At 64.1% G+C, this 57,260-nt stretch carries 46 protein-coding genes, 2 tRNA genes and 3 pseudogenes (1 of these 51 only partly in view); 25 read left to right on the top strand and 26 right to left on the bottom strand.

From position 1 onward, the window contains the following. The first annotated feature begins 152 nt into the window (after nt 1–152). The 8 genes from E6B08_RS30790 to E6B08_RS07355 all read left to right on the top strand — a co-directional run bounded on the left by E6B08_RS30790 (nt 153) and on the right by E6B08_RS07355 (nt 8,040). Nucleotides 153–320 (top strand): hypothetical protein, encoded by a 168-nt coding sequence (locus tag E6B08_RS30790; RefSeq protein ID WP_165976104.1) that lies wholly within the window; start codon nt 153–155, stop codon nt 318–320. Between the two features lie 45 nt (nt 321–365). After that, nucleotides 366–2,534: a mechanosensitive ion channel family protein gene (locus tag E6B08_RS07385; protein WP_136913424.1), complete on the top strand. Its 2,169-nt coding sequence runs from the start codon at nt 366–368 to the stop codon at nt 2,532–2,534. A gap of 276 nt (nt 2,535–2,810) precedes the next feature. Then, a complete protein-coding gene (locus tag E6B08_RS07380; protein ID WP_136913423.1) occupies nt 2,811–3,875 on the top strand; it encodes an ABC transporter substrate-binding protein in 1,065 nt (354 codons plus the stop codon). Between the two features lie 83 nt (nt 3,876–3,958). After that, the gene (locus E6B08_RS07375) at nt 3,959–4,765 is read left to right on the top strand and encodes an alkaline phosphatase family protein (protein ID WP_136913422.1); all 807 of its coding nucleotides are present in this window, start codon (nt 3,959–3,961) and stop codon (nt 4,763–4,765) included. Continuing rightward, on the top strand, nt 4,762–5,601 hold the full coding sequence (locus tag E6B08_RS07370; RefSeq protein WP_136913421.1) for an ABC transporter permease: 840 nt from the start codon (nt 4,762–4,764) through the stop codon (nt 5,599–5,601). Before E6B08_RS07375 ends, E6B08_RS07370 begins: the two co-directional genes overlap by 4 nt. Then, nucleotides 5,591–6,385 (top strand): ABC transporter permease, encoded by a 795-nt coding sequence (locus E6B08_RS07365; RefSeq protein WP_136913420.1) that lies wholly within the window; start codon nt 5,591–5,593, stop codon nt 6,383–6,385. The genes E6B08_RS07370 and E6B08_RS07365 overlap by 11 nt, the downstream gene beginning before the upstream one ends. Nucleotide 6,386: 1 nt before the next feature. Further along, nucleotides 6,387–7,376, top strand: a complete 990-nt coding sequence (locus E6B08_RS07360; protein ID WP_136913419.1) for an ABC transporter ATP-binding protein — start codon at nt 6,387–6,389, stop codon at nt 7,374–7,376. Nucleotides 7,377–7,386: 10 nt separating this feature from the next. Then, nucleotides 7,387–8,040: an HAD family hydrolase gene (locus E6B08_RS07355; protein ID WP_136913418.1), complete on the top strand. Its 654-nt coding sequence runs from the start codon at nt 7,387–7,389 to the stop codon at nt 8,038–8,040. 121 nt (nt 8,041–8,161) lie between these two features. On the opposite strand, the gene E6B08_RS07350 is transcribed toward E6B08_RS07355, so the two are convergent. Further along, entirely contained in the window at nt 8,162–9,124 is a 963-nt protein-coding gene (locus E6B08_RS07350) for an NAD(P)H-quinone oxidoreductase (RefSeq protein WP_136913417.1), read from the bottom strand. A 143-nt stretch (nt 9,125–9,267) separates the two neighbouring features. Between E6B08_RS07350 and E6B08_RS07345 the strand changes: the two genes are divergently transcribed. Together E6B08_RS07345 and E6B08_RS07340 are read left to right on the top strand one after the other, a co-directional pair. Then, nucleotides 9,268–11,349, top strand: a complete 2,082-nt coding sequence (locus tag E6B08_RS07345; RefSeq protein ID WP_192938626.1) for a carboxy terminal-processing peptidase — start codon at nt 9,268–9,270, stop codon at nt 11,347–11,349. Between the two features lie 377 nt (nt 11,350–11,726). Next, on the top strand, nt 11,727–12,731 hold the full coding sequence (locus E6B08_RS07340) for an EAL domain-containing protein (RefSeq protein ID WP_136913415.1): 1,005 nt from the start codon (nt 11,727–11,729) through the stop codon (nt 12,729–12,731). On the opposite strand, the gene E6B08_RS07335 is transcribed toward E6B08_RS07340, so the two are convergent. From E6B08_RS07335 to E6B08_RS07305, 7 genes and pseudogenes are all read right to left on the bottom strand, one after another. Further along, entirely contained in the window at nt 12,694–13,062 is a 369-nt protein-coding gene (locus E6B08_RS07335) for a hypothetical protein (protein WP_136913414.1), read from the bottom strand. The genes E6B08_RS07340 and E6B08_RS07335 overlap by 38 nt on opposite strands. Next, entirely contained in the window at nt 13,059–13,397 is a 339-nt protein-coding gene (locus E6B08_RS07330) for a helix-turn-helix domain-containing protein (RefSeq protein WP_136913413.1), read from the bottom strand. Before E6B08_RS07330 ends, E6B08_RS07335 begins: the two co-directional genes overlap by 4 nt. Nucleotides 13,398–13,631: 234 nt before the next feature. Beyond that, nucleotides 13,632–14,933 carry an IS4 family transposase gene (locus E6B08_RS07325; RefSeq protein ID WP_136917345.1) on the bottom strand — a complete coding sequence of 434 codons (1,302 nt, stop codon included), beginning with the start codon at nt 14,931–14,933 and terminating at the stop codon, nt 13,632–13,634. A gap of 825 nt (nt 14,934–15,758) precedes the next feature. Continuing rightward, nucleotides 15,759–16,198: pseudogene (locus tag E6B08_RS07320) on the bottom strand (YkvA family protein). Between the two features lie 256 nt (nt 16,199–16,454). Then, nucleotides 16,455–17,204 (bottom strand): FKBP-type peptidyl-prolyl cis-trans isomerase, encoded by a 750-nt coding sequence (locus E6B08_RS07315; RefSeq protein WP_136913412.1) that lies wholly within the window; start codon nt 17,202–17,204, stop codon nt 16,455–16,457. Nucleotides 17,205–17,441: 237 nt separating this feature from the next. Next, nucleotides 17,442–18,374 carry a pca operon transcription factor PcaQ gene (gene pcaQ, locus E6B08_RS07310; RefSeq protein ID WP_136913411.1) on the bottom strand — a complete coding sequence of 311 codons (933 nt, stop codon included), beginning with the start codon at nt 18,372–18,374 and terminating at the stop codon, nt 17,442–17,444. 9 nt (nt 18,375–18,383) lie between these two features. Beyond that, on the bottom strand, nt 18,384–19,313 hold the full coding sequence (locus tag E6B08_RS07305; RefSeq protein WP_136913410.1) for a helix-turn-helix transcriptional regulator: 930 nt from the start codon (nt 19,311–19,313) through the stop codon (nt 18,384–18,386). 450 nt (nt 19,314–19,763) lie between these two features. On the opposite strand from E6B08_RS07305, the gene E6B08_RS07300 reads away from it, so the two are divergent. The 4 genes and pseudogenes from E6B08_RS07300 to E6B08_RS07285 all read left to right on the top strand — a co-directional run bounded on the left by E6B08_RS07300 (nt 19,764) and on the right by E6B08_RS07285 (nt 23,795). Next, entirely contained in the window at nt 19,764–21,104 is a 1,341-nt protein-coding gene (locus E6B08_RS07300; RefSeq protein ID WP_136913409.1) for an MFS transporter, read from the top strand. 209 nt (nt 21,105–21,313) lie between these two features. Further along, nucleotides 21,314–22,023 (top strand): annotated as a pseudogene (locus E6B08_RS07295) (fumarylacetoacetate hydrolase family protein). Nucleotides 22,024–22,051: 28 nt separating this feature from the next. Then, nucleotides 22,052–22,816 carry an SDR family oxidoreductase gene (locus E6B08_RS07290; protein ID WP_136913408.1) on the top strand — a complete coding sequence of 255 codons (765 nt, stop codon included), beginning with the start codon at nt 22,052–22,054 and terminating at the stop codon, nt 22,814–22,816. A gap of 28 nt (nt 22,817–22,844) precedes the next feature. Beyond that, nucleotides 22,845–23,795: a 2-hydroxyacid dehydrogenase gene (locus E6B08_RS07285; RefSeq protein WP_136913407.1), complete on the top strand. Its 951-nt coding sequence runs from the start codon at nt 22,845–22,847 to the stop codon at nt 23,793–23,795. 100 nt (nt 23,796–23,895) lie between these two features. On the opposite strand, the gene nirD is transcribed toward E6B08_RS07285, so the two are convergent. From nirD to E6B08_RS07265, 3 genes are all read right to left on the bottom strand, one after another. Then, complete coding sequence (nirD, locus tag E6B08_RS07280; protein ID WP_136913406.1) at nt 23,896–24,258, bottom strand: nitrite reductase small subunit NirD; 363 nt, start codon at nt 24,256–24,258, stop codon at nt 23,896–23,898. Beyond that, nucleotides 24,258–26,810, bottom strand: a complete 2,553-nt coding sequence (gene nirB / locus E6B08_RS07275) for a nitrite reductase large subunit NirB (protein WP_136913405.1) — start codon at nt 26,808–26,810, stop codon at nt 24,258–24,260. The genes nirD and nirB overlap by 1 nt, the downstream gene beginning before the upstream one ends. Nucleotides 26,811–27,102: 292 nt before the next feature. Continuing rightward, entirely contained in the window at nt 27,103–31,131 is a 4,029-nt protein-coding gene (locus tag E6B08_RS07265) for a bifunctional nitrate reductase/sulfite reductase flavoprotein subunit alpha (protein WP_136913403.1), read from the bottom strand. A gap of 339 nt (nt 31,132–31,470) precedes the next feature. On the opposite strand from E6B08_RS07265, the gene map reads away from it, so the two are divergent. Then, nucleotides 31,471–32,247 carry a type I methionyl aminopeptidase gene (gene map, locus E6B08_RS07255; RefSeq protein WP_416194372.1) on the top strand — a complete coding sequence of 259 codons (777 nt, stop codon included), beginning with the start codon at nt 31,471–31,473 and terminating at the stop codon, nt 32,245–32,247. Between the two features lie 141 nt (nt 32,248–32,388). Here the strand turns inward: map and E6B08_RS07250 are convergent. Together E6B08_RS07250 and E6B08_RS07245 are read right to left on the bottom strand one after the other, a co-directional pair. Beyond that, a tRNA-Asp gene (locus E6B08_RS07250) sits at nt 32,389–32,465 on the bottom strand. A 13-nt stretch (nt 32,466–32,478) separates the two neighbouring features. Further along, nucleotides 32,479–32,554 (bottom strand) — tRNA-Val (locus tag E6B08_RS07245). 217 nt (nt 32,555–32,771) lie between these two features. Between E6B08_RS07245 and rdgC the strand changes: the two genes are divergently transcribed. The 3 genes from rdgC (at nt 32,772) to sugE (ending at nt 35,281) form a co-directional block, all read left to right on the top strand. After that, nucleotides 32,772–33,692 carry a recombination-associated protein RdgC gene (gene rdgC / locus E6B08_RS07240; protein WP_136913402.1) on the top strand — a complete coding sequence of 307 codons (921 nt, stop codon included), beginning with the start codon at nt 32,772–32,774 and terminating at the stop codon, nt 33,690–33,692. Nucleotides 33,693–33,876: 184 nt separating this feature from the next. Beyond that, the gene (locus tag E6B08_RS07235; RefSeq protein WP_136913401.1) at nt 33,877–34,842 is read left to right on the top strand and encodes a bile acid:sodium symporter family protein; all 966 of its coding nucleotides are present in this window, start codon (nt 33,877–33,879) and stop codon (nt 34,840–34,842) included. A 121-nt stretch (nt 34,843–34,963) separates the two neighbouring features. Continuing rightward, entirely contained in the window at nt 34,964–35,281 is a 318-nt protein-coding gene (gene sugE / locus E6B08_RS07230; RefSeq protein WP_136913400.1) for a quaternary ammonium compound efflux SMR transporter SugE, read from the top strand. Nucleotides 35,282–35,758: 477 nt separating this feature from the next. Here the strand turns inward: sugE and E6B08_RS07225 are convergent, their stop codons facing one another. Then, nucleotides 35,759–37,636 carry a 1-acyl-sn-glycerol-3-phosphate acyltransferase gene (locus tag E6B08_RS07225; protein ID WP_136913399.1) on the bottom strand — a complete coding sequence of 626 codons (1,878 nt, stop codon included), beginning with the start codon at nt 37,634–37,636 and terminating at the stop codon, nt 35,759–35,761. 266 nt (nt 37,637–37,902) lie between these two features. Between E6B08_RS07225 and E6B08_RS31440 the strand changes: the two are divergent. Beyond that, nucleotides 37,903–38,958: pseudogene (locus E6B08_RS31440) on the top strand (methyl-accepting chemotaxis protein); the annotation flags it as partial. Continuing rightward, nucleotides 38,959–39,822 (top strand): methyl-accepting chemotaxis protein, encoded by an 864-nt coding sequence (locus E6B08_RS31435; RefSeq protein WP_416194389.1) that lies wholly within the window; start codon nt 38,959–38,961, stop codon nt 39,820–39,822. It begins immediately after the preceding pseudogene. 65 nt (nt 39,823–39,887) lie between these two features. Here the strand turns inward: E6B08_RS31435 and E6B08_RS07215 are convergent, their stop codons facing one another. The 3 genes from E6B08_RS07215 to E6B08_RS07205 all read right to left on the bottom strand — a co-directional run bounded on the left by E6B08_RS07215 (nt 39,888) and on the right by E6B08_RS07205 (nt 42,896). Next, a complete protein-coding gene (locus E6B08_RS07215) occupies nt 39,888–40,721 on the bottom strand; it encodes an amidohydrolase family protein (protein ID WP_136913397.1) in 834 nt (277 codons plus the stop codon). Between the two features lie 36 nt (nt 40,722–40,757). Next, nucleotides 40,758–42,032, bottom strand: a complete 1,275-nt coding sequence (locus E6B08_RS07210; RefSeq protein ID WP_136913396.1) for an MFS transporter — start codon at nt 42,030–42,032, stop codon at nt 40,758–40,760. A gap of 132 nt (nt 42,033–42,164) precedes the next feature. After that, entirely contained in the window at nt 42,165–42,896 is a 732-nt protein-coding gene (locus tag E6B08_RS07205; protein ID WP_136913395.1) for a GntR family transcriptional regulator, read from the bottom strand. A 215-nt stretch (nt 42,897–43,111) separates the two neighbouring features. On the opposite strand from E6B08_RS07205, the gene E6B08_RS07200 reads away from it, so the two are divergent. After that, entirely contained in the window at nt 43,112–46,588 is a 3,477-nt protein-coding gene (locus tag E6B08_RS07200; protein ID WP_136913394.1) for a hybrid sensor histidine kinase/response regulator, read from the top strand. On the opposite strand, the gene rmuC is transcribed toward E6B08_RS07200, so the two are convergent. Together rmuC and E6B08_RS07190 are read right to left on the bottom strand one after the other, a co-directional pair. After that, on the bottom strand, nt 46,560–47,933 hold the full coding sequence (gene rmuC, locus E6B08_RS07195) for a DNA recombination protein RmuC (RefSeq protein WP_192938686.1): 1,374 nt from the start codon (nt 47,931–47,933) through the stop codon (nt 46,560–46,562). The two genes, E6B08_RS07200 and rmuC, sit on opposite strands and share 29 nt — an antisense overlap. A 258-nt stretch (nt 47,934–48,191) precedes the next feature. Further along, nucleotides 48,192–48,614, bottom strand: a complete 423-nt coding sequence (locus E6B08_RS07190; RefSeq protein ID WP_136913392.1) for a tetratricopeptide repeat protein — start codon at nt 48,612–48,614, stop codon at nt 48,192–48,194. A 962-nt stretch (nt 48,615–49,576) separates the two neighbouring features. Here E6B08_RS07190 and E6B08_RS07185 point away from each other — a divergent pair. The 3 genes from E6B08_RS07185 (at nt 49,577) to E6B08_RS07175 (ending at nt 51,943) form a co-directional block, all read left to right on the top strand. After that, on the top strand, nt 49,577–49,801 hold the full coding sequence (locus E6B08_RS07185; RefSeq protein WP_136913391.1) for a hypothetical protein: 225 nt from the start codon (nt 49,577–49,579) through the stop codon (nt 49,799–49,801). Nucleotides 49,802–50,049: 248 nt separating this feature from the next. Continuing rightward, a complete protein-coding gene (locus E6B08_RS07180; protein ID WP_133331130.1) occupies nt 50,050–50,532 on the top strand; it encodes a hypothetical protein in 483 nt (160 codons plus the stop codon). A 145-nt stretch (nt 50,533–50,677) separates the two neighbouring features. Further along, nucleotides 50,678–51,943 carry an OmpP1/FadL family transporter gene (locus tag E6B08_RS07175; protein WP_136913390.1) on the top strand — a complete coding sequence of 422 codons (1,266 nt, stop codon included), beginning with the start codon at nt 50,678–50,680 and terminating at the stop codon, nt 51,941–51,943. 42 nt (nt 51,944–51,985) lie between these two features. On the opposite strand, the gene E6B08_RS07170 is transcribed toward E6B08_RS07175, so the two are convergent. Next, nucleotides 51,986–52,915, bottom strand: a complete 930-nt coding sequence (locus E6B08_RS07170; protein ID WP_136913389.1) for a LysR family transcriptional regulator — start codon at nt 52,913–52,915, stop codon at nt 51,986–51,988. A gap of 115 nt (nt 52,916–53,030) precedes the next feature. Here E6B08_RS07170 and E6B08_RS07165 point away from each other — a divergent pair, with 115 nt between their 5' ends. After that, nucleotides 53,031–53,291 (top strand): DUF2798 domain-containing protein, encoded by a 261-nt coding sequence (locus tag E6B08_RS07165; RefSeq protein WP_136913388.1) that lies wholly within the window; start codon nt 53,031–53,033, stop codon nt 53,289–53,291. A gap of 62 nt (nt 53,292–53,353) precedes the next feature. On the opposite strand, the gene E6B08_RS07160 is transcribed toward E6B08_RS07165, so the two are convergent. The 6 genes from E6B08_RS07160 to E6B08_RS07140 all read right to left on the bottom strand — a co-directional run. Next, on the bottom strand, nt 53,354–54,094 hold the full coding sequence (locus E6B08_RS07160) for an SDR family oxidoreductase (RefSeq protein ID WP_136913387.1): 741 nt from the start codon (nt 54,092–54,094) through the stop codon (nt 53,354–53,356). 47 nt (nt 54,095–54,141) lie between these two features. Continuing rightward, a complete protein-coding gene (locus E6B08_RS07155; protein ID WP_136913386.1) occupies nt 54,142–54,693 on the bottom strand; it encodes a glutathione peroxidase in 552 nt (183 codons plus the stop codon). A gap of 44 nt (nt 54,694–54,737) precedes the next feature. Then, nucleotides 54,738–54,860, bottom strand: coding sequence for a hypothetical protein (locus tag E6B08_RS31295; protein WP_265411739.1), 123 nt, complete (start codon nt 54,858–54,860; stop codon nt 54,738–54,740). Next, nucleotides 54,857–56,059 (bottom strand): MFS transporter, encoded by a 1,203-nt coding sequence (locus tag E6B08_RS07150; protein WP_136913385.1) that lies wholly within the window; start codon nt 56,057–56,059, stop codon nt 54,857–54,859. Before E6B08_RS07150 ends, E6B08_RS31295 begins: the two co-directional genes overlap by 4 nt. 63 nt (nt 56,060–56,122) lie before the next feature. Further along, complete coding sequence (locus tag E6B08_RS07145) at nt 56,123–56,527, bottom strand: MarR family winged helix-turn-helix transcriptional regulator (RefSeq protein ID WP_136913384.1); 405 nt, start codon at nt 56,525–56,527, stop codon at nt 56,123–56,125. A 42-nt stretch (nt 56,528–56,569) separates the two neighbouring features. Next, nucleotides 56,570–57,260, bottom strand: partial view of a glycoside hydrolase family 5 protein gene (locus E6B08_RS07140; protein ID WP_238349345.1) — the 3' portion only. 443 nt of this gene lie beyond the right edge of the window; 691 of the gene's 1,134 nt are visible here — the last part of the coding sequence; its start codon lies beyond the right edge, outside the window; it ends in the stop codon at nt 56,570–56,572.

Below are 57,260 nucleotides of genomic sequence, written 5' to 3'. Positions count from 1 at the left end.
TGAGCAGGACCGGCCTCTTCGCGGGACAAGTCGGGGCGCCGACTTGTCCTGCGAAAAGGCCATTCGCTGCAACCACTGCTGCGGATCAATCCCCCCACCCAAGCAACCCGCTATGCTTGTTTACATGGCCCCACCGCAAAAGGATTGCCACCATGTCCCCCTTCCTCTCCCTGTTCGTGCCGGTGTTCCTGTTCCTGCTGCTGCTGACCGTCGGCTTCAGCCTGCGCGAGCGCAACATCGGCGTGGTGATGATGTGGATCGGCACCCTTGGCATCTTCGGCCTCACCTGCTGGAAGATCCTGGAGCAACTGCCGACATAAACCTCTACACTCGGTCAATTGTTCGACCCTGAGGTAGATTTTCCGGTGCATGCCCTTCTTCGTTGCCTGATCCTGCTGTTCGCCCTGTTCGCCATCCCGGCCCATGCCGCGGGCCTGCCCAGCCTGCTCGGCTCGAGCGCACCCGCCCAACCGCAAGCCACGGAGCCACTGGGCAAGTCGCTGGACGAGGTAATCAAGAGCCTGGAAAACGACGAGCAACGCGCCAAGTTGCTGGCCGACCTGAAAAAACTGCGCGATGCCACCAAGCAGACCCAACCGGACGTCGAGCAGGGTGTGCTCGGCCTCATCGGCGGCGCGCTGCACGATTTCGAAAAACAGTTCAGCGGCGACGCCAGCCCGTTCCGTCGTTGGTCGCAGGAAATCGAACAGGCCCAGGCCGAACTGTCCGACCTGGTCGTGCCGGTGCACCAATGGCCGGCGATCCTGTTCGGCTTTGCCGCGGTGATCGCGGTGTGGAGTCTGCTGGCCTGGGCCTTCAACTGGATCGGCCACCGCGTGCGCGTGCGCTTCGGCCTGACCGAGGAACTGCCGCAACACCCCCGCACCTGGGACCTGGTGCGCTTCGCCCTGCGCAAGCTGGGGCCATGGCTGGTGGCGCTGATCTTCACCGTCTACCTGAGCTTCGCCCTGCCACCTTCGCTGGGCAAGTCGCTGGCGATGGTGCTGGCCTACGCGCTGGTGGTCGGTACCTGCTTCTCGGCGATCTGCGTCATCGCCTTCTCGCTGCTCGACGGCCCGCACCGCCATCGTGCCTTGCACATCCTGCGTCACCAGGCGTTCCGCCCGCTGTGGCTGATCGGCAGCTTTGCCGCCTTTGGCGAGGCCATGAGCGACCCGCGCATGCTGGTCGCCCTGGGCACCCACCTGGCGCATGCCTTGGCGACGCTGGCCAACGTCATCGCGGCGCTGTCCACCGGGCTGTTCATCCTGCGCTTCCGTCGCCCCATCGCCCACCTGATCCGCAACCAGCCCCTGGCCAGGCGCCTGACCCGGCGCACGCTGAGCGACACCATCGAGATCCTCGGCAGCTTCTGGTTCATCCCTGCGCTGATCCTGGTGGCCATCTCGCTGTTCGCCACCTTCGTTTCGGCCGGCGACACCAGCACCGCCCTGCGCCAGTCGCTGATGTGCACGGTGCTGGTGGTGGTGTGCATGGTACTCAACGGGCTGGTGCGCCGGCATGCTGCCAACCCCAAGCGCGCCAGCAAGCGCCAGGCGGTGTACACCGAGCGCTTGCGCAACTTCGGCTATGCCCTGCTGCACGCATTCATCTGGCTGGTGTTCATCGAACTGGGCCTGCGCGTCTGGGGCCTGTCGATGATCAGCTTCGCCGAAGGCGACGGCCATGACGTCAGCCTGCGCCTGCTGGGCCTGGCCGGCACGCTGATCGCCGCCTGGCTGATCTGGATCCTGGCCGACACCGCCGTGCATCACGCGCTGGTGCATTCGCGCCGGGGCCTGGCCAACGCCCGGGCGCAAACCATGATGCCGCTGATCCGCAACGTGATGTTCGTGGCGATCTTCATCATCGCGGTCATCGTCGCGCTGGCCAACATGGGCATGAACGTCACGCCGCTGCTGGCCGGTGCCGGTGTCATCGGCCTGGCCATCGGCTTTGGCGCGCAATCGCTGGTGGCCGACCTGATCACCGGCCTGTTCATCATCATCGAGGACTCCCTGGCCATCGACGACTACGTCGATGTCGGCGGCCACCTGGGCACGGTCGAGGGCCTGACCATCCGGACCGTGCGCCTGCGCGACATCGACGGCATCGTGCACACCATCCCGTTCAGCGAGATCAAGAGCATCAAGAACTACTCGCGCGAATTCGGCTACGCCATCTTCCGCGTGGCCATCCCGCACAACATGAGCATCGACCGGGCCATCAGCCTGATCCGCGAGGTAGGCCAGAAACTGCGCAACGACCCGTTGATGCGCCGCAACATTTGGTCGCCGCTGGAGCTGCAGGGGGTAGAAAGCTTCGAGTCGGGCTCGGCGATCCTGCGGGCACGCTTCAAGACCGCGCCGATCAAGCAGTGGGAAGTGTCGCGGGCGTTCAACCTGGCATTGAAGCGCCAGCTCGACGAGGCCGGCCTGGACCTGGCGACCCCACGCCTGTCGGTGCAGGTGGTGACCGCCGGTGGTGGCGCGATGAGCGAAACGGGTGCATCGGGGGCATCTCCCTCTGCCTGAGCCCTGCCCCTCCCCCCGGTGACCTGGAGCCTGCGCCGCCCGGCGAGGCCCCAGGCCGCTGCATGAACATCCTGTGACAAGGCGACCTGATCGCCGCTGTGAACTGGTCTACGCTGTAATTCCAGGAAACTGGAACCTTCTATGCATGCCTTCTCCTACATCAAACTGCCACGCGCCTTCGCTACCGTGTCGAGGTCTGCGCGCCCGAAGCAATGCGCCCCGGCAACAGGTTCAACCAAAACACAGATCGCAAAGGCACTCCCCAAGGAGCTTCGGATGAAAAAACTGTTCATGGCGTCACTGCTCGGTTCGGCTATCACCTTGTGCACCTCGGTCATGGCCGCCGGGCCCGACCTCACGGCACTGGAAGACGCGGCTCGCAAGGAAGGCCAGGTCAACAGCGTGGGCATGCCCGACGCCTGGGCCAACTGGAAAGGCACCTGGGATGACCTGGCCAGCCAGTATGGCCTCAAGCACAGCGACACCGACATGAGCTCGGCGCAGGAAATCGCCAAGTTCGAGGCCGAGAAAAGCAACGCCAGCGCCGACATCGGCGACGTTGGCGCGGCGTTCGGCCCGATTGCCGTGGCCAAGGGCGTGACCCAACCCTACAAGCCGAGCACCTGGGACCAGGTGCCCGATTGGGCCAAGGACGAGGACGGCCACTGGGCGCTCGCCTATACCGGCACCATCGCCTTCATCATCAACAAGGACCTGGTCAAGGAAGGCGAGCGGCCGACCTCCTGGCACGACCTGGAACAGGGCAAGTACAAGGTCGCCATCGGCGATGTCGGCACCGCTGCCCAGGCCGCCAACGGCGTCCTGGCCGCGGCCATCGCCTACAAGGGCGACGAAAGCAACATCGCGCCTGGTCTCGCTTTGTTCACCAAGCTTGCCCAGCAGAAGCGCCTTTCGCTCGCCAACCCGACCATCCAGACCCTGGAAAAGGGCGAGGTCGAAGTGGGCGTGGTGTGGGACTTCAACGGCCTGAGCTACCGCGAACAGATCGACCCCAAGCGCTTCGAAGTACTGATCCCCTCCGACGGTTCGGTGATCTCGGGCTATACCACCGTGATCAACAAGTACGCCAAGCACCCGAACGCGGCCAAGCTGGCGCGTGAATACATCTTCAGCGACGCCGGTCAGATCAACCTGGCCAAGGGTCATGCCCGGCCGATCCGTGCCGAGCACTTGAAGCTGCCGGCAGACGTGCAGGCCAAGCTGCTGCCCAACGACCAGTACAAGGCCGCCCAACCGATCAAGAATGCCGAAGCCTGGGAAGCCACCTCGAAGAAACTGCCGCAGATGTGGCAGGAACAGGTGATCATCGAAATGGAGTAAGGCCCGAACCTGTCGGGGTCTGTAAGGGCCTCTTCGCGGGTAAACCCGCGAAGAAGGCAACGCGGTTTTTGACTGGAGCCACCATGCAACACAACGTCATCCTCGTCCTGCTCGACGGCCTCAACCACCAAGTCGCCCACCACGCCATGGGCCACCTGCATGCCTATGTCGAGGCCGACCGCGCCGCGCTGTATCGCGTGGAATGCGAGCTGCCCTCCCTGTCACGCCCGCTGTACGAATGCATCCTCACCGGCGTCGCGCCGATCGACAGCGGCATCGTGCACAACAACGTCAACCGCCTCTCGACCCAGCGCAGCGTGTTCCACTACGCACGCGAGGCCAACCTGGGCACCGCCGCAGCGGCCTATCACTGGATGAGCGAGCTGTACAACCGCTCGCCTTTCGATCCTCTGCGCGACCGCCATACCCATGCGCCGAAGCTGCCGATCCAGCACGGCCTGTTCTACTGGGACGACCGCTACCCCGATTCGCACCTGCTGGCCGATGCCGAGTACCTGCGCCGCCGCCACGCGCCCAACTTCCTCCTGGTGCACCCGATGAGCATCGACGACATCGGCCACCGCCACGGCCTGGACAGCAGCCAGTACCGCAATGCCGCGCGCACCGCCGACATCCTCCTGGCCGACTACCTGCCGCACTGGCTCGAGGAGGGCTACCAGGTGTTGGTCACCGCCGACCATGGCATGAACAACGACCGCTCGCACAATGGCCTGCTGGCCGAGGAGCGCGAAGTACCGCTGTTCGTCTTCGGCGAAGCGTTCAGCCTCGACCCTGCCGCCAAGCCACTGCAGACCGAGCTGTGCGGCACCATCTGCGAACTGCTCGGCGCGGCGCACGACAAGACCGTGTGTCGGGAGCTGCTCAAGTGAGGGCCGGCAACCGTGGCCGCCATCTCGCCCTGCTCTGCCTGTTGCCGTTCGCCGTGTTCTTCGTCATCTTCCAGATCGCCCCGTTGGCCTGGGTGGCCATCAGCAGCCTGCAATCGGAAACCGGCTGGGGCCTGGAAAACTTCACCAAGGTATTCGCCTCGAAGTTCTACCTGCAGGCCTTGCAGCGCAGCCTTGAAATCAGCTTCTGGTCGAGCCTGTTCGGCATCGTCATCGCCACCCTCGGCGCCTATTCGCTGCGCCAGGTGGACTCGCGGCTGCGCGATTTCGTCAGTGCGTTCGCCAACATGACCAGCAACTTTGCCGGGGTGCCGCTGGCCTTCGCCTTCATCATCCTGCTCGGTTTCAACGGCGCGCTGACCCTGCTGCTCAAGCAGATCGGCCTGCTCCAGGACTTCAGCATCTACTCCAAGAGCGGCCTGATCCTGGTGTACACCTATTTTCAGATCCCGCTCGGCGTGCTGCTGCTCTACCCCGCCTTCGACGCCCTGCGCGAAGACTGGCGCGAGTCCGCCGCGCTGCTGGGGGCCAACCATTGGCAGTACTGGCGGCACATCGGGCTACCGGTGCTTACCCCGGCACTGCTCGGCACCTTCGTCATTCTCCTGGCCAACGCCCTGGGTGCCTACGCCACGGTGTACGCGCTGACCACCGGTAACTTCAATGTGCTGCCGATCCGTATCGCCAGCCTGGTGGCGGGCGACATCAGCCTCGACCCGAACCTGGCCAGCGCCCTGGCCATGGTGCTGGTGGGTCTGATGACGCTGGTCACGGTGGTCCACCAATGGCTGCTGAAGAGGAGCTACCATGCCCGTTAAGCCCTTTTCGGCCAGCCTGTATCACCGCGTGGTGGTGTACCTGCTGTTCCTGATCCTGCTGCTGCCGCTGGCCGGGACCCTGCTCTACTCGCTGGCCACCAGCTGGTCGGCCAGCCTGCTGCCCAGCGGTTTGACCTTCAAGTGGTACCTGGCGCTGTGGAGCGAGCCACGCTTCCTCGCCGCCTTCGGCCAGTCGCTACTGGTGTGCGTGGGCGCACTGGTGCTGTCGGTGTTGCTGATCCTGCCGCTGTTGTTCGTGGTGCACTATCACTTCCCCCGGCTCGACGCACTGATGAACGTCCTCATCCTGCTGCCGTTCGCGGTGCCGCCGGTGGTGTCGTCGGTGGGGCTGCTGCAACTGTATGGCAGCGGGCCGATGGCCATGGTCGGCACGCCGTGGATCCTGATCGGCTGCTACTTCACCATCGCCCTGCCGTTCATGTACCGGGCGATCACCAACAACCTCCAGGCCATCAACCTGCGCGACCTGATGGACGCCGCCCAGTTGCTCGGCGCCAGCACCTGGCAGGCCGCCTTTCTGGTGGTACTGCCGAACCTGCGCAAAGGCCTGATGGTGGCGCTGCTGCTGTCGTTCTCGTTCCTGTTCGGCGAGTTCGTGTTCGCCAACCTGCTGGTCGGCACGCGCTACGAGACCCTGCAGGTGTACCTGAACAACATGCGCAACAGCAGCGGTCATTTCAACAGCGCCCTGGTCATCTCCTACTTCGCCTTCGTATTGGTCATGACCTGGATCGCCAACCGTCTGAACAAGGACAAGACCTGACATGAGCTTCGTCAGCGTGCAACGGCTGCACAAGCGTTACGCAGGCACCCCGGTGTTCCAGGACATCGACTGCCAGATCGAACGCGGCGAATTCGTCACCCTGCTCGGCCCCTCGGGATGCGGCAAGTCCACGTTGCTGCGCTGCATCGCCGGGCTGACCTCGGTGGACAGCGGCCGCATCCTTCTCGATGGCCACGACCTGGTGCCGCTGAGCCCGCAAAAGCGCGGCATCGGCATGGTGTTCCAGAGCTATGCGTTGTTCCCCAACATGACCGTCGAGCAGAACGTAGCCTTTGGCCTGCGCATGCAGAAAGTCGCCGGTAGCGAGCGCCAGGCGCGGGTGGCAGAAGCCCTGGCCCTGGTCGAGCTGGGCAGCTTCGCCGGGCGCTACCCAGTCCAGCTGTCGGGCGGCCAGTGCCAGCGCGTGGCCCTGGCCCGTTCACTGGTCACCCGCCCGCGCCTGCTGTTGCTCGACGAACCCCTGTCGGCGCTGGATGCGCGCATCCGCAAGCACCTGCGCGAACAGATCCGTGCCATCCAGCGCGAGCTCGGGTTGACGACCATCTTCGTGACCCACGACCAGGAAGAAGCGCTGACCATGTCGGACCGCATCTTCCTGATGAACGAAGGGCGTATCGTCCAGAGCGGTGATGCCGAAACCCTCTATACCGCCCCGGTGGACCTGTTCGCCGCGGGCTTTATCGGCAACTACAACCTGCTCGATCCACAAAGCGCCAGCCGCCTGCTGCAGCGCCCGATCGACAGCCGCCTGGCGATCCGCCCGGAAGCCATCAGCCTCGGCCGCGAGGGCGAACTGCAGGGCCTGGTGCGCAGCCACAGCCTGCTGGGCAACGTGATCCGCTACCGGGTGCAGGTGCGCGACGTGGAACTGGTGGTCGACGTGCTCAATCGCTCGTCGGCAGACCTGTACGCGGACGGCCAACAGGTGGCATTGTCCATCGACCCTACAGCATTGCGGGAAGTGGCCTAAGGAGACGTATATGGCACTGGCAATTTTCGATCTGGACGAAACCCTCATTCATGGCGACTGCGCCTCGCTCTGGAGCGAGCAGATGGCCCGCCTGGGCTGGGTCGATGGCAAGGAGTTCCTGCGCCGCGACCGTGAACTGATGGAGGCCTACGGCAGGGGCCACCTGCGCATGGAGGAATACATGGCCTTCAGCCTGGAGCCGATTGCCGGGCGTACCCTGGAGGAAGTCGCGCACCTGGTCGAGCCATGGGTCGAGGACGTGATCGAACCGATCATCTACGGCGACGCCTGCCGCTGCATTGCCGAACACCGGCAGCGCGGCGACCGCATCCTGATCATCTCGGCCAGCGGCACGCACCTGGTCGGGCCGATTGCGGCGCGCCTGGGCGTGGATGAATACCTGGCGATCGAGCTGGAGGCGGTCAATGGGGTGTATACCGGCAAGACCCATGGGGTGCTGACCTACCGCGAGGGCAAGATCACGCGGCTGATGGAGTGGCTGGACCAGGAGCAGGAGAATCTGGAGGGCGCGAGTTTCTATTCCGATTCGCGCAACGATCTGCCGTTGCTGTTGAAGGTCGACCATCCGCATGCGGTCAACCCCGATGCGGTGCTGCGTGAGCATGCACAGACCAATGGCTGGCCGATTTTGAGCTGGAGCTGAAACCTGCTGCGTCGGTTCTGGCCCCTTCGCGGGGCAAGCCCGCTCCCACAGGTCATCATTCATCCGGACACGGTGATGCGCCTGTGGGAGCGGGCTTGTCCCGCGAAGGGGCCGGGCCTGCCTACACCAGGCTAGGGTCGATCACCATCACCAGCTTGCCCGACACCTGATTGCTCTCAAGCTCGGCATACGCTGCCTGGGCGAACTCCACCGGGTAGGTATCGACCAGCTGCGGCGACAAACGCCCTTCGCTGAACAGCGGCCATACCTGCTGTTGCAGATCACGCAGCAATTCGGCCTTGAAGCCATCGTCGCGGTTGCGCAGCGTCGAGCCTGTGACCTGCAGGCGCTTGCCCAGCACCAGGGCCAGGTCCAGTTCGACCTTACGCCCACCCATAAGACCGATGATCACCCAACGCCCATCACGTGCCAGGAGCTTGAGGTTGAGCTGGCCATAGCTGGCGCCCACCGGGTCGAGGATTACATCGAACGGCCCGAAGCCTTCCAGGTCGTCGAGGTTCTCGTTACGTACCACGCCACCCGCGGCGCCGAGGGCCTGGCAGTAGTCCAGGCGGTCCTTGGAGCCAACGCTGACCCACACGGGGCTGCCGAAGGCCTTGCACAGCTGGATCGCCGCGCTACCCACGCCACTGGCACCGGCATGCACCAGTACCTTCTCGCCGGCCTTCACGCCGCCAAGCTGGAAGATGTTCAACCAGGCGGTGGCATACACCTCGGGCAACGCCGCCGCTTCATGCAGGCTCAGGCCTTCAGGTACCGGCAGCACATGGCGGGCGTCGACCACCACTTCCTCGGCCATCGCGCCGCTGGCCAACAGCGCGCATACGCGGTCACCCACGCGCCAGTCGGCACCGGCACCCACTTCCTCGATCACCCCGGCGCACTCCAGGCCCATGTACGGGCTGGCACCTGGCGGTGGCGGGTAAAGCCCCGCCTTTTGCAGCAGATCGGCGCGGTTAAGCCCCGCTGCAGCCACGCGAATGCGCACTTGGCCCGCGTCACAGGTGGGTCGTTCGGCTTCGCCCCAGGTCACATGTCCGTCAACGCCTTGCAATGCCTTCACAGTGCCTCCATAGTTGAATCATATGACTGAGCCTGGGACCGCTATGTCCCAGGCTTTTTGCAGTATGCGACCGGATCTTTGGAACCGGCGAACGGAAAAGACGGCCTACTATGCGTGATCAATTGCCTCCACGTCGAATCAGCATGAAGCAATTCCTTCCCAGCACCGCCCTCGCCATGGTCATCGGCCTTGGCAGCCTCGCGCTCGGCGGCAATGCGTCGGCCGCCAACAAGTGGGACAGCTTGCAGCCTGACCGCGACGAGATCGTCGCCAGCCTCAACGTGGTCGAGCTGCTCAAGCGCCACCACTACAGCAAACCGCCGCTGGACGACGCCCGCTCCGTCATCATCTACGACAGCTACATCAAGCTGCTGGACCCGGCGCGCAGTTACTTCACCGCCGCCGACATCGCCGAATTCGACAAGTGGAAGACGCAATTCGACGACTTCCTCAAGAGCGGTAACCTCGACCCTGGTTTCACCATCTACAAACGCTACCTCGACCGCGTCAAATCGCGGCTGGACTTCGCCCTGGCCGAGCTGGCCAAGGGCGTCGACAAAATGGACTTCACCACCCGCGAGACCTTGCTGGTCGACCGCAAGGACGCGCCGTGGATGAAAAACCAGGCCGAACTCGACGACCTGTGGCGCAAACGCGTCAAGGACGAGGTGCTGCGCCAGAAGCTGGCCGGCAAGGATCCCAAGCAGATCCAGGAAACCCTGACCAAGCGCTACAAGAATCAGCTGGCGCGCCTCGACCAGACCCGTGCCGAAGACATCTTCCAGGCCTACATCAACACCTTCGCCCAGTCCTACGACCCGCACACCAACTACCTGTCGCCGGACAACGCGGAAAACTTCGACATCAACATGAGCCTGTCGCTCGAGGGCATCGGCGCGGTGCTGCAGAGCGACAACGACCAGGTCAAGATCGTGCGCCTGGTGCCGGCAGGCCCGGCGGCCAAGACCAAGCAGGTGGCCCCGGCCGACAAGATCATCGGCGTGGCCCAGGGCAACAAGGAAATGGTCGACGTGGTCGGCTGGCGCCTGGACGAAGTGGTCAAGCTGATCCGTGGCCCGAAAGGCTCGGTGGTGCGTCTGGAAATCATCCCGGCCAGCAATGCACCGAACGACCAGACCACGAAGATCGTCGCGATCACCCGCGAGGCGGTCAAGCTCGAGGAGCAGGCGGCCAAGAAGTCGGTGCTCAAGCTCAAGCAGGATGGGCGTGACTACAAGCTGGGCATCATCGAGATCCCGGCGTTCTACCTCGACTTCAAGGCCTACCGTGCTGGCGACCCCGAGTACAAGAGCACTACGCGTGACGTGAAGAAGCTGCTCACCGAGTTGCAGAAGGAAAAAGTCGACGGTGTGGTCATTGACCTGCGCAACAATGGTGGTGGCTCGCTGCAGGAAGCCACCGAGCTGACCAGCCTGTTCATCGACAAGGGCCCGACGGTGCTGGTGCGCAACAGCGACGGTCGCGTCGACGTGCTCGAAGACGAGAACACCGGCGCCTTCTACAAAGGCCCGCTGGCGCTGCTGGTGAACCGACTCTCGGCCTCGGCCTCAGAGATCTTCGCCGGCGCCATGCAGGACTACCACCGCGCGCTGATCATCGGTGGCCAGACCTTCGGCAAGGGCACCGTGCAGACCATCCAGCCGCTCAACCATGGCGAGCTGAAGCTGACCCTGGCCAAGTTCTACCGGGTTTCCGGGCAGAGCACCCAGCACCAGGGCGTGCTGCCGGACATCGACTACCCGTCGATCATCGACACCAAGGAAATCGGCGAAAGCGCCCTGCCCGAAGCGATGCCATGGGACACCATTCGTCCAGTGGTCAAGCCTGCGGCCGACCCGTTCAAACCGTACCTGGCCCAGCTCAAGGCGCAGCATGAGGCGCGCAGCGCCAAGGATGCCGAGTTCACCTACATCCGTGACCGCCTGGCGCTGACGCAAAAGCTGATGAATGAGAAGACCGTCAGCCTCAACGAGCAGGAGCGCCGCGCGCGCCACGATGAGATCGAGGCCAAGCAACTGGCCCTGGAGAACATCCGCCGCAAGGCCAAGGGCGAAGAGCCGCTCAAGGAGCTGAAGAAGGAAGACGAGGACGCCCTGCCGGCGGAGGATGAAGACACCAAGCCGGAGGACGACGCCTATCTGTCCGAAACCGGTCGCATTTTGCTCGACTACCTGAGCGCCAGCTCGCAGGTGGCCAAGCACTGAGGCATGGGCTGTAACGCAAAAGGGGCGAACATTTAGGTGTTCGCCCCTTTTTTGTGTGCGTTTGAGAAATTCAGTGCCGTATGTATCGAGCGCTGTGCGGGCGGCGCTCGATCTGGAAATCACCCCAGCCTGCAGCACAACAGGGCGATCAGTGTCTGCGTTTCATTCAGACGCCTTCGAAACCTTTGAGCACCTGCTGCTCGGGGCGCAGCGCGAGCACCGCGGCCTCGTCAACGCCATTGGTCTGGCAGGCCGTGCGCATTCGCAACGAATGATGGCAGTTTGACGTCGTCCGTCATCAAACAGTCATCGCCCTGTCGTGAAATACCTGGGCCGGACATGCCGCTGTCCTGGCCCCTCATTTTCAGGAACCCGTCATGACCGTCGCCGAACAGCTCAGTGCCTTGAGCGCCATCCTGGCTCATCGCCGCATCCACAGCCTGTTCCAACCGATCGTGAGCCTCGCCGGCCAGCGGGTGATCGGCTACGAAGCGCTCTGCCGCGGGCCGTCCAACAGCCCCCTGCACTCGCCGCTGAATCTCTTCGCCATCGCCCGCCAGGCCGGCCGCCTGACCGAACTCGAAGCGGTCTGCCGGGAGAGCGCCTGCCGCCGCTTCAGCGAGCAAAACCTCGAAGGCAAGTTGTTCCTCAACATCTCTCCTGAGTCGCTGCTCGAACCGCACTACCCGTCTGGGCGCACCCTCAAGTTGCTCGAACAGGTCGGCCTGGCCCCAGGTCGGGTGGTGATCGAGTTGACCGAGCAGACCCCCACCGACGACTTCCAGTTGCTGTCCACCGCCCTGCATCACTACCGCGACATGGGTTTTTCGATTGCCCTGGATGACCTGGGCGCGGGTTATTCGAGCTTGCGCCTGTGGTCGGAGCTACGTCCCGAGTATGTGAAGATCGACCGCCATTTCATCGATGGCATTCATCGGGATCCGCTCAAGCGCGAGTTCGTCGGCTCGATCCTGCAGATCGCACGGGCATCCAGGGCGCAGGTGATTGCCGAAGGTATCGAATTGCCCGAGGAGTTGGCGGTGTTGAGCGACATGGGCGTCGACCTGGTGCAGGGCTACCTGCTGGGGCGGCCGCAGGAAGTGGCAGTGCGCGAAAGCCCACTGCTGCCGATGACGGAAGTCGATACGCAAGTGGCCGTTCAACCGCGCGTGGGCCTGGATGCCACGCTGGGACAGGTGATGGCGCTGTTTGGCCGGTGTGCCGGGCTGCGAGAACTGGAATTGCTGGATGCCGCTGGGCGGCCTTGTGGGGTGATTCACAGGGATGCCTTGCCCGCTGCGGCCCCTTCGCGGACTTGGTCACGACAGGCCCCTGCAGACACCCTCAGGCTTCTTCGGGATAGCTGTACTCGAAGACCCTGACCACCTCGGAGGCATGCCACGACGCCGCCTCCATGCCGTCGACCGGGCCCGAGAAGCGGCCCAGACGTTCCACGCATTCGAAAAAGCCAGTACGCGGCAAGCGGCTGGCGCCCTGGCTGATGACCAGCGAACTGCGCAGCGGCTGTTCGGCGCGGGCATCGAGCAGCGCCAGGTACTCCAGCGCGGCGGTGAGCGTCTGCATCGCCGGCGTGGGCAACTGCAGGCGCTCCAGCAATGCGCGATAGGTGAGCAGGTGACGTTGTCGGCGGGCCAGGTCAAGCTCGTCCAGCAGGTTCTGCCAATGCTGGCGGCTGATCCTGACCTGGCTCATGACGGCTCGCTCCAGCCGGCCACGCCCAGATGCCAGGCCAGGGCGCGGCGGATGGCGGCATCGGGCTGGCGTTCGCCCGACTCGATCATGGCCAGATAGGCCGGGCTGACGCCCACGTTACGCGCCAACTGCTCGGGCGCGATGCCTTTGGCCTCGCGCAACCGCGCCACCTCGCTGAATGCCGGCAGGCTGACTGCTTCGCTCGCCGCAGCCGTCTCGCCGCCCTCGACCACTGCCGGCGCCTGCCCTGCCGCCTTGAGCAAGGCCTGATACTGCTCCCAGGGAACGACTGCGTACTCCGGCTGACCGTCCCGGCTGATGACCTGAATACCCATTACAACCCCCTCACGTAGGCCTACAGCATGTAATCCGTAGGCATAATCCTTATGCCAATTATATTACCAAGCGCGGGAGTGTGTGCGGTTCAAGGCAAATTCAGGTTCTTCGCGGATTTTCCGGGAGCTTGGCTTGGCTTGGCTTGGCTTGGCTTGGCTTGGCATTTAGCTCGTGAGCTGATCCATTGTGTGTAGCGGCGCTACTGGCCCCTTCCGCCTTTACGGCCATCCCTTTCAAGGTCTTTTGGTTTTGGCGGCCTTAATGACCCGATCGGTTGAAACGTGTGCATGCACTGCCGTGCCTTGGACCCAGGCTTTGGGCTTGGGCACCTTGGGACCTCGGGGGCTTTTAGCTACTTGCTTGGGCTGGATGTTTCTGGCCAGTTCAAGTAGCCGCCGGGCCAGGTCTTCCATAGAGACAACCGGCATGTACTCGGTTGGCAAGGCAATCTGCATGCCTTCGTAACCTCCTCTGATCTGCACCGCCAAGTGATAGATCGAAGCTTCCCAATTCTCGGGCAAGGCATCGCGGTGAGCCTGTTCAACACTTCGCTTGAGCAAGGCCAGAACGTTGTATGCCAGCACGGCAGTGGTGAATCCAAGCAAGGCCGCTCGCGGACTGCCGAGGGTTTCGATTTCACTTTCCAGAATCGCTTCCAGTCGCTGGAACATCCCCTCAATGCTCCAGCGACGCCGATAGAAATCTGCGATCTGTTGTGCACTGATGCTCTCGGGCAGGTTGCTCCAGAACATCAAGCTTTTGTCACCTGAGTCATTTGGTGAATGAAGTGTCAGTTCCACACGCCGCCAGCGGTGCCCGCCTTTTACTTCGATGGATTGTTCGCGCACTGTGCCTGTCGCTACGGGCATTGGCGCCTGCCACTCACTCTCCTGGATCAAGCGTGGATGCTTGGCCTGCTGGCGAATGACAAACGATGTGTTCACCTGCTCGCATGCCTCCATTACAGGCAGCGTGCAGTAGAGCCGGTCAGCAATCCAAACCTGATTGGCCTTTGCTTCAGCCAGCAACGGCAAAACACAAACTCGTTCGCTTGTGTAGGCGTCCTCGCACGGCTGGAGGTCAATTACCTGATCCAGATCGGGGTCGTAAACCACCACCGAGAACCCGGGGCGAGCCGCCCCGCGCTCTTGGCGCAACGCGCCAAGACGCTTTTCGGTAGAGGCCAAGTGGCTTCCATCGACCACTCGAACTTGCCAGCCAGGAAGCATGGCTGAACAGCCCAATTCATGGATTGTGGGCGCCAAGCGCCGCGCGCAGCCTGTCACCAGAGCACGCAACAGGGCAGGTTCGGTTCGACTGATCTTGTCGTACAGGGCTGCCAAGCTGACGGGAAGGTCGTCCAGTTGTCTGGCCGCAGCATGCAGCGATGGCTTCAAACCCAATGAAACAAGCGACATCAACTTGACGATGGTCGAGAACAGCAGCTCGCGAGAATACTGCCGTTGCCGGTGCTCCTCGAAAACCTGATCGATCCACTCCGGCGCAATGGCCTGCTCCAAGGCAAGTTTGGCCATTACGCTGGCGGGTGCTTTTTTCTCGAATCGCGCTAGTACATCAGCCCACATCTCGGATCTTCCTGACTGGATTTCAGTGGATTCTACCGAAGACCTTGAAAGGGATGGCCTTTACGGCGGGTCCCTTTTGTCTTGGCAAAAGGGACGCAAAACCGCTCGCTCCTGCATCCGGCCCTCCGCTTCGCTACGGGTCCCCTCGCTACGGCGCCTTCCGGGCCCGCGCGGCCTACGACTTGCTGCGCAAGTCTACATCTCGCGCCTTCGGCTTCGCCGAAGGGTGCTGCGCACCTGGCCCTACAGGCGCCTACGCTCGGCCTCCTGACGTCGCGAAGTTAGCGGCGGCGGCTGCACTGGCGTTATCTTCGAAAGACAGACCGCGCTAGCCGCTACAACACAAAGCGATAGGTAAACAGCGAGAGCGCAGCGATTCGCCTGCCATTGCTCTGGCTCTTGATCTGGCTCTTGATCTGGCTCTTGATCTACCCGCGACCTCAGGAGGCCGAGCGTAGGCGGCTGGAGGGCCAGGTGCGAAGCACCCTCCGGCGTAGCCGGAGGCGCGAGATGTAGACTTGCGGAGCAAGTCGTAGGCCGCGCGGGCCCGCAAGCCGCCGAAGCGAGGGAACCCCGAAGCGCAGCGTAGGGGCCGTATGTGGGAGCAAGCGGTTTTGAGCAACTTTTTCCAAGAAAAAAGTTGCCCGCCGTAAAGGCGGAAGGGGCCAGTAGCGCCGCTACATCCCTCGGATCAGCCCCCGATCCCAAAGCCCAATCCCAAGGCCCAATCCCAAAACCCAACCCCAAACCCCACTAATCCAAGAAGAGTCCAAATCAGCGGGTATTGCGCTCCAGGCTCAGGGCTTTAGGAGTGTCCGGCAAACGTTCCACCACGCGCAGACGTTCCGGAGCCTGGCTGTCACGCCACGCCCTGAAGCGCGCCAACTCATCGGCCACAGTCTTGAGCACCCACCCGAGCACGGCGATGTCATCGAGGAAACCGACACCCAGCAGCCAGTCGGGGATCGCATCGATGGGGCTGACGAAGTACAGCAACCCGGCGACGATGGTCACCAGCGCCTTGGGGCTGATGGCCCGGTACTCACCCCGCCACCAGGCCAGGCACAGCGACTGCAGCAGCCGCACATCGTCACGCAGCTGGCCGAGACGTGGGCCCTTGCGAGCCACGGCAAACAGCAAGGCCGGCAACCGGCCCGGCTGAGCAGTCGCTCGGCCAGGGGCAGGAAACGGGCGAAATTCCAGGGTGCGCTCATAGGGCCTCCAGCAGCGATAGGTTATCCACATTTATTGTGGATAACCTTGTGAACAGGGCGAATTTTCCAACGTCAGGCGCCCACGAGGCAAGGGCCCCGGTCAGATCGGGCGTTTTTTACACAGCGGTTTCAAGCCTCGCAAACGTTTTGACGTCAGGCCGCATTGGCTAGGACACCCCGCGCTGCGGCAGGTTCGTTCCGGGCAAAAACGACAACGCCCCGTCGAGGCGGGGCGTTGTCGGCAAGGCCGGCGATGTTACTTGGCCGGCGCTTCGGCTGGGGCTTCGGCCGGAGCCTCGCCCTGCAGCTGGGCCGGGTCCTTGATGCCGAGCAGCTCGAGGTCGAACACCAGCACCGAGTTGGCCGGAATCAGCGGGCTCGGGCTCTGGGCGCCGTAGGCCAGCTCAGCCGGGATGTACAGCTTGTACTTCTCGCCGACGTGCATCAGCTGCAGGCCTTCGACCCAACCTGGGATCACGCCGCTAACCGGCAGGTCGATCGGGCTGCCGCGTTCGACCGAGCTGTCGAAGACCTTGCCGTCGATCAGCTTGCCTTCGTAGTGAACGGTGACCACGTCGGTAGCCTTGGGCTGCGGGCCGTCGGCCTTCTTGACCACTTCGTACTGCAGGCCCGAAGCGGTGGTGACCACGCCAGGCTTCTTGGCGTTTTCTTCGAGGAATTTCTTACCGGCAGCGGAGGCTTCTTCGCTGGCCTTGGCCAGGCGCTCCTCGGCACGCTTCTGCAACGAGGTGAACGCTTCTACCAGCTCGTCGTCCTTGATGCGCTGCTCTTTCTTGCCGACAGCGTCTTCGATGCCAAGGGCTACCGCTTTCGAATCAAGGTCTTCCATGCCTTCCTGAGCCAGGCTCTTGCCCATGTTCAGGCCGATACCGTAGGAAGCTTTCTGTGCCGGAGTTTTCAGCTCGGGAGTGCTGGCTTGTTGATCACAGCCAGCCAGTACCAGGCCTACCAGGGCAACCGCAGCCGCCAAACGATGCTGTTTCATGCTATTTCCTTGTTCATGCGCCATAGGGGCAATCAGGGTAAAGCCGCGAGCTTAGCAGGCGGCCACAACCAATGGCTACCGGCATAAGAGGGGGTTTGGGCCCATAAGTTCAGTACTTAACAGCTTCTTCATGTGCAGGGCTGCAGCCATTGGCCAGTATTGACCCGTTGTGTCGGTTTTGCCCGATGTGCGCGCTGATTTATTTCCGTTGGCGCTGAGCGTTGTCCTACAGCACTTTCAGGGATAGAGGCCGTCCCGATACTGCCCGGCCACCTCGCGCAGCACCTCGCATACCCACTGCCCCGGCAGGCTCTGCGCCAATGCCGCATTGCGGCAGATGCCTACCGAACCGCCCGGCTCGCGCACGCCAAGGTCGAGCTCGGCCAGCTCGCCGCAGCGCAGGTCGATCAACACCGCATCGCGCGGTGCCACCCAAACCGCGTCGCTGCCCAGCAGGTAGCGACGGCTGAGCGCCAGCGACAGGGTTTCCAGGCGCTGCGCCGAAGGCTCGATGCCACATTGCACGAACAGGCTGTCGGCATGCTGGCGGATGGTGGTGCCCGGCGGCGGCAGCACCAGCGGATAGTGCCCCACCCGCGCCCGCTCCACCGGCGTGCTGGCCAGCAGCGGGTGGCCGGGGCGCACCACCAGGGCCATCGACTCGCTGTACAGGTGCTCGAAGGACAGCCCCTGGATCTGCGGGCTGTCGGTCATGCGCCCGACCACCAGCTCCAGCTCGCCCAGGTGCAATTGCCCGAGCAATTGCGCACTGACGCCAGTGACCACGCTGATCAGCAACGCTTCGTGGCGTTGATGCAGACGGCACAACACCTCGGGCATGAGCAGGCCCTCGACCGTCGACAGCACGCCAATACGCACCTGCGAAGGTGCCCGGGCCTCGCCGCGCAGGCTGCTCACGCCGTCCCTCAGGGCTTGCACGCTGGGCCCGGCGTAGCGCATGAACCGGGTGCCGGCCGGAGTCAGCTCGACGCCCTGGCGGCTGCGCTCGAACAAGCGCGTTTCGAGCAGGTCTTCGAGTTCCTTCAGGGTCTTGGAAATCGCCGGTTGGCTGATGGCCAGGATGTCGGCCGCCCTGGCCAGGCTGCCCTGCCGGGCAATCTCCAGGAAGCACAGCAGGTGGCGGTACTTGATACGGGTGTCGAGGTTCATGCGGCAAGCTTACCGCATCGCCACCTGCGGCGTATCCGGGTCGCGCTGCTGGCGGCGGAACTGCCCGGGCGGCAGGCCGTGGATCTGGCGGAAACGCCGGGAGAAGTAGGCCTCGTCGGCAAACCCACAAAGCCGCGCCACCTCGCCCACCGGGCGGTTGCCGTTGAGCAGGTAGTTACGCGCGGTGTGCATGCGCCGCTCCAGGACCAGCTCGCTGAAGGTCTTGCCGATCTCCTTGCGCAGCCAGTGGGTCAGGTAGGTCGGCGACAGGTAGGTCGCCGCTGCCACCTTGTGCAGGTTGAGGTCGGGGTCGTCGATGTGCCGGCGCAGGTAGTCGCTCATGCGTCCCAGCGCGGCACGTCGGCTGAGTTGCGCGGCGTTGCCCTCGGCCAGTTCGCGCAGGGGTTCGGCGTATAGGCCGCAGACTTGCCCGATCAGTTGCAGCAGTAGCCCCTTGAGCACTTCGCGAGTGCCGAAACGGCGGTTGCCATCGAGTTCGCGCATGCGTTCGAGCATGTGTCGCACTTCGGCGAAATCGGCGTCGTCGAGGCAGAAGTCCAGGTGTTCCTGGAAGCGAAAGGGTGACAGTTCGGGCGCCTGCAGGATCGACACTTCCTCCAGGTCCATGGGGTCGCAGGCCAGGTGCGGCAGCAGGAAAGTCTGGGAGAAGTTGATGACCACGAAGTCGCTGTCGGCCGGGTGCGGAATCACGTGGACCCGGTGCGGCAGGATGAACGCCAGGGTATTGCGCCGGAACGGGCGCTGCACGCTGCCGATGTGCTGCACCGTGTCGCCGCCGAAGTTGATCTGGATCTGGAAGTACTCGTGGCGATGCGGCGCGGTCTCGGCGGGGCGGCCGCGCTGGTCGCGGATGTGGAAGTCCATCAGCTCGCTGCGCTGCTGCATGAGGTAGGTCGGGACCTCGTGCTTGGGGGGCATTGGGCTTTCTCCGGTCTGTAAGACGATGGGGTGCCTGTGCGGGCCCTTTCGCGGCGGTTCGGCGCCCCGACAAGCCCGCTCCTACACAGGGGCAGCGCTGGCCCTGTAGGAGCGGATTTACCCGCGAAAGGGCCGGCACATGCACCGGATAATTCTGACCGGCATCCGGCCTAGCTGGCAACAAGTTGTACGATGTCCAAACTCATAAATTTAGCCACCCCTTCAAAAACCCGTACACCTCCAGATCGCCGAAAACCCTCTATATCAAGCTTTTCAGCCAATCAAACGCACCCAACCCCCGCCCACATTTTTTTTGGACAATACAGCCAAGGCCCCGCCCCTCTGCAAAAAACGATCTAACCCCAGCGTTGCATTTCGAAGGTTGTACGACCACCTTAAAAAAGGGACTGCAGCCCAACCTCAACCAACAACAACAAACGAGGTCGACTCATGTCGAGCACGCCTACCTCGCGTTCCGCGGCGCCGTTCGCCCTGGACGCGGCCACATCGCAACGCCTGCCCACTCGCCGCCGCTGGTTCATGCTCTCACTGCTGCTGGTGGCGACCATCATCAACTACGTGGACCGGGTCAACATTTCCATCGCCGCGCCCTTCATGTCCAAGGACCTGGGCCTGGACAAGGTCGAGATGGGCCTGATCTTCTCCGCCTTCGCCTGGACCTACGCCCTGGCCCTGGTGCCTGCCGGCTTCGTCGCCGACCGGTTCGGCTCGCGCCTGACCTACGGCGTGTCGCTGATCAGCTGGTCGGCGGTCACCGTCGCCCAGGGCCTGGCCAGCGGCTTCGCCTCGCTGTTCGGCCTGCGCCTGGCAGTGGGCGCGATGGAGGCTCCGGCCTTCCCGGCCAACAGCCGTGCGGTGACGGTGTGGTTCCCTGCCCGTGAACGCGGCATGGCCAGCAGCATCTATGTCTGCGGCCAATACCTGGGCACTGCGCTGTTCACCGGCGCGCTGCTATGGCTGGCCACCACCTACGACTGGCGCCACGTGTTCTACAGCACAGGCCTGGTCGGTATCGTGTTCGGCGTGCTGTGGTTGTGGCTGTACCGCGACCCGCTGAGCTGCAAGAAAGTCAGCAAGGAAGAACTGGCCTACATCGAGCAAGGCGGCGGGCTGGTGAAAAGCAGCCAGCAACGCACCCGCTTCGACTGGCGCCAGGTGGCCGAGCTGTTCCGCTATCGCCAGATCTGGGCGATCTGCCTGGGCAAGTTCGCCAGCACTTCGGCGCTGTACTTCTTCCTCACCTGGTTCCCCACCTATCTGATCGAGGAGCGCCACCTGACCCTGATCAAGGTCGGCATCTTCGCGGTGATGCCGTTCATTGGCGCGACCGTGGGCATTCTCCTGGCGGGGATCGTCTCCGACTTGCTGATTCGCCGCGGCTATTCGTTGTCGTTCGCCCGCAAGCTGCCACTGGTGGTGGGCTCGATGCTGGGCATGTCGATCGTACTGGTCAACTTCACCGACTCCAACGTGCTGTGCATCGCCGTGCTCACCCTGGCCTTCTTCGCCCAGGGCATCGCCTCGTCGTCGTGGGCGGCGGTGTCGGAGGTGGCGCCCAAGGAACTGATCGGGCTCACCGGCGGCATCACCAGCCTGGCGGCCAACATCGGCGGCATCGTCACACCGATCGTGATCGGCGCCATCGTGCATGCCAGCGGCTCGTTCGCCATGGCGTTCTGGTTCATCGGCGGCGTGGCGTTGATGGGCACCCTTTCCTACTCGCTGCTGCTGGGCAAGTTGTACCGGATCGAGCTGAAGACGGCGGCCTGAGTCGAGCATTGCAGGGGTTTTGCCGGCCTCTTCGCGGCTAAAGCCGCTCCTACAGATGGATCGCAGTCCTTTAGGAGCGGATTTAGCCGCGAAGAAGCCGGCATAGACCAAAGCAGCTCCCCGGATTAGTCCAAGCCAACCCCGTTTATCTCCAACTTTGCCCGCCCGCCGCTGTTTACGCTGGCCACTCCAGCACGGAGGAAGTCCCCATGTCGTACCTGTTCAACCCACCGGCCACGGTCAGCCTGCCGATCACCGGAAGCACCACGCGCTTTCCGGTGGGCCGGGTGTTCTGCCTGGGTCGCAACTACCCCTGGCCCGAGGCCGCAGGCCCGGCGCCCAGCGAGCCGGTGTTCTTCATGAAACCCGCCTGCAATGTCGTCCCGGCCTCGGGCGAATTGCCCTTCCCGCCACAGACCGACGAGTTCTGCCACGAGATCGAACTGGTGGTGGCCATCGGCGAAGGCGGTGCCGACATCGCCCCTGAGCAGGCCCTTGACCATGTTTTCGGCTTTGCCGCAGGCCTCGACCTGACCCGCCGTGACCGCCAGCGTCAGGCCAAGGCCGAAGGCCTGCCGTGGGAAGGTGCCAAGGTGTTCGAGGCGTCGGCCCCGATGACCGCCATCGTCCCGGCCAGCCAACGCGCCTGGCCGCTGGATGCCAGCCTGTGGCTGCGGGTCAATGGCCAGGAGCGCCAGCGCGCCCACCTGGGCCAGCAGACCTGGCCACTGGCCGAGGTGATCAGCCGCCTGTCCCGGCAACTGCCGTTGCGCCCCGGTGACCTGATCATGACCGGCAGCCCGCCCGGCGTGGCCCCCTGAACCCTGGCGATGTGGTCCACGCCGGCATCGACGGCATCGGCGAACTGCATCTGCAGGTCGGCCCACGTCCCACTATGCAAAGCACCCACGCCGCCTGAACTTCCTGCTGACTTTCCTGGAGTACCCATGAGCCCAACGCAGAACAAGAAAATCGCCCTGGTCACCGGTGCCGGCAGCGGCATCGGTCGCGCTGTCGCCCTCGCGCTGCTCGAGGACGGCTTCAGCCTGGTCCTCGCCGGCCGCCGCATCGAGCCCCTGCACGCACTGGCCGATCAAGCCCGGGCCGCCGGCGGCGAAGCCCTCGCGGTGCCCACCGACGTGCGCGACGAACACAGCGTGGCACAACTGTTCGCCACCATCGAGGAAGTGCATGGCCGCCTCGACGTAGTGTTCAACAATGCCGGCATCAACGCTCCGGCAGTACCGGTCGACGAGTTGCCGCTGGAGAACTGGCGCAACGTCATCGCCACCAACGTCGATGGCGTGTACCTGTGCGCCCGCGCCGCCTTCGGCCTGATGCGCCGCCAGCAGCCCCAGGGCGGGCGGATCATCAACAACGGCTCGATCTCGGCGCATACCCCGCGCCCATTCACCGCGCCCTACACCGCCAGCAAGCATGCAGTGCTGGGCCTGACCAAGGCGCTGGCGCTCGATGGCCGGGCCTACAACATCGTCTGCAGCCAGGTGGACATCGGCAACGCCCTGACCGAACTGTCCGAACGCATGACCCGTGGCGTGCGCCAGGCCAATGGCGATATCGCCGCCGAGCCGATGGTCGACGTGCGCCACGTGGCCGATGCGGTGCGCTACATCGCCGCGCTGCCGCTGGAAGCCAACGTGCTGAACATGACCGTGATGGCCAGCAACATGCCCTTCGTCGGGCGCGGCTGATCTTTACTGCCTTGAAAGGAACTGCTTGATGAAACCTGAAATCCTGCAACTGAGCCCCATCCTCATCCCGGCGGTACGCGAGCGCCTGGAGTCGCTGTTCACCGTGCATCGCTACTTCGAGCAGGCCGACAAGGACGCCTGCATCGCCGCCCACGGCGCCAACATCCGTGGCGTGGTCACGGGCGGACATACCGGCATCAGCCAGGCGCTGATGGCGCGCCTGCCCAACTTGCAGGTGGTGGCGGTGAACGGCGTGGGCACCGACGCGGTGGACCTGGCCTATGCCCGCGACCGCGGCATCCAGGTGACCGCCACCATCGGCGCGCTGACCGAAGACGTCGCGGACCTGGCCATCGGCCTGCTGTTGAACGTGTGTCGTGGTATCTGCACCGGCGATCGTTTCGTTCGCGCAGGTAGTTGGGCGACCAGCGCCACGCCTCTGGCGCCGCTGCCGCTGGCACGCCAGGTGTCGGGCATGCGCGTGGGCATCGTCGGCATGGGCCGGGTTGGCCGCGCAGTGGCCCAGCGGGCTGCGGCGTTCGGTTGCCCGATCCGCTACACCGACCTGCAGGCGCTGGACGTGCCCTACGGCTTCGAGGCCGACCTGCTGCAACTGGCCGAAAACAGCGATGCGTTGATCCTGGCGGCGGCCGCCGACCAGGGCCAGGCGCTGATCAACCGTGAGGTGCTGCGGGCGTTGGGGCCTGCGGGCTACCTGATCAACATCGCGCGCGGCAAGCTGGTGGATGAGCCGGCGTTGATCGCGGCGTTGCAGGCCGGCGAGATCGCCGGGGCGGCGCTGGATGTGTTCGCCGACGAACCACGCGCGCCAGAGGCGTTGTTCGAACGGGAAGACGTGGTGCTGCAACCGCATCGGGCCAGCGCCACGGTGCAGACCCGCACGCGCATGGGCGAGATGGTGGTCGATGGGCTGGTGGAGGTGTTTGCCGGGCGTAAGCCGCAGGGGCTTGTGATCTAGATAGCCTGAAGCGGCCCTATCGCCGGCAAGCCGGCTCCTACAGGAACATCACCGATCCTGTAGGAGCCGGCTTGCCGGCGATAGGGCCAAACGAGGCGGATCAGCCCACCGCCACCTCCACCGCCCCACCCTTCAATCGCACCGGCCACACCCGCAACCGCTGCCCGTCATCCTCCAGGCAGCGACCACTCGCCAGGCTGAAGTGCTGCTTGTACAGCGGCGCCGCCACCACCAACTCCCCCTGCACGCTCCCCACCAGCCCACGGCCGATCACATTGGCCCCGGAGCGCGGGTCGCGGTTGTCTACCGCATACACCGGTTGCTCCTGGCCAGGCAGGTAGAACACCGCCACCTGGGCGCCGTCGAGCCACACCACCACGCCCGAGTCGGCGACCAGGTCATCGGCCTGGCACACCGCCTGCCAGTTCGGTTGGGTTTTCACAGCAGCATTGGACAGGTTCATCAGACAGCCTCCTCGACAGTGGGGATCAGGTGCAGCGGGGCAGCGGGACGGCGCTGTTCGCGCTCGCGGACGAAGTGCACGTCCGGGTCGGCGCGCCGGTCGTTGACGAAGGTGCGGAAGCGCTTGAGCTTTTCCGGGTCCTTGAGGGCGTTGGCCCACTCGCATTCGTATTGGTCGACCACATGTTGCATCTGCGCCTCGAGCTCGGCGGCAAGGCCCAGGCTGTCGTCGAGAATGACCTGCTTGAGGTAGTCCAGCCCGCCATCGAGGCTCTCGCGCCACACCGAGGTGCGCTGCAGCTTGTCGGCGGTGCGGATGTAGAACATCAGCACGCGGTCGATCAGGCGCACCAGGGTCTCGTCGTCCAGGTCGGTGGCGAACAGCTCGGCATGCCGCGGGCGCATGCCGCCATTGCCGCAGATGTACAGGTTCCAGCCTTTGTCGGTGGCGATCACGCCGATGTCCTTGCTCTGCGCCTCGGCGCACTCTCGGGTGCAGCCAGACACCGCGAACTTGAGCTTGTGCGGGCTGCGCAGGCCCTTGTAGCGGTCTTCCAGGCGCAGGGCCATGCCGACGCTGTCCTGCACGCCGTAGCGGCACCAGGTGCTGCCGACGCACGACTTCACCGTGCGGGTGGACTTGCCATAGGCATGACCGGTCTCGAAGCCGGCCTCGATCAGCTCGCCCCAGATCAACGGCAGCTCGTGCAACTGGGCGCCGAACAGGTCGATGCGCTGGCCGCCGGTGATCTTGGTGTAGAGGTCGTATTTCTTCGCCACCTGGCCGATCACGATCAGCTTGTCCGGGGTGATCTCGCCACCGGGGATGCGCGGCACTACCGAATACGTGCCGTTCTTCTGCATGTTGGCCATGAAGGTGTCGTTGGTGTCCTGCAGCGGTACCAACGCCGGGTCCATGATTGGCTGGTTCCAGCATGAAGCGAGGATGTTGCCCACCGCTGGCTTGCAGATGTCGCAACCGACATGGCCCTTGCCGTGAAGGGCGAGCAGGTCATGGAAGGTGCGGATGCCCTCTACCCGCACCAGCGCGTAGAGTTCCTGGCGGGTATAGGCGAAGTGTTCGCACAGGCTTTTGTCCACGGTCACACCGCGGGCGGTCAACTCATGCTCGAACACCTGCTTGAGCAGGGCCGCGCAACCGCCACAGCCAGTGGCCGCCTTGGTGCAGGCCTTGACTGCGGCGAGGTCGCCACAGCCGCTGTCGATGGCGCCGCACACCGCACCCTTGCTGACGTTGTGGCACGAGCAGATGGTCGCGCTGTCGGGCAACGCGTCGGCGCCCAGGGCCGGTGCGCCGCCACCCTGCGGCAGGATCAGCGCGGCCGGGTCGGCTGGCAGGGCGATGCCGTTCTGGGCGTATTGCAGCAGTGTGTCGTAGTAGCTGTTGTCGCCGACCAGCACCGCGCCGAGCACTTTCTTGCCGCTGGCATCGACCACCAGGCGGCGATACGCGCTGTTGGCCTCATCGATGAAGCGGTAGCTGCGCGCACCGGGCGTGGCGCCGTGGGCATCGCCGATGGAGCCGACGTCCACCCCCAGCAGCTTGAGCTTGGTGGACATGTCGGCGCCGCTGAACTCACTGGCCGCTTCGCCCATCAGCAACGCGGCGAGGTTGCGCGCCATGCTGTAGCCGGGTGCGACCAGGCCGAACACGCTGCCGTTCCACGAGGCGCACTCACCGATGGCGAAGATGCGTGGGTCGCTGGAACGGCAGTGGTTATCGATCACCACGCCGCCACGGGCGGCGATATCCAGGCCGCTGGAGCGGCCCAGGGCATCCTGCGGGCGGATGCCGGCGGAAAACACGATCAGGTCGGTTTCCAGGTGCTCACCGCCATCGAAGTTCATCCGGTAGCGGTAGCGCTCGCCCGCACTGATCGACTGGGTGGCGCGCGACAGGTGCACACCCACGCCCAGGGCTTCGATCTGCGCCTTCAGCGCCGCCCCGCCCTCGCCGTCCAGCTGCACCGGCATCAGCCGTGGAGCGAACTCCACCACATGGGCTTCCAGACCGAGGGACTTCAGCGCATTGGCGGCCTCCAGGCCGAGCAAACCGCCACCGACCACCACGCCACGGCGGGCACCACTGGCTGCGGCACGGATCGCGTCGAGGTCGTCGAGGGTGCGGTAGACCAACCGGGCATCGCCGCTGGAACCCTCGATCGGCGGCACGAACGGATAGGAGCCAGTCGCCAGGATCAACTGATCATAGCCGTAGCGGCCTTCGGCAGTGATCACCTCTTGGCGTTCGCGGTCGATTTGAAGTACCGCCTCGCCCAGGTGCAGGTGCACTGCGCTGGCGTCGTAGAAGCCCGGCTCGCACAGGGCCAGGGTCTCGGCGCAGCTACCGCCGAAGTACTCCGACAGGTGCACCCGGTCGTAGGCGCGCTGGCGCTCCTCGCCGAAAACCCGCACCTCGAAGCGCGCCAGGGCACCGCGTTCGACCAGTTGCTCGACGCAGTGATGACCGACCATGCCGTTGCCGACGATGACCAATCGCTCTCGTTGCCCGCCGTTCACTGTTGCCTTCATAGCCGATCCTCGATCAAAAAAAAAGCGCCTGGAGCCGAAGCTCCAGGCGCCTTTGCCTGTATTCATCACGGTGTGTGGGCCCGGGTTGGTCGCCGTTGACCAATGGGCTTTGTTGTATCTGGGTTAAAGCAGAGAGTGTGCCAAGTGCTTGTCTGTGCCGGCCTCTTCGCGGGTAAACCCGCTCCTACAGGGGGCTGGCCGGGCGAGGCTCCTGTAGGAGCGGGTTTACCCGCGAAGAGGCCGGCACGACCAATGCACATCCACAGTGCACCCCTCCCCATCCTGGGGCGCTTCAATACACATCACGCCGATAACGCTTGGCCCTGCCCAGCGCCTCGACATAGGCAGCCGCCGCCGCCATATCCATACCGCCGTGCTCGGCGACGATCTCGCGCAAGGCCGCATCCACGTCCTTGGCCATGCGTTGGGCATCGCCACAGACATACACGTATGCGCCGTCCTGCAACCATTGCCACAACGGCGCGCCCTGTTCGCGCAGGCGCTGCTGCACGTAGATCTTCTCGGCCTGGTCACGCGAGAACGCGGTATCCAGGCGCAGGTGCCCGGCAGCCTCCCAGGCTTGCAGCTGGTCCTGGTAATAGAAGTCGGTGGCGGCATACTGCTCGCCGAAGAACAACCAGTTGCCGCCCTTGGACCCGCGCGCCTCGCGTTCTTCGAGGAACGCGCGAAATGGCGCGATACCGGTGCCGGGCCCCACCATGATCACTGCGGCGTCGTCGTCCTCGGGCAGGCGAAAATGCTTCGACACCTGTGGGAAGATTGCCACCTCCAGCGCCTGCGCGCGGTCGGCGAGAAAGCTCGAACACACGCCCTTGCGCTGACCATAACGCACCGTCGATACGGTCAAGTGCACCTGCTCCGGATGGGCCAGCGGGCTGGAGCTGATCGAATACAGCCGCGGCTGCAATGGCTTGAGCAGCTCGAGCCAGGTAGTCAGTGGCAACGCCTGGGGAAACGCGCGCAGCACATCGACCAACTGCCGCCCCCACAGCCAGTCCTGCAACTCGGCCTTGCACTCGGGTTGCAGCAGTCGCTGCAGATCAGCGGCGGCGTGGCTGAAAGCCTGGAGTTGCTGTGGGGTCACCTTGGCGATTTCCAGGCGCGTTTCCAGGGCCTGCGCCAGCGCCATCGTCAGTTGCCCCTTGAGCTCGACCTGCGTACTGCCGTCGAGCCCCATCAGCCCGAGCAGTTCCTCGACCAGCGCCGGGCAGTTGCGCGGCCACACCCCCAGGGCATCGCCGGCCTGGTAGGTAAAACCGCTACCGGTCAGGTCGAACACCAATTGGCGGGTCTCCTTGCTCGCGCCAGGGCCATTGAGCACGCGATTTTCCAGCAGTCGCGCCGAATACGGCTGTTGCTTGCCATAGGCTGCCGTCGGCACCGGGCTTTCGCTCGGGGCAGTTGCGCAACCGCTAGCCAGCTCCGCCAGCAGGGCCTCCAGCCAGGCGGCGAACGCCTCGTCATAGTCCGGTTCGCAGTCGACCCGCTGCAACAGGCGACGCCCGCCCAGTTCGGCCAGGCGCTGGTCGAGCTTGCGGCCAAAGCCGCAGAACCGATCGTAGCTGGAATCACCCAGGGCCAGCACGGCGTAAGGCAGGTCGGCGCAGTGGGCACCCTCCTCGCCCTGCAACGCCTGCCAGAACGCCCTCGCGCTGTCGGGCGCATCGCCGTCGCCGAAGGTGCTGGCGATCAACACCACGCTGGCGGCGCCTTGCAACTGTCGCGGGCTGAGGGCATCCATGCAGCTGAGCTGCACGGCATGCCCGGCACTGCGCAGCCGTTCGGCGCAGCGCTCGGCCAACGCCTCGCTGTTGCCGGTTTGCGAGGCCCACAGCACCTGGTGGCGAGGGGTTTCGATGAACGCTTCGGGGGCTGCCGCCGGCTGGGCGAACAACCCCGCCAGCAAGCCATCGACGAACAGGCGCCTGGAGGCCGCCAGCGGCGCATTGGCCGGCAGGCTGGGCACGCCCTCGGCACGGGCCTGCTCAAGCCCGAGCAGAAAGCCTTGCAGGTAGTGGCGTTCGTCCTCGGCCAGCACGGGGGCTGGTAGCGCATCCAGGCCAAGCAAGCGGGACAAGGTGGCGGTCGGCATGCGGGCAGGCTCCGGCAAGGGGGTGGCGACGCTCAGTTCCAGAGCGTCGATGCGTTCGCCAGCGACCCGCTCCAGGGCCACGGCGCAATGCTTGAAGGCCGGTTGCAACGACAACGGGTCGACCGCATCGCAGGTCACGGCATTGATCGCCAGCTGCTCACCGAACACATCGTTCCAATGGATCGGTGCGAAGCAGTTGCCCGGCATCACCCGGGTGCTGAGCCGCGCCGGCAAGACGGCCTGGCCACGACGCGAACGCACCCTTACCTGGTCCTTTTCACGCAGGCCCAGACGCTCGGCATCCTCGGGGTGAATCTCGAGGAAGGGACCGGGCTCGAGCTTGTTCAGCGCCGGCACCTTGCCGGTCTTGGTCATGGTGTGCCACTGGTGCTGCACGCGGCCGGTGTTGAGCACCAACGGGTAGTCGTCATCGGGCAGCTCGGATGCAGGCAGCCAGGGCCGGGCGAAGAAGCGTGCCTTGCCGCTGGCAGTGGGGAACGCCAGCGCAGGTCGGTTGCCCTGGGCATCGAGCAGCAGGCGTTGGCTGTTGCCGTCGTTGTGATAGCGCAGCGGGCTGCGGTGATCGGCGCGGCCTGGTGCGCAGGGCCACTGCCGCGGGCTGTGGCGCAGCCCGGCATAGTCGATGCCGCGCAGGTCGTAGCCGGTGGCGGGGTTCCAGAAGCGGCGGATTTCATCGAATACCGCCTCGGCATCGGGGTAGTCGAAGGCGTGCGTATAGCCCATGGCACAGGCCACCCGAGCGATGATCTGCCAGTCAGGCAGGCTTTGCCCAGGCGGGTTGACGGCGCGTGGCATCAGGGTCAGGTTGCGCTCGCTGTTGATCATCACGCCCTCCCCCTCGGCCCACAGCGCGCCAGGCAGGAGGATATCGGCGTAACGGTTGGTCTCGGTGTCGAGGAAGGCATCCTGGGTAATCACCAGCTCGGCCTCGCGCAGGCCATCGATGACTTGCTGACGATTGGCGACGCTGGCTACCGGGTTGCTGCAGATGATCCAGCAGGCCTTCACCTCGCCCGCTTTCATCTGCTCGAACAGCGCGACCGTGCCTTCCCCGCCCTCGGCGCGCAGGCTACCCGAGGCCAGGCCCCACTGCTGCTCGACGAAAACCCGGTCGCCCTCCACCAAGGCCGAACGCTGGCCCGGCAGACCCGGCCCCATGTAGCCCATTTCGCGCCCGCCCATGGCATTGGGCTGGCCGGTCAGCGAGAACGGGCCGCTACCGGGCCGGCAGATGGCGCCGGTGGCCAGGTGCAGGTTGCACAAGGCATTGCTGTGCCAGGTGCCATGGATGCTCTGGTTCAGGCCCATGGTCCAGCAGCTCATCCACTCCCCGGCAGTGCCGATCCAGTCGGCGGCCTGGCGCAGGTCGGCTTCGGCCAGGCCGGTGATGGCCGCGACGCGCTCGGGGGTGTAGTCCTCGAGAAACGCCGGCATCTCGCCCCAGCCTTCGGTATGCCGGGCAATGAACTCGGGGTCGGTGTGGCCGTTGAGGTGCAGCAGGTGCAGCAGGCCGTTGAGCAACGCCAGGTCGCTGCCAGGGCGTACCTGCAGGAACAGGTCGGCCTTGTCGGCGGTGGTGGTGCGCCGCGGGTCGACGACGATCAGCCTGGCCCCGGCCTTGACCCGGTCGAGCAAGCGCAGGAAGAGAATCGGGTGGCAGTCGGCCATGTTCGCGCCAATCACCAGAAACACCTCGGCGCGGTCGAAATCCTGGTAGCTGCCCGGCGGGCCATCGGCGCCCAGCGAGAGCTTGTAGCCGGTGCCGGCACTGGCCATGCACAGCCGTGAGTTGGACTCGATATGGCGGGTGCCGATGAACCCCTTGGCCAGTTTGTTGGCCAGGTACTGGGCCTCCAGCGACATCTGCCCGGACACATACAACGCCACGGCATCGGGCCCATGGCTGTCGATGATGCCGCGCAGGCGCTGGGCGGCCTGGGCGATGGCCTGGTCCAGCGGGCTACGTGCCGGTTCCTGGTGGCGCTCCTGGCGCACGTAGGCGTCTTCCATGCGGCCACTGGTCAGTGGCAGGTGGGCGGTGAGGCCTTTGGTGCAGAGGCGGCCGAAGTTGCTCGGGTGCTGCTTGTCGCCAGCGACCTTGCCGACCTTGCCGTCGGCCACGGTCATGACGATGCCGCAACCGACGCCGCAGTAGGGGCATACGCTGCGCACTTCGCGGGTGGTCATCGACGTGTCTCCCTTCAGGAACGCAAAAAGGCGCCGGCTGCCCCGGCTTGCTTGGCAAGCGGGGGCAACACGGCGCCTTTGTCGTGAATGTGTGAGGGCAATCGGCGTTGATGGCCCTGGATGAGGAGATTCAGCAATTTATGGGCCAGCTGGACCGGCCTATTCGCGGGCAAGCCCGCTGCCACAGGTTCACCACAGGCGCCAAGGACCGCGCGGATCCTGTGGCAGCGGGCTTGCCCGCGAAAGGGCCGCCACGGATTACGCACCATCCGGTGGCAACCGGCAGCCCCATGGCGCTATGCTGGGGCAAATTCCAGCACGAGACACTCCCCTCCCCCCATGTCCCAGGTGATCCTCAAGACCCCCGAGCAACTCCACCTGATGCGCCGTGCCGGCCAGTTGCTGGCCCAGGTGTTCGCCGACCTCGACGGCTTCATCCGCCCCGGCGTCACCACCATGCAGATCAACGACCGTGCCGACACGTTCATCGTCGAAACCCTCAAGGCCCGCCCGGCGAGCAAGGGCCAGTACGGCTTCCCCTACTCGCTCAACACCTCGGTGGATCACGTGGTCTGCCATGGCATTCCCAAGGCCGACGAGGTGCTGCAGGAGGGCTCGATCATCAACGTCGACATCACCCTCGAACAAGGCGGCTACATCGCCGACTCGTCGAAGATGTACCGCATCGGCTCGATCAGCGACGAGGCCGCGCGCCTGGTCGACACCACCTACGACGCGCTGTGGAAAGGCATCGACCAGGTGCGCCCAGGCGCCACGCTGGGTGATATCGGCCACGCCATCCAGGCGCACGCCGAAGCTGCAGGTTACAGCGTGGTGCGCGAATACTGCGGCCATGGAATCGGCAAGCAGATGCACGAAGGGCCCGAGGTACTGCACTTCGGCCAGCGTGGCATGGGCATGAAGCTCAAACCAGGGATGGTGTTCACCATCGAGCCGATGATCAACCAGGGTGGTCGCGGTACGCGGACATTGAAAGATGGCTGGACGGTGGTGACCCGTGACCACGCCCTGTCGGCGCAATGGGAACATACCGTGGCGGTGACGGAGGACGGGGTCGAGGTGCTGACACTGCGCGAAGAAGAGCGTCATCGTTGACGCAGTGGGGGGGCGTTGCCCCCCATCGCCGACAAGCCGGTGCCTACGGGCACGCAGCATGGAGCAGAAACAAAAAAAGCGACCCTAAGGTCGCTTTCTGTGTAGCTTCCGGGTGTTCAGTGGGCCCTGGAAGCTGGAATATGGCGCAGCGGACGGGACTCGAACCCGCGACCCCCGGCGTGACAGGCCGGTATTCTAACCGACTGAACTACCGCTGCGCTATACATCGAGTGGTGGGTGATGACGGGATCGAACCGCCGACCCTCTGCTTGTAAGGCAGATGCTCTCCCGGCTGAGCTAATCACCCTTTCGTCTCGGTGTGGCGCGCATTCTACGGACGACCCGACACCCTGGCAAGCACTTTTTTAATCTTTTTCAAAAAAAATTTGCAGGCCTTTCAACGACCTAGCGCTACCGGTCATTTCTTTCCTTATATATGCCTGCTGGCCCTCTGACAGGGTTGGCCTCAGGCCGTCGCTCAGAGAATAATGCCCGCCTTATGCATTAAGGAGAGATTCCCCCTCATGTGGTTCAAGAACCTGCTGTCCTACCGTCTGACCCAGGAAGTACCGTTCGAGGCCGAGGCGCTGGAGGCCGCCCTGGCCACCAAGCCGGCCCGCCCCTGCGCCAGCCAGGAGCTGACCACCTACGGTTTCGTCGCGCCGTTCGGCAAAGGCGAAGATGCTCCCCTGGTGCACGTCAGCGGTGAGTTCCTGCTGATTGCCGCGCGCAAGGAAGAACGCATCCTGCCGAGCAGCGTGGTCAACGATGCGGTAAAGGAGAAGGTCGAAGAGATCGAGACCGAGCAGATGCGCAAGGTCTATAAAAAGGAACGCGACCAGATCAAGGACGAGATCATCCAAGCCTTCCTGCCGCGCGCTTTCATCCGCCGCTCGATGATCTTCGCCGCCATCGCCCCGCGCCTGGGCATGATTCTGGTCAACTCGGCCAGCGCCAAGCGCGCCGAAGACCTGCTCTCGACCCTGCGCGAAGTGATCGGCTCGCTGCCGGTGCGCCCGGCCACGGTGAAGATCGCACCTAGCGCGACCATGACCGACTGGGTCAAGTCGCAGCAAGCCGCCGAAGGCTTCTATGTACTGGATGAGTGCGAGCTGCGCGACACTGCCGAGGACGGCGGCATCGTGCGCTGCAAGCGCCAGGACCTGACCAGCGAGGAAATCCAGCTGCACCTGAGCACCGGCAAGATGGTCACCCAGCTGGCCCTGGCCTGGCAGGACAAGCTGTCGTTCGTGCTCGACGACAAGATGGTGATCAAGCGCCTGAAGTTCGAGGAGCTGCTGCAGGAGCAGGCTGAACAGGATGGTGGCGACGAGGCCGCCCAGCAGTTCGATGCCAGCTTCCAGCTGATGATGATGACCTTTACCGAATTCCTGCCGGTGCTGTTCGAGGCGCTGGGTGGGGAAGAGATTCCGCAAGGGGTCTGATCGGCATCATCGACGAGTGCCGGCCTGCATGCCATTTTCAGCCAGTGCCGGCCCTTTCGCGGGACAAGCCCGCTCCCACAGATACTCTGCAGCCCTTGGAGACTGTGGTGACCCCGTGGGAGCGGGCTTGTCCCGCGAAGGGGCCAATGAAAATCGAACGTCATAACTACAAAAGGACCTGCCAATGCGTGCCCTCGCCGCCTTCAGCCGCTTCGTCGGCAACACCTTCGCCCTCTGGGTGCTGGTGTTCGCCTGCCTGGCCTTCCTGCAACCCCAGTGGTTCATCGCCTTGAAAGTCGCCATCGTGCCGCTGCTGGGGCTGGTGATGTTCGGCATGGGCCTGACCCTCAAGCTCGACGACTTCGCTGCCCTCGCCCGTCAGCCATGGCGTGTGCTATTGGGCGTGGTGGCGCACTTCGTGATCATGCCGGGGATGGCCTGGCTGCTGTGCCAGCTGTTCCACCTGCCGGCCGAAATTGCCGTGGGCGTGATCCTGGTCGGCTGCTGCCCGAGTGGCACGGCGTCGAACGTGATGGTGTGGCTGTCCAAGGGCGACCTGGCACTGGCGGTGGCGATCGCCGCGGTGACCACCTTGCTGGCACCGCTGCTGACCCCGGCGCTGATCTGGTTCCTGGCCTCTGCCTGGCTGCCGGTTTCCTTCATGGACATGTTCTGGTCGATCCTGCAGCTGGTGATGCTGCCCATCGTGCTCGGCGTGGTCGCCCAGCGCCTGCTCGGCGCCCGGGTGCAACTGGCGGTGCAGGTGCTGCCGCTGGTGTCGGTGGTGAGCATCGTGATGATCGTCTGCGCGGTGGTTGCCGCCAGCCAGGCGAAGATCGCCGAATCGGGTCTGTTGATCATGGCCGTGGTGGTACTGCACAACAGCTTCGGCTACCTGCTTGGGTACCTGACCGGCAAGCTCTGCAAGCTGCCGCTGGCCCAGCGCAAATCGCTGGCCTTGGAGGTGGGCATGCAGAATTCCGGGCTGGGGGCAGCCTTGGCGGCGGCGCACTTCTCGCCATTGGCGGCGGTGCCCAGTGCGCTGTTCAGTGTTTGGCACAATATTTCCGGGGCGCTGCTGTCGACCTGGTTCAGGCGGATGGAAGCGCCTGAGGATGAGGTCGAGAGCGCGGAGCCGGCCAGGCATTGATGCAGACTTGCCCAAGGACGGGCAAATGTGCACTATATTGCCCACTGTGAGGACGACCTCACGACGCACCGCGTGACCATCCCGGGGACGGCCCCATCATTGACAACGATGGAGACTCACCATGTCCTGGATCATCCTGTTCTTCGCCGGCCTGTTCGAGGTCGGTTGGGCGGTCGGCCTGAAATACACCGACGGCTTCAGTAAACCGCTCCCCACCGCCCTCACCGTCGCCGCCATGGCCATCAGCCTCGGCTTGCTCGGGCTTGCCATGAAAGAGCTGCCGCTGGGCACCGCATATGCCATCTGGACCGGTGTCGGTGCGGTCGGCACGGTGATTGCCGGCATCATCCTGTTCGGCGAGTCCATGGCCCTGGTGCGGCTGGTCAGCGTGGCGTTGATCGTGGCCGGACTGATCGGCCTGAAAGTCAGTGCCAGCTAAGTCTTCCTCCTGACAAGGTTGTTTCGAATTAGTGGGGGCTGGACCGAGAGCGAGAGCGAAGCGATTCGCCTGCCGTTGCTCTCGCTTTTGATCTGCTCTTGCTGTTGATCTTGATCTTGATCTTGATCTACCCGCGACCTCAGGAGGCCGAGCGTAGGCGGCTGGAGGGCCAGGTGCGCAGCACCCTCCGGCGGAGCCGGAGGCGCGAGATGTAGACTTGCGCAGCAAGTCGTAGGCCGCGCGGGCCCGCAAGCCGCCGGAGCGAGGGAACCCCGAAGCGCAGCGTAGGGGCCGTATGTGGGAGCAAGCGGCTTTGCGCTACTTTGTCCAAGAACAAAGTAGCCCGCCGTAAAGGCGGAAGGGGCCAGTAGCGCCGCTACAAAAAATGGATCTGGCCCCAATCTCAATGCCGAGCCAAGCCGAGCCAAGCCAAGCAAGCTCCCAACAATCCGTGAAGAACCTAACGTAACCCCCGACCTAACGCAGGCCACCGCGCAAGCGGCTCACCTGCTCCCGTAACGCCTCGGGCTGCGCCGCCTCCACCGGGATGGCGGTGCCAGCCACGATGGTCACCCGCGACCACAAGCGCTTGAAGAAGCCCTTTGCCGGGTCACGGCTGAAGAAGCTACCCCACAGCCCCTGCAATGCCAGGGGAATCACCGGCACCGGGGTTTCCTCGAGAATACGGTTGACCCCGCCCTTGAACACATCGATCTCACCGTCGCCGGTCAACTTGCCTTCAGGGAAGATACACACCAGTTCCCCTGCCGCGAGGTATTCGGCGATGCGAGCGAACGCCCGCTCGTAGGTCGCCAGGTCTTCGTTACGCCCGGCGATCGGAATGGCGCCGGCTGTACGGAAGACGAAGTTGAGCACAGGAAGGTTGTAGATCTTGTAGTACATGACGAAGCGAATTGGCCGGCGAATAGCCCCGCCGAGCAACAGTGCATCGACGAACGAGACATGGTTGCACACCAGCAACGCCGCGCCTTCGTCTGGGATACGCTCCAGATCGCGGTGCTCCACGCGGTACATCGAGTGGCTCAGCAGCCAGATCAGGAAGCGCATGGTGAACTCGGGCACGATCCTGAAGATGTAGGCGTTGACCAGCACATTGAGCAGCGACACCACCAGGAACAACTGCGGGATGCTCAAGTCGGCCAAGCCCAGCAGCACCATGGTCAGCAACGCCGATACCACCATGAACAGCGCATTGAGGATGTTGTTGGCGGCGATCACCCGGGCCCGCTCGTCTTCGGCAGTGCGCGCCTGGATCAAGGCATACAGCGGCACGATGTAGAAGCCACCGAACACGCCCAGGCCAACGATCGACACCAGGATCCACCACGCCTGCGGCATGCCCAGCAGCGCCAGCCAGTCATGTGGCGCGGCTGCGACCGGCACATCGCCGGAGTGCCACCACCAGAGCAGGCCGAACAGGGTCAGGCCGAACGAGCCGAACGGTACCAGGCCGATTTCAACCTTGCGCCCGCTGAGGCGCTCGCACAACAGCGAGCCCAGGGCAATGCCGACCGAGAACAGCGTCAGCACCAGGGTCACCGCGGTGCTGTCGCCGTGCAGCCAGTCCTTGGCATAGGCCGGAATCTGCGTGAGATAGATGGCGCCGACGAACCAGAACCACGAGTTGCCGACGATCGAACGCGACACCGCCGGCGTCTGCCCCAGGCCCATGCGCAGGATCGCCCAGGACTGCTTGAAGATGTTCCAGTCCAGCACCATCTGCGGCGAGGCCGCGGCGGCGCGGGGGATCCAGCGGCTGGCCAGGTAGCCCAGCACCGCAGTGCCGACCACCCCGCCCGCCACCACCGTGGCGTAACTGTCGGCCGACATCATCACCCCGGCGCCGATGGTCCCGGCAAGAATCGCCAGGAAGGTGCCCATTTCCACCAGGCCGTTGCCGCCCACCAGCTCCTGTTCACGTAGTGCCTGGGGCAGGATCGAGTACTTCACCGGGCCGAACAGCGCCGAGTGGGTGCCCATGCCGAACAACGCTATCAGCATCAGCGTCAGGTGATGGGTGACGAACCCCAGCGCACCGATGGCCATGATGACGATTTCGGCCAGTTTGATGATGCGGATCAGCGCGTCCTTGGCGAACTTTTCGCCGAACTGCCCGCCCAGTGCCGAGAACAGGAAAAACGGCAGGATGAACAGCAGCGCGCAGAGGTTCACCCACATGGCACTGGCGCCTTCGCTGAAGCCGAGCTTGAACAGGATGGCGAGGATCAGTGACTGCTTGAACAGGTTGTCGTTGAAGGCGCCCAGCGCCTGGGTGATGAAAAACGGCAGGAATCGCCGCTTGCCGAGCAATGTGAATTGCGAGGTTTGACTCATCAATCTTCTTCCCTGGGCCTTTGTTCTAGTTGGAGGCTCGCCGGCCGCCACAAGCCACAAATCTGCATGGCAATGCCGTCGCTGGCAACCCGCCGCAGGTTGTTCAGGGATACGCCCCAGCAATTGATATCACGAAGACATCATTTTTCATTGAAATCTTTGTTCAGAATTTGTTACATCTGCCGATGATTCATATAGATGACTATATCTGAAAAAGGAACGGACCTCCGGTCTCCTCCAACGCATAAGAAAAGGAGCTCAGCAGCATGTTTACCTGGTTCGGCGACCTGAAAATCGCCAACAAACTCTTCCTCGGTTTCGGCCTGGTGTTGGCCCTGACCCTGATCCAGTCGCTGATCAGCTGGGATGGCCTGGGCAACCTGGTGCGTCGCAGCGAAGTGGTCAGCGATGTGTCCGGACTCAACGATGCCCTTGGCGACCTGCGCGTGGCGCGTTTGCGCCATGCCATGGCCAACGGCGACGAAGCCGAGGGCAAGGCCTTGCAAGCGGCCCTGGATGCGTTCAAGGCGCCGCTCGACAAACTGCGACAGACCTTGGTCAAGCCGCAAAACCGGGCGCTGCTGAACCAAGCCGACCAGACCCTGCAGGCCTACGCCAGCAACCAGGCGCTGAGCTTCCAGTCTTACCAGGCGATGCGTGCGGCGCAAAAGCAGATGGGCGTGCTGGCCACTGACTCGTTTGCCAGCATCGAGCACATCCGCAAGCAGGTACGAGCCCTGCCCGATGCCGAGCAGCGCTTCACGCGTATCGAGGCGATCAACCAGATTCGCGAGAACCTGATCCTGTTGCGCTACCACGTGCGTGGCTACACCGGTAACACCAACGCCGACACCGAAAAGCTGATGAACACGCAGATCGCCACCACGGTGAACGAACTGCCAGGCCTGGTGGCGCGTTTCAACGGCAGCTTCGCCCAGGAGTTCGGACAACTCGAGCAACAGGTACGGGCCTATGCCGAGGCGGTCGAGGCCTTCCGCGGTGAGGTGAGCAAGCTGGTCGACTACCGCAACGCCATGGGCAAGGATGTCGATACCCTCAACGCCCTGATCGGCCAACTGCTCGATTCCCAGGTGCTGGCAGTGAACGAGGACAGCCACTTCGCCCGGGTCCTGCAGATCGTCACCACCGTCCTTGCGCTGTTGATCGGTGCCTTGGCCGCAGTACTGATCGCCCGCCAGATCAGCCAGCCACTGCGCCGCGTGCTCGACGCCATGGAACAGGTGGCCAGCGGCAACCTCGGCGAGCAACCGGCCACCCGCCGTCGCGACGAGGTGGGCCAACTGCAGAATGCCCTGCAGGGCATGACCTGCAACCTGCGCGAGCTGATCGCCCAGGTGCGCGACGGCATCTCGCAGATCGCCAGCGCCACCGAGGAACTGTCGGCGATCACCGAGCAGACCAGCGCCGGCGCCAACAACCAGAAGGTCGAGACCGACCAGGTGGCCACCGCGATGCAGGAAATGGCCGCGACCGTGCACGAAGTGGCGCGCAATGCCGGCGAAGCCTCCGAGGCTGCCAGCGCTACCGACGAGGAAGCCCGCGAAGGCGACAGCGTGGTCACCCGCGCCGTCGCGCAGATCGGCCGCCTGGCCAACCAGGTCGATGCCACCAGCGAAGCCATGGGCGCCCTGCGCAGCGAGAGCCAGCGCATCGGCAAGGTCATGGACGTGATCAAGGCGGTGGCCGAGCAGACCAACCTGCTGGCGCTCAACGCTGCCATCGAGGCAGCCCGAGCTGGCGAGGCGGGCCGTGGTTTCGCCGTGGTGGCCGACGAAGTGCGCAGCCTGGCCCAACGCACCCAGGCCTCGACCCTGGAAATCGAGTCGGCCATCGGCAGCCTGGAGCAAGGCACGTTGTCGGTGAGCGAGCTGATGGAAGAAAGCCAGAGCCTGACCGAGAGCAGCGTGGCGCTGGTGCGTGAAGCCGGAGTGGCGCTGGAGGGCATCACCCAGCGGGTGTCGGCGATCCAGTCGATGAACCAGCAGATTGCCGCGGCATCGGAGCAGCAGAGCGCGGTGGCCGAGGAAATCAGCCGGAGCGTGGTGACGGTGCGGGACATTTCCGAACAGACGGCCGAGGCCAGCCATCAGACATCGGCGTCCAGCGTGGAGCTGGCGCGGTTGGGTGGGCAGTTGCAGCAGATGATCAGCCGGTTCCGGTTCTGATCGGGAGGGATGCCCCATGATCGTGGGGCATCCCTCAAAGATGCTCAGGCTGTACAGGCCCTACATCATTTGAAGCCGAACAGATCCCGCGCAGTCTCCACCAACAGCGCCCGGCGCAATTGCGCCGAGCATCCCAAGGCTTCGAACTGCTCGAGCACCGTGGCAAAGCTCACCGCCGCCTCATGCTGCGTGTGCGGCCAGTCGCTCCCCCACATCAGCCGTTCGGCACCATAGTGCACTTCCAGCGCGCCCAGCGCCTTGCGTGCGAACGCCAGGTTCTGCTCCGGCGTGCCGCCCAGGCGATAGCACCCGGAGACCTTCACCCACACCCTGCCCTTGCCACCCAAGGTCAGCAAGTCGGGGAAACCCGGCTGGCCCAGCCCCAGGCGCGCATCGGGACGGCCGAAATGGTCGATCACGATGTCCAGGTCATACGGCTCCAGTGCGCGTACCAGGTGCGGAATATCCACCACCTGGCGATGCAACTCCAGATGCCAGCCCTGCTCGCCGATACGCTCCAGAAAAGGCCGCCAGGCGGCGCTGGTGAGATCAGGCAGCGCCTGGCCCATGAGGTTCAGGCGCACGCCCCTGACCCCCAGGCGAGTCATCTCGTCGAGGGTTTCACGCTCGACGTCGCGGTCCACCATCACCACCCCACGCAACTGACCCGGCACGGTCTGCAGGGCGCTGAGCAAGTAGCGGTTGTCGGTGCCCAGGAAGCTGGGCTGGACCAGAACGCCATGGCTGAAACCATGGGCCTGTAGCTGGCCCAGGTAATCGCCCAGCGGCGCGTCGTAGGTCGGCGCGTAGCGCCGTTCGCTGGCCAGGTTCAGCCCACGGCTGAACACGTGGGCGTGGCTGTCGATGGCGGTCAGGGGTGAAGCAGGAACGTCGGGCATGGTTCTCATCGAAGCATCAGGGGAACGAAAAGTAGGTTACTTGGCCAGCACACCGCTCGCTTGCGGCGCCGGGCTGGTTTCGAGGCTGCGACCGCGGGTTTCCGGCAGGCACAACGCCGCGATCATGGCCACGCCATAGGCGATACCGGCATCGATACCGATGGCGCTACCCAGCGACATCGATTCGCTCATGTGGCCGACCAGGAACGGGAACACCGCCGACAGCACACGGCCAAAGTTGTAGCAGAAGCCCACCCCGGCGCCGCGCACGTCGGCCGGGTACAGTTCGTTGAAGAACGAACCGAGGCTGGCCGGGATACCGGCGGCGAAGAAGCCGAGCGGGAAGCCGAGGAACAGCATCTGGGTGTTGCTCAGCGGGAAGAACACGTAAGCCTGCACGGTGAGCACGCAGCACAGGGCGAACAACAGGATGTTCTTGCGCCGGCCGATGCGATCGATCAGCAGGCCACTGACCACGCAACCGCACCAGAAGGCGAAGATGATCACCGCCAGGTAGCCGCCGGAGTTCAGCACCGACAGGTTGCGCTCGGTCTTGAGGAAGGTCGGCAGCCACGTCATGACCGCGTGGTAGCCGCCATGGGCACCGAGGCCCAGCAGGCCGCCAAGCAGGGTCACGCGCAAAAGTTCGGGGCGGAAGATGCCGGCCATCGACTTGAAGAAGCTGCCGGGGATGGCCTTTTCCTTCTGCAGGCGCTGGAAGCTGTCCGGCTCAGGCACGTTGCGCCGCACCCAGATGATCAGCAGCGACGGCAGCAGGCCGACGAAGAACATCACGCGCCAGGCGAATTCCTGCGGCACCAACGAGTAGATCAGCGCGAACAGCCCGACCGCCAGGCCCCAGCCCACGGCCCAGGCGCTTTGCACCGTGCCCATGACCTTGCCGCGGAATTTCGGGTTGATGGTCTCGGCCATCAGCACCGCGCCGGCCGCCCACTCACCACCGATACCGAAGCCCTGCATGGCCTTGACGAACAGCAGCGGATAGAAGCCGGTGACGAACGCCGAGAGGAAGGTGAAGCAGGAGAACCAGAGGATCATCCACTGCAACGTGCGCACCCGGCCGTAGCGGTCGGACAGCGTGCCACCCAGCCAGCCACCGATGGCCGAGGTGATCAGGGTCACGCCACTGATCAGACCGGCGTCGCCCTTGGTCAGGGAAAACGCGGCAATCAGGGCCGGAATGGCCAGGCCGAACATCTGCACTTCCAGCGCATCGAGCGACCAGCCACCGAAACAGGCCCAGAACGTCTTGCGCTCCCGGGAAGTGATCTGGCGATACCAGCTGAACATGGTTGTTATCCTTCTAGTCGTGTGTGTAACGGTCGGGCAGGCCGAAGCTCTTGGCTTGCTTGCGACCGGGCAGGCAAAACCGCTGCGCCGTGGCAGAACGGCGCAGGCGGGCAACAGGGCGAAACAGCCGGTTCAGCGAATGTCGATGCGGTAGCGGAAGTGCTGCGCATGGCCGCGCGAGCGGCGCCATTCCAGAGGCTTGCCGGCGTAGTCACGGGCCAGTCGCTCGATCACCACCACCGGGCTGTCGGCCGGCAGTTGCAACAGGCGGCCATGCACCGCGTCGACCGCTTCGGCGGTCAGGGTCTCCTCGGCATAGGCGACCACCTGGCCGCACAAGGCTTCGTAGATCGGATAGAGCAGCGGGCCCTCGCGGTCGAGGTCGACGTCCAGCAGGGGCTGGAAGGTCTGGCGTGGCAGCCAGATTTCCTCGGCCAGCACCGGCTGCGCGCCGAGCAGACGGGTCCGCACGATGCGGATCACCTCGGCCTCGGCGGGCAACCCGAGCGCCTGGGCGACCGCCGAAGGCGCCTGCACCGGCTCGATCGAGAGAATGCGGCTCTGCGGCATCACCCGCTGGCCATCGGCGGCCTCGAAGCGGAAGAAGCGAAACAGCGAGGACTGGAACTGCGGGCGGCGGATGAAAGTGCCACGGCCCTGCTGGCGCTCCAGCACGCCCTCGGCCACCAGGGCGTCGACCGCCTTGCGTACGGTGCCGACAGACATGTCGAACTCGCTGGCTAGCGCGGCTTCGGTCGGAATCGCCTCGCCCGGGCGCCAGCGGTTGTTGGCGATCTGTTCGACCAGGTGGTCGCGCAGCTGTTGATAGCGGGGCAGTCGAGCATCACCGGACAATGGGTGCATGGGGGTCTCGCTCTCGTCTTGTTATATAAACATCTATATGAATTCTGCGCAGAGTATTCCCCGTGGGCGCAGGAGCTGTCAATCCTCCGCTGGTCGCACGACAATGCAGCCTGCGACGACCTGCCACTGCGACCAACGTCGCCGCTGACGAACCGCCGCTCGCGTGCCAGACTGATTGATCGGGACCGCGTTATCTTTCTTGCTCCGGAGTTTTCATGTCGTTGTCCAGCGGGCTGATCGCCGTGGTCGCCCTGGCCTATATGGCCATCATGTTCGCCATCGCCTTCTACGGCGACCGCCGCAGCACACCGTTGCCGCCGCGCCTGCGTGCCTGGGTGTACAGCCTGTCGCTGGCGGTGTACTGCACCAGCTGGACCTTCTTCGGCGCGGTCGGCCAGGCCGCCGAGCAGCTCTGGGCGTTCTTGCCCATCTACCTGGGCCCGGTGCTGCTGATGATCTTCGCGCCCTGGGTGCTGCAGAAGATGGTGCTGATCAGCAAGCAGCAGAACATCACCTCGATCGCCGACTTCATCGCCGCACGCTACGGCAAGTCGCAGAGCCTGGCAGTGGTGGTGGCGCTGATCTGCCTGGTCGGCGTGCTGCCTTATATCGCCCTCCAGCTCAAGGGCATCGTGCTCGGCGTCAACCTGCTGATCGGCGCCAACGCCGACGCCACCGGCACCCGCGTGCAGGACACCGCGCTGGTGGTTTCGCTGGTGCTGGCGCTGTTCGCCATCGTCTTCGGCACGCGCAGCCTGGACGTCACCGAACACCACCGCGGCATGGTCCTGGCGATCGCCTTCGAGTCACTCATCAAATTGCTGGCCTTCCTCGCCGTCGGCGTATTCATCGTCTTCAACCTCTACGACGGCTTCGACGACCTGTTCAGCCAGGCGCGCCAGGCGGTGCAGCTCGACAGCTATTGGCAGGAGACCATCAACTGGCCATCGATGGTGGTGCAGACTGCCGTGGCGATGATGGCGATCATCTGCCTGCCGCGGCAGTTCCACGTCACCGTGGTGGAAAACATCGAGCCACAGGACATGCGCCTGGCGCGCTGGGTGTTCCCCGCCTACCTGGTGCTGGCCGCGCTGTTCGTGGTGCCGATCGCCCTGGCCGGGCAGATGCTGTTGCCGGGCACGGTGATTTCCGACTCGTTCGTCATCAGCCTGCCACTGGCCGAAGCGCACCCGAGCCTGGCCCTGCTGGCGTTCATCGGTGGCGCCTCGGCCGCCACCGGCATGGTCATCGTCGAGGCCGTGGCGCTGTCGACCATGGTGTCCAACGACATGCTGCTGCCCTGGCTGCTACGGCGCAACAACGCCGAGCGCCCGTTCGAGGCGTTCCGCCACTGGATGCTGTCGGTGCGCCGGGTGACCATCGTGGTCATCCTCCTGCTGGCCTATGTCAGCTATCGCCTGCTGGGCTCCACCGCGAGCCTGGCGACCATCGGCCAGATCGCCTTCGCTGCCGTCACCCAGCTGACCCCGGCCATGCTCGGCGCGCTGTACTGGAAGCAGGCCAACCGCCGGGGCGTGTTCGCCGGCCTGGCCGCAGGTATCTTCCTGTGGTTCTACACCCTGGTACTGCCGATCACCGCCCACAGCCTGGGCTGGTCGCTGGAGTTGTTCCCGGGCCTGGCCTGGCTGCACGGCAATCCGCTGAACCTGCCCATCACCCCACTCACCCAGGGCGTGGTGCTGTCGCTGGCAGGCAACTTCACCCTCTTCGCCTGGGTCTCGATCCTGTCGCGCACACGCGTCTCGGAGCATTGGCAGGCCGGGCGTTTCATCGGCCAGCAGACCACTCGCCCGAACAGCAAGCCGCTGCTGGCAGTGCAGATCGACGACCTGCTCAAGCTTGCCGCACGCTTCGTCGGCGAGGAACGCGCACGGCAGAGTTTCATCCGCTTCGCCTACCGCCAGGGCAAGGGCTTCAACCCCAACCAGAACGCCGATGGCGACTGGATCGAGCATACCGAGCGCCTGCTCGCCGGCGTGCTCGGCACCTCATCGACACGCGCCGTGGTCAAGGCGGCCATCGAAGGCCGCGACATGCAGCTCGAGGACGTGGTGCGCATCGCCGACGAAGCCAGCGAGGTGCTGCAGTTCAACCGCGCCCTGCTGCAAGGCGCCATCGAGAACATCAACCAGGGCATCAGCGTGGTCGACCAGAACCTGCACCTGGTGGCCTGGAACCGTCGCTACCTGGAGCTGTTCAACTACCCAGAGGGGCTGATCAGCGTTGGCCGGCCGATCGCCGACATCATCCGCTACAACGCCGAGCGAGGCCTGTGCGGCCCCGGCGAAGCGCAGGTCCACGTAGCCCGGCGCCTGCACTGGATGCGCCAGGGCCGGGCGCACTCCTCCGAGCGCCTGTTCCCCAATGGCCGGGTCATCGAGCTGATCGGCAACCCGATGCCCGGTGGCGGCTTCGTCATGAGCTTCACCGACATCACCCCGTTCCGCGAGGCCGAACAGGCCCTGCGTGAGGCCAACGAGAGCCTGGAGCAACGGGTGGCCGAGCGTACCCACGAGCTGTCGCAACTGAACCAGGCACTGAGCGAGGCGAAGAGCCAGGCCGAGGCGGTGAGCCAGTCGAAAAGCCGCTTCCTGGCCGCAGTCAGCCACGACCTGATGCAACCGCTCAATGCCGCGCGGCTGTTCTCCGCCGCGCTGTCGCAGCAGGCCGAAGGCGCCATGAACGAAGAGGCGCAGCAGTTGGTGCAGCACATGGACAGCTCACTGCGCTCGGCCGAAGAACTGATCAGCGACCTGCTGGACATCTCGCGCCTGGAAAACGGCAAGGTCACCCCCGACGCCAAGCCCTTCGCCCTCAGCGAGCTGTTCGACACCCTCGGCGCCGAATTCAAGCTGCTGGCGGCCGAGAAGGGCCTGGAGTTCCGTCTGCGCGGCAGCCGCCTGCGCATCGACAGCGACATGAAGCTGCTGCGCCGGGTGCTGCAGAACTTCCTGACCAATGCCCTGCGCTACGGCAAGGGTCCGATCCTGCTCGGCGTGCGCCGCCAGGGCGAGCGCCTGTGGCTGGAGGTGTGGGATCGCGGCCCGGGTATCGCCGACGACAAGCTGCAAGTGATTTTCCAGGAGTTCAAACGCCTGGACAGCCACCAGACCCGCGCCGAAAAAGGCCTGGGCCTGGGCCTGGCGATCGCCGACGGTTTGTGCCGGGTGCTCGGTCATCCGCTGGAAGTGCGTTCATGGCCGGGCCGCGGCACGGTGTTCCGGGTCAGCGTGCCGGTCGCCAAGCAGCCCGCGCCGGCGCCGGTCGCCGTGGTCGAACAGACTGGCCAGCCCCTGTCCGGGCTGCAGGTGCTGTGCGTCGACAACGAAGACAGCATCCTCATCGGCATGAACAGCCTGCTCAGCCGCTGGGGCTGCCAGGTCTGGACCGCGCGCAACCGCGAGGAGTGCGAGGCGCTGCTGGCCAAGGGCATGCGCCCACACCTGGCGCTGGTGGACTACCACCTCGATGATGGCGAGACCGGCACCGAGCTGATGGGCTGGCTACGTGCGCGGCTGGGCGAGCCGGTGCCGGGTGTGGTGATCAGCGCCGATGGGCGCAACGAGACCATTTCTTCGGTGCATGCCGCTGGGCTCGACTACCTGGCCAAGCCGGTCAAGCCAGCGGCCTTGCGCGCCCTGCTCAACCGTCATCTGAGCCTGGCTCAGTAACCGCCTCGCCCGTTAGGGCCTCGTCGGACAGCGCCCGCTCCAGCAGATCGGCCGGCAGGTTCTTGCTGGCCCGGGCGCCGAGCAGCTTGAGCTGCTCGCTGCGACTCACCAGGTTGCCACGCCCTTCGCAGAGCTTGTTGCGCGCGGCCGCGTAGGCCTTGTCCACTTGCTGCAGGCGGCTGCCCAGTTCGTCCAGGTCCTGGATGAACAGCACGAACTTGTCGTACAGCCAGCCGGCACGCTCGGCGATCTCCCGGGCGTTCTGGCCCTGGCGCTCCTGCTTCCACAGGCTGTCGATGACCCGCAGGGTCGCCAGCAAGGTGGTCGGGCTGACGATGACGATCTGCCGGTCGAAAGCCTCCTGGAACAGATTGGGCTCGGCCTGCAAGGCGGCCGAGAACGCCGCTTCGATGGGTACGAAAAGCAGGACGAAGTCCAGGCTGTGCAGGCCTTCGAGGCGGTTGTAGTCCTTGCTCGACAAGCCTTTGACGTGGCTGCGCAACGATTGCACGTGCTGCTTGAGCGCCGCATCGTCGTTGTTGCTGACGAACTGTTGGTAGGCCGTCAGGCTGACCTTGGCGTCCACCACTACCTGTTTATCGCCAGGCAGCATGATCAGCACATCGGGCTGGAAACGCTCGCCATCGGCGCTCTTGAGGTTGACCTGGGTCTGGTATTCGCGGCCTTTTTCCAGGCCGGCGTGCTCCAGCACCCGCTCGAGGATCAGCTCGCCCCAGTTGCCCTGGGTTTTCTGGCCCTTGAGCGCCTGGGTCAGATTGGTCGCCTCGTCGGACAAGCGCAGGTTGAGTTGTTGCAGACGCTCGAGCTCCTTGCCCAGCGAGAAGCGCTCGCGGGCTTCCTGCTGGTAGCTTTCCTCCACGCGTTTTTCGAAGGCCTGGATGCGCTCCTTGAGCGGGTCGAGCAGTTGCCCCAGGTGCTGCTGGCTGGTCTGGGCGAAGCGTTGCTCGCGCTCGTCGAAGATCTTCGTGGCCAGGTCGGCGAACTGCGCACGCAGGGTGTCGCGGGCTTCCTGCAGGTCGTCCAGGCGCTGCTGGTGGCTTTCCTGCTGCTCGCGCAGTTCCGCCTGCAGGCCTGCCGCCTGGGCTTCGAGCCGACGCAGTTCGGCTTCGCGGTTGACGCGTTCGAGGTTCCAGGCGTGGGCGGCGTCGCGGGCGTTGTCACGCTCGATCTGCAGCAACTCCAACTCGCGGCCCTGGGCGGCCAGTTGGGTCTGCTTGACGGTGTTGGCTTCGCTGAGGTCGCTGATCTCGTCGCGGTTGGCTTCGAGTTGCGCCTGCAAGCCTTCCTGGGCCAACTGCGCACTGTTCAGGCGCTCCTCGAGCAACGCCCGCTCGCCCTCGCGGCTGCTGTAGCGACGCTGCTGTTGAATGACCCAGCCCACACACGGCACCGCCGCCATTACGATGCCCAGCAGGATGCTGGTCAGATCCACTGCCATGGTTACCCCGATCGATCTTGATGCAAATGCAGTGCAGCTTATCAGCCTGACGGGAGGGCTGCCTGGGCCGGCCTGTTCGCGGGTGAACCCGCTCCTGCAGGAACTTAGGGGTTCACCCGCGAATAGGCCGGCACAGCTCCCGCATCAGCCCCCAGGAAACCACTGCCCGAGCAACCGCCGCGCCTCCTGCGAGCCCTGCCCCGCCGCCAGCTCCAGCCAGTACCGCGCCTGCTCCGGCTCGCTGGCCTGGCACACCCGCGCATACTCCAGCTGGGCCCGCCGGTCGCCGGCGCGGGCTGCCTGGCGCAGCAGTTCGTGGCCGATACGCCGGTCGCGGGAATTGCCGCAGTCGCGGCACAGCATCTGCCCCAGTCGACTCTGCGCCACCACCACACCCTGCCTGGCCGGCTGCTTCAGCAGACGCCCGGCCAGGTGCTTGACCTGGGGTTTGTCGCCCAGGCGCGGGTTGTCGAGCAGCCAAAGGGCAACTTTCAGCGAAAAACGTTTGGCAGGCGCAGCCGACGACGGCGCAGCGGATGTGGGGAGTGGTTTACCGCGAAACTTCATGACCAGGCAGCATGGCAATTCGAAAAGCGCGCCACTCTACTCTTTTTTTTGCGTCGCGGCGTGCAGATTCCGGTCGGATGTAAAAAAATTTAAATGATCTTTTCTTGACGTTTTAGAACCCATGACCAACCGGTCGACTGCTGCCTTCTGATTGTCGGACAGTTCTGCAAATTGCTGGCACGCCCGTGCTAGAGCAAGCGCTAGGGACAATCCACAGTTCCTGTGGATAAGTCGGTGGACAACGCCTTCAAAGACCTCTCAAACCCTTATGAAACGGGGCCTACAGTCAAACTGACGATTTTTTCACCAGCAAAAATTAGTGTTTTTTTTCATTGACTTAAGGGTCCAGTCAAGTCATTGGCGAGCGCCAACGGTGTTGTTGCCGAGCCGTTACAACCTGCACTGCAAATGTGCACAACTGGCCAAAGGGCACGCCGGCCATGCCCTGAATCAGCACATCACGAACGTTGTCGCCACGTTCCTCCCTCTTCACAGCCAAGGCGATTGGCGCCATACTGTGCGGCTCGCCTGGTGACAAGCAGCAAAGCTTGCCAAATGCTCGCATCTACGTTAAGGTGCGCCTCGTTAGTACCCAGCTGAAAGTCAATTCCGGCCATTCATGTCCTTGCTGCCCGCTCATCTGTGTCGATTCACAGAGATGCCCGCCGCTGAAACCAGGACTGGCCCAATCGATGATTCCCTCGCCAGCCGCACGCTGCCCAAGCACGAATCACGTGACAGATTGATCAGGATTCAACCCCGATAGCCTAGAACCTTGGCCCGGTGTGTTGCCTGCCTTCTGAAGTACCTACCAGTCAGCCCAAGCGCCCACTTTTGATTGCGCCCTCTCTGGCTGCCCTGTTCCAGTCAGGTTCGTTCGTCCCTTAATAAAGGCGTCACTGGAACGTTTCTATCATGCACGGATCCTAATCTCCGTGTTTAAAGCAGGAACATCCAACAAGATGAATACCCATCCACAAATTCAGGCTGCCATTGGCACCCTTTCCCAGGCTTTTTCGCCGTTGAAATGCCTTATCGTTGCCCCTCGCAAGGGCAGCTTCAGCTTTACCCTGGTAGACGAACACGGCGTCGCCTGCCACACCGAGCGCTTGTACCATGAGCAGTACAGCCGATCGGAGCCGCTGCAGGCGGTCATCGCCCGTACGCGTCAATCACTGACCGCGTGAGCGGCGAATACCGTGGTATTCAGCCGCTGAATGCATCCGTCGTCCGGCTTGCCATTGGTTCTTGGCGTAATTGCCACAAGGCATATGGCACCGGTCGACGGGCCGCAATCGATTTAAAAACAGCCTTTTACACCAGCATTATCACACTACACTTCAACTCGAGCGGTGCGAGCCGCTTCCGGCGGGCCTGACCATTCACCAGCTGCCAAGCTCCAGCGCCCGTCGGCCTATTACTGCTCGAGGGCATCATGAGTATTGCCGCGAAGGAATTGTGTCAGTATGTGATCCGGCCAACCCTGGTCTACCTCAATCGCCACTGTGCCAGCGCCGAAGCCTTGTTGCTGGGCGTCGCCGCCAGCCAGTCCGCCCTCGGCTCGGTTTTACATGACCGCCGCGGGCATGGTCTGTACCGGATCGGCGAACAACGCCACCAGGCCTTGTGGGACCAGTATCTGGCCCGCGACCCCGACCTTGCCAGCCTCGTCCGCGGCCTGGCCAGCCAGCACGCCTTCCTCGGCGGCCCCTACCTGGAACTGGCCGTCAATCTGCGTTACTCCACCGCCATCGCCTGGATGCTCATCGAAGAGCACGCTGCGCCATTGCCGGCTGCCGACGACCTGCTCGGCCTGGCGCGAATATGGCGCCAGGTGTTCCATCCGCAAGGCCGTCTGCGCGACTTCACGGTTGCCTGGCAAACCTGTGTCTCGCAAAAGATCCCACAGGCCTCGTAAGAAAGGTCCTACATTCTGATTAGATAAAAAGGAATTTTGGTCGGATTGTCCTACAAAAGCGCTCTATCTCCTGCGTTTGAGCCTATAGCGCGGCGCGTGATTTGTTGGTAGCTTTTCGCCCCGGAGACCTCAAGGAGTTCTAATAATGAAAAAAGCAATGCTCAAAACCTCCCTCGGCGTAGCCGTTGCCGTCGCATCCAGCCAACTGCTCGCCAGTGGCTTTGCACTCAACGAGCAAAGCATCAGTGGGATGGGTACAGGTTTCGCGGGTCGTTCTTCCTCTGCCGAAGATGCCAGTACCGTGTTTGGCAACCCTGCCGGCATGTCGCGCCTAAAGCGCGAACAGTTCACCGTGGGCGGCGCAGCCGTCATCGCAAAAACCGACATCTCGGGCCCAGGCAGCAACCTCGGGGGGGAAACCGACGGTGATATGGTGCCTACCGTGGGCGTGCCCATGGGCTACTACGTCAAGCCGCTCGACGATCACTGGAGCGTAGGCTTCGGTGTCTATGTACCGTTCGGCCTGGTGACCGACTACGGTAGCGACGATGCCGCGCGCTACTGGGGCAAGAAGAGCCACGTCCAGGTCATCACCTTCCAGCCAACCGTCAGCTACGCCTTCAACGACAAGGTGTCCATCGGTTTCGGTCCGACCATCAACCGCATCGAGGGTGAACTGGGTTCCAGCCTGATCAACCCGTTCTCGCCTGGCAGCAACGATGGCGAGGTGAAGATCAAGGGTGACGATACCGCCGTTGGCTACAACATCGGTATCCTGGTCCAGGCCACCGATCGCACGCGTGTAGGTCTGACCTACCACTCGATGGTCGACTACAAGCTCGAGGGCAAGACCCGCGTCAGCACGCCGCTGATCGGCCCGTACGACGGCAGCAAGTTCGACGCTACCCTGAAGATCAAGACGCCAGAGTCCATCGACCTTTCCGTCACGCACGAGTTGGATGACCACTGGACACTCTACGCCGGTAGCACCTGGACCCGCTGGAGCCGCCTGGAAAACATCACCGTGCAGAACGACGTTCCAGCGCTTCTGCAAGGTTCGGCGTTCGAGACCATCACCGAAGAACAGAACTGGCACGACACCTGGGCCCACGCCATCGGCGCCTCCTACCGCGTCAACAAGGAGTGGGTACTGCGCACCGGCTTCACCGTGGACCAGTCCCCGACCAACAACACCGACCGTTCCCCACGCATTCCGACCGGCGACCGCAAGGTCTTCAGCCTGGGTGCCGGCTGGAGCCCGAACGACGACATGACCATCGACGTCGCTTACTCCTACCTGTGGGAGGAAGACACCAAGGTCAACCAGGTCAGCTCCACCAAAGGCAGCTACCAGGCCAAGTACGAGAACAGCGCTCACGGTATCGGTGCTTCCCTCACCTACCGCTTCTGATCGCTACCCGTTGCATGGAAAACCGCCCTCGTGGCGGTTTTTTCATGCCTGCACCTGCCAGGTGTCGCCCAGTGATTCACGCAGGTAATCCATGAACGCACGCACCTTGGTGGTCATGGCGAAGCGATCGGCAAGACACAGGTAGACGTCCATCGGTTCGGTCTGGGCATAGGCTTGGCCGCTGTCGCTGTATTCGAACAAGGGCACCAGGGCACCCGAGTCGAGATGCGGCCGAACGATGAATTCGGCCAGCCGGGTGATACCGCCATCGTTGAGCGCCATTTGCGCCAGGGCATCGATGTCGTCGCTGATGAGCACCGTGCCGAACTCGGCTTCGAAGCGCAGGCCGTCGCGCACGAAGCCCCAGCGCAGGTAGCGGCCATCGACCGGATAGCGAAACACCAGGCAACGATGCTCACGCAGGGCCTCTGGCGAAGCGGGCAGCCCGGCCTTGGCAAGGTAGCCGGGGGATGCACAACAGATGAACGGAATGCGCGCGATATGCCGTGCAAGCAATTGGTCTTCCAGTTGCGGGGCGATGCGCAGGCTGATGTCGACCTCCTCCCGGGCATGATTCACGCGACGGTCAGTCGTTACCAACTCTATCGAAAGCAACGGATAACGAGCACTGAACGCGGGTATCAGCGGCGCCAGCACGTGGCGCCCGAAGGCGGAGGTCGAGGCAATGCACAGCCGGCCTTGCGGCTCGCTGTCGGGGGTAGTGACGGCTTGCTCGGCCAGGGCAAGCTCCCGCTCGATCTCCCGGACCCGTTCGTAGTACAGCGTACCAGCCGGTGTCAGGGCCATGCTGCGGGTGGTGCGACTGAGCAGCCGGACCTGCAGGTGGCCTTCCAGCCGCGCCAGGTTCTGGCTGACGGCAGCGGGGCTCAGGCCAAGAAGACGCGCGCCACCGGCGATACTGCCGGCCTCGACAACCTTGACGAAGCTGCGAATGGCGTTGAGCAGGTCCATGGCGCGCCTTGGAATTCGTAAGATTCTCTTTATAAAGAACTTAGCGTGGGCGGTCTACAGACCAAGCGCATGGCATTGCTAACCTGCGGCCCTCACCCATTGTTCAGGAGTCAGCATGAGCAACCTTTCCCAGCCACGCACCCGGCGCAAACTTCGCCCTGCGGCCACCCCTTACGTGTTCGCGTTCTACATGTCGTCGATCATGGCGCTGTTGATGTGCTTCGTGATCACGGCGGCGAACGCCGGGGTCACCGAGCACTACCTGAACAATGTCCTGAAGGCCTATCAATTGGCGATGCCGGTCGCGTTCATCTGTGTATTGATGGTCCGACCCATCGTGCTGCGACTGGTAGCGCTGACCGTACATCCGCACTGATCTGGGTTTGGGCTCGGCTGCGTCTGGACTACCGCGCACCTGGAAGCAAGTGCAACGACAACTCAGGCGAAGCCACCATTGACCCGCAATACCTGCGAATTGACCCAAGCACCATCAGGCCCTGCCAAGAAGGCGACGGCCCCGGCGATCTCTTCGGGTGTTCCAATACGCTCCATCGGTGACTGCCTGGCAATGTTGGCGACAGTCTCCTCGCTCTTGCCACGGAAGAACAACTCCGTTCCCACAGGCCCAGGCGCGATGGCATTGACGGTGATTTTGCGACCCCGCAACTCATTGGCCAATACATGCACCAATCCTTCCACACCCGCCTTGCTGGCAATGTACGGCCCGTAACCGGGAAACGCCTTGGCAATCACGCTGGTGGTCAATGCGATGATCCGCCCACCCTCACCCAGGTGTTGCGCCGCTTGAGCCAACACCAGGAACGCCCCACGCAGGTTGATTGCGATAGCCCGATCGAATGCATCGAGATTGGCCACGTCGATGCTCACGGTCGGCATGACGCCTGCACTGTTGACCACCACATCGAGGCGACCGAATGCCTGCTGGGCCTCAGCGAACAGCTTTGCGACCTCCTGCGGCTGCGCAACATCAGCCTTGACCGCAATCGCCCTGCCACCCCCGGCTTCGATATCTGACACGGTCGCCTGAGCACTGGCTGCATCGCCCGCATAATTCACCACAACCGCAAAACCATCGGCAGCCAGACGCAAAGCGATCGCTCTACCGATGCCCCTGGAACCCCCAGTGACAATGGCAGCTCTGGACGTTTCTGTGCTCATTGGAACGCTCCTGTGCAGACAGCAAAAACCGAACCGAAGCCACCACCCTATAAAGGTTTGGAAGCAATGGCCTTCTCGATCGCCTCCCGGAACTGCGGATCGTCAGGCTTGGTCAAGCTGGAAAAGTTGGCAACCACCTTGCCCTGGCGGTCCACCACGTACTTGTAGAAATTCCACTTCGGCGCACTGCTCTGATTGGCAAGCTCCACGAACAACGGCACCGCGTCCTTGCCACGTACCGGCTGCGCCTTGGTCATGGTGAAGGTCACGCCATAGTTCGCGTAACACACCTTCGCGGTGTTCTCGGCGTTGTCGTCTTCCTGCTTGAAATCGTTGGACGGCACACCGAGCATCTCCAGCCCTTGCTCGTGATACTCCTTGTAGGTCGCCTCGAGCCCTTCGAACTGCGGTGCAAACCCGCAATAGCTGGCAGTGTTGATCACCACCAACGGCTTGCCGGCAAAGCGCTCGCACAGGTCAACCTGCTCCTTGCCACGTAACTCCGGCAAGCTGCCCTGCAACAACGCAGGGCAGTCCGCCGCCCAGCTCGTGGCACTCAGCAAACCCAGCACCGGCAACATCAACCAAGGTGCGCGCATCGTGTGGTTCTCCTGCTAACGGTCGTGAACCTGCAGGGTAGCGCTTAACAGACGCCCATGCCCAGTTGCATCAACGCCAACCCGCCGTTCTGCCAGCCCCACCAGGCCAGCCCCAGCATCAGCAAGAGCGCGGCAACCAGCAATCCCTGCCCCCAGAGCCTGCTCATGCGACCTGGGCCTGCAAGCGCGCGACCGGCTGTTCCCGCACCGGCCAGCTCAAGGCCGCGGCCAGCACGCTGAGCAGAATGGAGATCTGCCACACCAGGTCGTAATTACCGGTCTGGTCGTACACCACGCCGCCCAGCCAGCCACCGAGAAACGCGCCCAACTGGTGGAACAGGAACACGATGCCACCGAGCATCGACAGGTTGCGCACGCCAAACACCGTGGCCACGGTGCCATTGGTCAGCGGTACCGTGGACAGCCACAGCAAGCCCATGGCGATACCGAACAGATAGGCGCTGAACTCCGTCACCGGCGCCCACAGGAACATCAGGATGACTACCCCACGCAGCAGGTACAGCGCACTGAGCAGGCGCGGCTTGGACATGCGCCCGCCGAGCCAGCCAGCGACATAGGTACCGACGATATTGAACAGCCCGACCAGCGCCAGCACCGTGGTGCCGGTAGTGGCCGCCAGGTGCTGGTCCACCAGGTAGGCCGGCAGGTGCACGCCGATGAACACGACCTGGAAGCCGCAAACGAAGAAGCCCAGCGCCAGCAGCCAGAAGCCGGAATGCGAGCAGGCCTCGCGCAGCGCCTGGCCGAGGGTTTGCTCGACGCCATGGCTGGGCAGCGGGCGGTCGCGCAGCAGACTCACGAACGGCACGATCAGCGCCACCAGCAGCCCCAGCACGAGCAACGCCGCCGACCAGCCCAGCCACTGGATCAGCCCCTGGCTACCAGGCAGCATGGCGAACTGGCCGAACGAGCCGGCAGCACTGGCGATGCCCATCGCCACGCTGCGTTTCTCCGGTGGCACGGCGCGGCCCACGACCCCCAGGATGACCGAGAACGAAGTACCCGAGAGCCCGATGCCGATCAGCAAGCCGGCACTGAGCGACAGCGACAGTGGCGAATCGGCCAGGCTCATCAGTGCCAGCCCGGCCGCATAGAGTACGCCACCGATGATCACCACTCGCGCCGCGCCCAGACGGTCGGCCAGGGCACCAGCGAATGGCTGGGCCAGACCCCAGATCAGGTTCTGCAAGGCGATGGCGAAGGCGAAGACCCCTCGCCCCCAGCCAAAGTCCGCGCTCATCGGGGCAAGGAACAGACCGAAGCCATGCCGTACACCCAACGACAGGGCAAGAATCACCGCCGCTCCCGCCAATACCCACCCGCTGGTTCGCCACACCGAAGTCATTGTCGTTATCTCCAGCACATCGCAAGGTTCACGGGTATATACCCGCTTCTAGTCGTTATTGAATCAGGCCAGCCGCTCCAGCAAGCGCACCAGTTCGTCCCGCTGCCCTTCGCCCAGCTGTGTTACCAACGCCTCCTGAGCCTGCTCCCAGGCCGGGTGGGCCTCTTGCAGGCGCAGGCTGCCAGCAGCGGTGAGCAATACCGCACGGTTACGCTGATCGTCACCGCCAGCAAGCGCCACCAGCCCCTCGGCTTCCAGCACCCGCAGGTTGCGGCCCAGCGTGCTGCGTTCGAGCCCCATGGCCTCTGCCAGGGTGGTGATACTTGGTCGATCGAGCCGTTGCAGGTGGCGCAGCAAGGAAAACTGCGCAACATTGATGCCGAAGCCGGCAAGGGCCTCGTCATAATGCCGGCTCACCCCGCGGGCGGCACGACGCAAATGGGTGCAGATGCATTCACTGGTCAACATGGATACGTGTATATACCCGCATCTATGCTGTTGCAAGAAATTTCATGATTCCGGGCTGCCTTGTTCGCCGGACAACCGCTTGCGGATCGGTTCGAATTCAAGCGTCGGCTGGCGCGGCAACGGGTCAGGAACGCCTTGCTCGATCGCCTGCCAGTATCGCCAAGGCACCTTGGCCGAGCCCAGTTCGTAGTCCATGCCGTCCCAACTGTCCTCGCGGAAGCTGTAGAAGGCCCAATGCAACTGGTCGCGCTCCAGCACTGTCAGGACATCCTCCAGGTACTGTCGGCACCCCGGCAGACGCCGCATGCAACCGAACTCCCCAACCACCAGGCGTGAACGAGGCAGCCCGATGGCATCCGCCCAGGCCAGAGGCTGCTTGAGGTACAGCTCGACCCGCTGGGCGCCCCACTGCTCCTGCTGGCCGGCGAACGGCGCCGGTCCCGGATAGGCGATGGGTTGTTCGCGCGCCATGTTCGGGGCGCTGGTGGCCGCGTAGGGCTCGTACATATGCACGCTGTAGAGCACCCGGTCGTCGGCCATGGGTGCCGGCCAGTAACTGAAGGCATCCGCCGCTGCGAACCAGCCTGCATCGAGCATGATCGGCGTTTGGCTGTCGACCTCGCGGATGCTGGCGATCAATTGCCGGTACAACCCCGGCAGGTCCCGCGCACCACCCTGTTCAGCCGAGTACCACTGCCTCATGCGCTGCGCAGGCGCATGCTCGGCAAGGCCT

This window comes from Pseudomonas putida, assembly GCF_005080685.1.
Classification (GTDB): domain Bacteria; phylum Pseudomonadota; class Gammaproteobacteria; order Pseudomonadales; family Pseudomonadaceae; genus Aquipseudomonas; species Aquipseudomonas putida_V.
The sequence above is the reverse complement of the archived record's forward strand: the minus strand, read 5'-3'. Positions and strand labels throughout refer to the sequence as shown.

Excerpts from the sequence above, each read along its gene's own strand:
- nirB (WP_136913405.1), bottom strand. The coding sequence starts at position 26,810 with ATGAAGGCAACAGTGAACGGCGGGCAACGAGAGCGATTGGTCATCGTC.
- E6B08_RS07290 (WP_136913408.1), top strand. The coding sequence starts at position 22,052 with ATGAGCCCAACGCAGAACAAGAAAATCGCCCTGGTCACCGGTGCCGGC.
- E6B08_RS07315 (WP_136913412.1), bottom strand. The coding sequence starts at position 17,204 with ATGAAACAGCATCGTTTGGCGGCTGCGGTTGCCCTGGTAGGCCTGGTA.
- E6B08_RS07285 (WP_136913407.1), top strand. The coding sequence starts at position 22,845 with ATGAAACCTGAAATCCTGCAACTGAGCCCCATCCTCATCCCGGCGGTA.
- E6B08_RS30790 (WP_165976104.1), top strand. The coding sequence starts at position 153 with ATGTCCCCCTTCCTCTCCCTGTTCGTGCCGGTGTTCCTGTTCCTGCTG.
- E6B08_RS07205 (WP_136913395.1), bottom strand. The coding sequence starts at position 42,896 with ATGCACCCATTGTCCGGTGATGCTCGACTGCCCCGCTATCAACAGCTG.
- E6B08_RS07155 (WP_136913386.1), bottom strand. The coding sequence starts at position 54,693 with ATGCGCGCACCTTGGTTGATGTTGCCGGTGCTGGGTTTGCTGAGTGCC.
- E6B08_RS07185 (WP_136913391.1), top strand. The coding sequence starts at position 49,577 with ATGAATACCCATCCACAAATTCAGGCTGCCATTGGCACCCTTTCCCAG.
- E6B08_RS07380 (WP_136913423.1), top strand. The coding sequence starts at position 2,811 with ATGAAAAAACTGTTCATGGCGTCACTGCTCGGTTCGGCTATCACCTTG.
- E6B08_RS07340 (WP_136913415.1), top strand. The coding sequence starts at position 11,727 with ATGACCGTCGCCGAACAGCTCAGTGCCTTGAGCGCCATCCTGGCTCAT.
- pcaQ (WP_136913411.1), bottom strand. The coding sequence starts at position 18,374 with ATGAACCTCGACACCCGTATCAAGTACCGCCACCTGCTGTGCTTCCTG.
- E6B08_RS07150 (WP_136913385.1), bottom strand. The coding sequence starts at position 56,059 with ATGACTTCGGTGTGGCGAACCAGCGGGTGGGTATTGGCGGGAGCGGCG.
- E6B08_RS31435 (WP_416194389.1), top strand. The coding sequence starts at position 38,959 with ATGACCTGCAACCTGCGCGAGCTGATCGCCCAGGTGCGCGACGGCATC.
- map (WP_416194372.1), top strand. The coding sequence starts at position 31,471 with ATGTCCCAGGTGATCCTCAAGACCCCCGAGCAACTCCACCTGATGCGC.
- E6B08_RS31295 (WP_265411739.1), bottom strand. The coding sequence starts at position 54,860 with ATGAGCAGGCTCTGGGGGCAGGGATTGCTGGTTGCCGCGCTCTTGCTG.
- E6B08_RS07170 (WP_136913389.1), bottom strand. The coding sequence starts at position 52,915 with ATGGACCTGCTCAACGCCATTCGCAGCTTCGTCAAGGTTGTCGAGGCC.
- E6B08_RS07175 (WP_136913390.1), top strand. The coding sequence starts at position 50,678 with ATGAAAAAAGCAATGCTCAAAACCTCCCTCGGCGTAGCCGTTGCCGTC.
- E6B08_RS07210 (WP_136913396.1), bottom strand. The coding sequence starts at position 42,032 with ATGTTCAGCTGGTATCGCCAGATCACTTCCCGGGAGCGCAAGACGTTC.
- E6B08_RS07365 (WP_136913420.1), top strand. The coding sequence starts at position 5,591 with ATGCCCGTTAAGCCCTTTTCGGCCAGCCTGTATCACCGCGTGGTGGTG.
- E6B08_RS07225 (WP_136913399.1), bottom strand. The coding sequence starts at position 37,636 with ATGAGTCAAACCTCGCAATTCACATTGCTCGGCAAGCGGCGATTCCTG.
- E6B08_RS07145 (WP_136913384.1), bottom strand. The coding sequence starts at position 56,527 with ATGTTGACCAGTGAATGCATCTGCACCCATTTGCGTCGTGCCGCCCGC.
- E6B08_RS07355 (WP_136913418.1), top strand. The coding sequence starts at position 7,387 with ATGGCACTGGCAATTTTCGATCTGGACGAAACCCTCATTCATGGCGAC.
- nirD (WP_136913406.1), bottom strand. The coding sequence starts at position 24,258 with ATGAACCTGTCCAATGCTGCTGTGAAAACCCAACCGAACTGGCAGGCG.
- rdgC (WP_136913402.1), top strand. The coding sequence starts at position 32,772 with ATGTGGTTCAAGAACCTGCTGTCCTACCGTCTGACCCAGGAAGTACCG.
- E6B08_RS07235 (WP_136913401.1), top strand. The coding sequence starts at position 33,877 with ATGCGTGCCCTCGCCGCCTTCAGCCGCTTCGTCGGCAACACCTTCGCC.
- E6B08_RS07265 (WP_136913403.1), bottom strand. The coding sequence starts at position 31,131 with ATGACCACCCGCGAAGTGCGCAGCGTATGCCCCTACTGCGGCGTCGGT.
- E6B08_RS07180 (WP_133331130.1), top strand. The coding sequence starts at position 50,050 with ATGAGTATTGCCGCGAAGGAATTGTGTCAGTATGTGATCCGGCCAACC.
- E6B08_RS07200 (WP_136913394.1), top strand. The coding sequence starts at position 43,112 with ATGTCGTTGTCCAGCGGGCTGATCGCCGTGGTCGCCCTGGCCTATATG.
- E6B08_RS07330 (WP_136913413.1), bottom strand. The coding sequence starts at position 13,397 with ATGGGTATTCAGGTCATCAGCCGGGACGGTCAGCCGGAGTACGCAGTC.
- E6B08_RS07345 (WP_192938626.1), top strand. The coding sequence starts at position 9,268 with ATGAAGCAATTCCTTCCCAGCACCGCCCTCGCCATGGTCATCGGCCTT.
- E6B08_RS07305 (WP_136913410.1), bottom strand. The coding sequence starts at position 19,313 with ATGCCCCCCAAGCACGAGGTCCCGACCTACCTCATGCAGCAGCGCAGC.
- E6B08_RS07190 (WP_136913392.1), bottom strand. The coding sequence starts at position 48,614 with ATGAAGTTTCGCGGTAAACCACTCCCCACATCCGCTGCGCCGTCGTCG.
- E6B08_RS07160 (WP_136913387.1), bottom strand. The coding sequence starts at position 54,094 with ATGAGCACAGAAACGTCCAGAGCTGCCATTGTCACTGGGGGTTCCAGG.
- E6B08_RS07335 (WP_136913414.1), bottom strand. The coding sequence starts at position 13,062 with ATGAGCCAGGTCAGGATCAGCCGCCAGCATTGGCAGAACCTGCTGGAC.
- E6B08_RS07300 (WP_136913409.1), top strand. The coding sequence starts at position 19,764 with ATGTCGAGCACGCCTACCTCGCGTTCCGCGGCGCCGTTCGCCCTGGAC.
- E6B08_RS07375 (WP_136913422.1), top strand. The coding sequence starts at position 3,959 with ATGCAACACAACGTCATCCTCGTCCTGCTCGACGGCCTCAACCACCAA.
- E6B08_RS07360 (WP_136913419.1), top strand. The coding sequence starts at position 6,387 with ATGAGCTTCGTCAGCGTGCAACGGCTGCACAAGCGTTACGCAGGCACC.
- E6B08_RS07325 (WP_136917345.1), bottom strand. The coding sequence starts at position 14,933 with ATGGCCAAACTTGCCTTGGAGCAGGCCATTGCGCCGGAGTGGATCGAT.
- E6B08_RS07215 (WP_136913397.1), bottom strand. The coding sequence starts at position 40,721 with ATGCCCGACGTTCCTGCTTCACCCCTGACCGCCATCGACAGCCACGCC.
- E6B08_RS07165 (WP_136913388.1), top strand. The coding sequence starts at position 53,031 with ATGAGCAACCTTTCCCAGCCACGCACCCGGCGCAAACTTCGCCCTGCG.
- sugE (WP_136913400.1), top strand. The coding sequence starts at position 34,964 with ATGTCCTGGATCATCCTGTTCTTCGCCGGCCTGTTCGAGGTCGGTTGG.